Here is a 55,855-nt window from a genome sequence, read left to right as displayed (position 1 = left end):
CACGGCCTGGTCACCGGGGCGGTCACCGACGCCAACGACGGCGAGCCGCTGGCCGGGGCGACGGTGAAGGTGGGCGACGTGGCCACGTTCACCACCGGCGAGGACGGCCGCTTCTACGGCCAGGTGCTGGCGGGCGACTACGAGGTCGAGGTGTCCAAGGAGCACTACGGCACGTTCACGCAGCCGGTGACGGTCGCGCCCACGGTCGTGACGTCGATCGACACGGCGCTGGTCACGGGACGGGTGAGCGCGTCGGCCGCCGAGCTGACCGTGGTGCTGCCGTCCGATGCCACGCGCACCCGGACGCTGGAGCTGACGAACCTGGGCTCGACCACGCCGTACACGGTGACGGGCGGCGAGTGGTTCACCGTGACGCCGGCGGAGGGCGAGCTGGCCAAGGGCGGGTCGGTGGAGCTGGAGGTGACGGTCTCCAGCGACGGCGTCGCCCCCGGCACCGTACGCGAGGGGACGCTGCTGGTGAAGTCGGCCAGCGGCCGGCAGCCGACGATCGAGATCGCGGTGACGGTCGTGGTGCCCGAGCACCAGGTGGCCGTCGACGTGGGCGGCTCCAGGAACGTGACCGACGGCGCCGGTGACGTCTGGACGCGGGACAGGAAGTACACCCCGGGCGGCCACGGCTACGTCGCCGACCGCAGCCGGACGCGCAGCACGTCCAGGACCATCCGCGGCACCGGCGACCAGTCGTTGTTCAGGACGGCCAGGGAGGACATGCTGGAGTACCGCTTCGACGGCGTCCCCGCGGGGACGTACACCGTCGAGCTGGACTTCGCCGAGATCCGCAACATGCAGATGGGCCGGCGGGTCTTCGACGTGCTGGTCGAGGGCCAGCTCGCGATCCCGGCGCTCGACCTGGCCCTGGAGGCGGGCACGTACACGGCCGTGTCCAGGCAGTACACGGTGCAAGTCACCGACGGCCAGCTCAACGTGCGCTTCGCGACGCGGGAGGGGTCGACGCTCGTCAACGCCGTGCGCATCTCGGAGCGCCCGGACAAGGAGTAGCGCTCCGGTGACGATCGCGCCCGCCCCGCGCCGCGCGGGGCGGGCGCTGCCACCCCCGGGTGCCACCTGCGCGGACGCGTCTGTTACTGGTAAGTACATGAGACGTGTGCGGGTCCGGCGTGATCTTCCCGTCCCGATGCCGGACGGCGTGACGCTGCTGGCCGACCACTACGCTCCCGCCTCGGGCGAGCCGGCCCCCGTCATCCTGATGCGCTCGCCGTACGGCCGGCGCGGCTGGCTCGGCCTGGTCTACGGCCGTGGTTTCGCCCGGCAGGGCTTCCATGTCGTCATCCAGAGCTGCCGCGGCGGCTTCGGCTCCGGCGGCCTGCTCGATCCGCTCGGCGACGAGCACGAGGACGGCCTGGCCACCGTGGCGTGGCTGCGCGAGCAGCCGTGGTACGGCGGCTCGTTCGCCATGTTCGGCCCCTCCTACCTGGGATACACCCAGTGGGCGATCGCCCCCTACGCCGGGCCCGAGCTGAAGGCCATGGCCCTGCAGATCACCGCCTCCCAGTTCCGGGACGCCGCCTACGTGGGCGGCGCGTTCGCGCTGGAGTCGGCGCTGAGCTGGACGACGCTCACCGACGGCCTGTCGCGGCGGTTCGGCGGCGCCTCGGTGCTGACCGCGCCCCGGCTCACCCGCAGGGCGGTCCTGTCGGGCCGCCCGGTGGCCGAGCTGGACGTGGTCTCGGCCGGCCGGCCGCTCCGCTTCTACCAGGACCTGATCGCGCACCACGAGGACCCGCACGTCCCCTACTGGGACAAGCGTGACTTCTCCCCTAAGGTGGGCGAGGTGGACGCGGCGGTCACGATGCTGGGCGGCTGGTACGACGTCTTCCTCCCCTGGCAGCTCAAGGACTACGCGGCCCTGCGGGCGGCGGGACGGCGGCCCTACCTGACGATCGGGCCGTGGTACCACATCGACGCCCGGCACGGGCGTCCCACGCTGGCCGAGGCGACGGCCTGGTTCCGCGCGCACCTCCTCGGCGACCACTCACGGCTGCGGCCCGACCCGGTGCGGATCTACGTGACGGGCGCCGGGCAGTGGCGCGACCACTCCGACTGGCCCGTGCCCGGGACGCGGGAGCAGCGCTGGCACCTGCAGCACGGGTTCGGCCTCGGGGTGGAGGGCCCGCGCGAGGCCGAGCCCGACCGTTTCCGCTACCACCCCGCCCACCCAACGCCGGTGATCGGCGGGCCCGTGCTGCTCGGCGACTCCAGGCCGCGCGACCAGCGGCGGCTGGAACAGCGCCGCGACGTGCTGGTCTACAGCTCCCCGGCGTTGAGGGAGGCGGTCGAGATGATCGGCCCGGTCCGCGCGGAGCTGTTCGTGCGGTCGAGCACCCCGTACGTGGATGTCGTCGTGCGGGTGTGCGACGTGCACCCGGACGGGCGCTCGATCAACGTGTGCGAGGGCGTGCGCCGCCTGGGGCCGAGCGACGGGCCTGGCGACGGGCACGGCGTGCGCAGGGTGGAGGTGGACCTGTGGCCAATGGCGCATCGGTTCGGGCGCGAGCACCGGATCAGGCTGCACGTGGCGGCCGGGGCGTACCCGACGATCGCCCGCAACACCGGCACGGGCCACCCGCTCGCGGCGGACGGCTCGGGCGGCTGGGACGGCGAGCTGGTGCCCGCCGACGTCGAGGTGTTCCACTCCCCCGAGCGTCCCTCCGCCGTGGTGTTGCCGCTGTGCGCGCCTCGCGGTTGATGTCGCTGGTCCTGCTGCTGCAGGGCCGGGGCGGGATGACGGCGGCCGAGCTGGCCGCCGAACTGGAGGTCTCGGAGCGGACCGTGCACCGCGACGTGCTCGCGCTGTCGGAGGCGGGCGTGCCCGTCTACGCCGACCGGGGGCGGGGCGGCGGCTACCGGCTGCTCGACGGTTACCGTACGCGGCTGACCGGGCTGGACAGGGCGGAGGCGGAGGCGCTGTTCCTGTCGGGGGTGCCGGGGGCGCTGCGGGAGATGGGGCTGGCGGAGGTCGCGGCCACGGCCCGGCTGAAGGCCGCCGCCGCCCTCTCCCCCGCCCTGCGCGACGCTCCGGTGGTCGCCGCGCAACGTTTCCACCTGGACGCGCCCGGCTGGTTCGCCGGCGACGACCCGCCCCCGGCGGCGCTGGGGCCGCTGGCCAGGGCCGTGTGGAGCGACCGCCGCGTCCGCGCCGTCTACAAGGGCGCCGCCCGCACGCTGGAGCCGTACGGGCTGGTGCTCAAGGCGGGGACCTGGTACCTGGCCGCCCGGCGCGCGGCCCGGTTCCTCATCTTCCGGGTGCACCGGTTCGGCGAGGTCACCGAGCTGGCCGAACCCTTCGACCGCGACCCCGGCTTCGATCTGGCCGCCTTCTGGGCCGGGCGGTCGGCGGAGTTCAGCCGCTCGCTGCTCAGGGACACGATCACGCTGCGGCTCACCGAGCGCGGGGTGCGGATGTTGCGGCACGTCGCCGACCCGGCCGCGGTCGACGACGCGCTCGCCTCGCTCCAGCCCGACGGCACCGTGCGGCTGGCGGTGGAGTCGGCGCAGGTGGCGTACTCGCAGGTGCTGCGGTTCGGGCCGGAGGCGGAGGTGCTCGAACCGCAGGAGCTGCGCGCGATGCTCGCCGACGCCGCCGCCCGCATGGCCGCGCTCTATGGCCGCTGAGCGTCAGCGGTAGGCCTCCCAGCCGGCGTCGCCGCCCTTGTCGAGGACCTCGGTGATGTAGCGCCACACCTGGGGGCGGCTGCCGTCGACGTCGGTGACGCCGTACGCGTCGGCCAGTTCGCCGCTGTCCACCGATCGGCCCGACCAGCGCGCCTTGTCCGGGTCCTGGGCGAGCGCGGCTACGCCTCTGCCGATGTAGGCGGGCGTCTCGGAGACCATCCAGGCGCGCTGGTGCCCGCTCTCCATCGTCGCCTCCCGCCACGTGTCCTCGGTGACGCCGTAGTGCTCGAGCATCGCCTCCGAGCGCAGGAATCCCGGCGTGACCACCACGGCCGTGCCGCCGTGCGGGCGCAGTTCGGTGGACCAAGCGAACGCCAGCCGGTTCACCGACCATTTGGCCAGGTCGTAGTAGACGTTCTCCCGGTAGTGGGTCTCGTTGTAGGCCCTGGTGCCGTCGGTGACCTCCACCACGAGCCCGCCCTCGTTCCTGACGAGCAGCGGGAACAGGTGCCTGGCGCTGATGATGTGGGTGTCGATGGCCAGCCTGAGCAGGCGCAGCCCGTTGTCCAGGTCGTGCTTCCAGACGGGGGTGTCCCACTCCCACAGGTGGTCGCCGCCCCACGCGTCGTTGACCAGCACGTCGAGCCGGCCGTGGTCGCTTTCGACCCGCGCGGCCAGCGCCGCCACCTGCTCCGGCACCAGGAAGTCGGTCCGGACCGGGATGCCCGTGCCGCCGGCCGCGGTCACCAGCTCGGCCGTCTCCTCGATGGTCTCCGGGCGGTCCATCTCCGAGCGCCCCGCGCGGGTGCTCCTGCCCGTGCAGTACACCGTCGCTCCGGCCGCGCCCAGCTCGACCGCCATGCCTCGTCCTGTTCCGCGGGTCGCGCCCGCCACTACGACAATCATGCGGCCGATCGTCGCGCCAAAAGAGGACACCTCATGTCATGTTTTCCGGCGGACCGTTCGGCGCACCCGACCGACCGCTCAGCGATCGGGTCTCTCGCTCGTGGCCCGCCTGTCACTAGGGTCTGTACGGGCGACGTGACCTTGCCGGGGCCGAGGCGTCTCGGATGTCGGAAGCCCCACCGACATTTAGGCCAAACCGTAATATGCCGGACATTGGGTTACATATCCCCGCGAAGTTACTCTCCCTCTGCTGACTAATCGTCAGGAGCCGGTGACAAGCGGCTCTGATCCATTCATCGGAGGGTCGATGACTACCGGCGAACCCGGGCAGCCACGCACCGACCGCAGCCCATGGAACTGGCTGCTCGTCGTGCCCATCGTGCTGCCGCTGCTGACGTTCCTGTTCAACGCCGACGAGCCGCGCCTGCTGGGCTTCCCGCTCTTCTACTGGCTCCAGCTGGCCTTCATCGTGGTGGGCGTCTCGTGCACCACCATCGTCTACAGGATGACCAAATGAGCGGGCACGTGACCGAGCTGGTCGTCTTCACCCTGCTGTTCGTCCTCGTCAGCGGGATGGGCTTCGTCGCCTCGCGCTGGCGGCGGCCCGACGACCTGGCCAGCCTCAAGGAATGGGGCCTCGGCGGGCGCAACTTCGGCTCGTGGATCACCTGGTTCCTGGTCGGCGGCGACCTCTACACCGCCTACACCTTCGTGGCGGTGCCCGCGCTGGTGTTCAGCGCCGGCGCCCTGGGCTTCTACGCGCTGCCGTACACCGTGGTCGTCTATCCGCTGGTGTTCCTGGTGCTGGCGCGGATGTGGTCGGTCTCGCACGTGCACGGGTTCGTCACGCCCGCCGACTTCGTGCGCGCCAGGTTCGGCTCGCCGACGCTGGCGCTGGCCATCGCGATCACCGGTCTCGTGGCCACGATGCCCTACATCGCGCTGCAGCTCGTGGGCATCGAGGCGGTGCTCAAGGCCATGGGCATCACGGGCCACCTGCCGATCATCATCGCGTTCGCGATCCTGGCGGCGTACACGTACCAGTCGGGGCTGCGCGCGCCCGCGCTCATCGCGTTCGTGAAGGACGCGCTCATCTACATCGTGATCCTGGCGGCGGTCATCTACATCCCGTCGCGTCTGGGCGGCTGGGACTCCATCTTCGACGCGGCCAAGGCCAAGTTCGAGGCCACGCCCGCGCAGGGTGACGGCTACATCCTCAACGCCGGCAACCAGCTCCAGTACGTGACGCTGGCCTTCGGCTCGGCGCTGGCGCTGTTCCTCTACCCGCACAGCCTCACGGGCGTCCTGGCCTCGAAGAACCGCAACGTCATCAAGCGGAACATGTCGGCGCTACCCGCCTACAGCTTCGTGCTGGGCCTGATCGCGCTGCTCGGCTTCATGGCGATCGCGGCGGGCACCAAGCCGATCGTGGGCGAGAACGGCAAGGCCGACGCGAACACCATCGTGCCGGTGCTGTTCGACCAGATGTTCCCCGACTGGTTCGCGGGCGTCGCGTACGCCGCCGTGGGCATCGGCGCGCTCGTCCCCGCGGCGATCATGTCGATCGCGGCGGCGAACCTGTTCACCCGCAACATCTACCGCGAATACGTGAACAAGAACGCCACCGACTCCCAGGAGGCCAAGGTCTCCAAGATCGTGTCGCTGGTGGTCAAGGTGGGCGCGGTGCTGTGCATCCTGCTGCTCGACCCGCAGTTCTCGATCGACCTGCAGCTCATCGGCGGCGTGATCATCCTCCAGACGCTGCCGTCGGTGGCGCTGGGGCTCTACACGCGCTGGTTCCACAAGGGCGGCCTGATCGCGGGCTGGGCGGCCGGCCTGGCGGCCGGCATGTGGATGCTCTACCTGATCCCCAACCCGGCCAGCGGCAAGGCGCACTTCGGCGGCTCGGCGTTCGGGCTGTCCAACCTGGGCTTCGACACCAAGATGACGGTCTACGCCGGGTTCCTGGCGCTGATCGTCAACCTCGTGGTGGCGGTGCTCGGCACGCTGCTGTTCCGTGCCACGAAGGTGGCCGACGGCGACGACGCGACCGCGCGCGACGACTACTTCGCCGACGAGGGCGAGCCGAAGGTCAAGGACCTGGACCTGACCGGTTCCCACTGACGCGACGGCGTCCCGGCCCGCTCCCCACCGCCCGGGGGGCGGGCCGGCCCGCCCCCCGGGCCGGTGGCCGGGGCGGGCGGGGAGCCGTCAGCCGGTCGCCGGGTAGTCCGGGTCGGCCACCGCCAGCTTGGCCAGCACGGCCTGCTCCAGCGCGGAGATGAGCGCCTCACCGTCCTCGACGCGGCCCTCGCGGATGGCGGCGGCCAGCTCGGCGTCGTCGTCCACGCCGAGGGCGGCCAGCCGGGCCGCGTGCTCGCCCGCCTGGCCGGGGCCGAGCTCGATCTCCCTCTCCACCATGCCGAGCACGTTGATCGCCACCCGGGTGTGGTAGCGCGTCCTGCCGTCCACGGCGGGGAGCACGTCGGTCTGGAGGAAGTCGCGGACCGCGGCGACGAGCTGCGCCGCCGTGGGCACGTCGTGCGGGCTGGAAGGGCTCACCCGTCCAGGGTAGGTTCGGCGGGACGCCGGGCGAAGGCACCGGGACACGTCCGACGGCATGGCGAAGGTGTGGGGCCTTTATTCGCATCCGATCATGGAGAGGCTAATCTGCGGCCATGACCACACAGTCTCCGCTCGCGCCCGCCCCGGTGCTCGGGCCCCGCCTCATCCGGGCCGAGGTCATCGTCGTGCTGTCGGTCTCGCTCGGCGCCAGCGCCCTGGTGGCGATCGTGCGGCTGATCGGGGCGCTCACGGCGCCGAAGGAGCTGAAGGGCCAGCAGGCCGTGCTCGTCGGGTCGATGGCGCCGGATCGGCCCTGGCTGGACCTGGCGTTGCAGCTCGTGCAGATCGCGATCGCGGTGGCGCCGGTCGGGCTGGTGGCGTACCTGCTGGTGCGGTCGGGCGAGTCGCTGCGCACGATCGGCGCCGACTTCCGCCGGCCCGGGGGCGACCTGCTGCGCGGGGCGGCGCTGGCGGCCGCGATCGGCGGCTCGGGGCTGGCGTTCTACCTCGCGGTGTGGGCGGCCGGGGTGAACCTGACCGTCGTGCCCGGCGCGCTGCCCGAGGTGTGGTGGCAGGTGCCGGTGCTGCTGCTCGCCGCCGCGCAGAACGGCGTGCTGGAGGAGGTGCTGGTCGCCGGATATCTGCTGCACCGGCTGGGGCAGGCCGGCTGGTCCCCGTGGAAGGCCGTCGTGGTGTCGTCGGTGTTGCGGGGGTCGTACCACCTGTATCAGGGGTTCGGGGGCTTCGTCGGCAACGTGGTGATGGGCGTGGTGTTCGGGCGGCTGTACCAGCGCTGGGGGCGGGCGATGCCGCTGATCGTGGCGCACACGCTGATCGACGCCGTGGCCTTCGTCGGGTACGCCTTCCTGCGCGGCAAGGTGAGCTGGCTGCCCTGAGGGTGGTTGACTGGGCAACGATTTGGCGTTGAGATCCTTGCATGAGCTTCGCCGTACCTGACCACATCCGCCCTGTTCGCGACGCCGTGCACGCGTTCATGACCGAGCGGGTGGAGCCGGCGGAGCCGGTGCTGCACGCGGGCGGGCCACCGGCCGCGCAGACCCTGGACGAGCTGCGGGCCGAGGCGAAGAAGGAGGGCCTGTGGGCGCTCGGCCATCCGCGCGAGTTGGGCGGCGGCGGGCTGCCGTTCCTCGACTACGTCTACGTCAACGAGGTGCAGGGGCGCAGCGAGTACGGCCAGCTCGCGCTCGGCACGTTCACCCTCCAGGACTCGCTGATGTTGCACGAGCACGCCTCGCCCCAGCAGCGGGAACGCTATCTTGAGCCGCTGGTGCGCGGCGACATCTGGCCCAGCTTCGCGATGACCGAACCGGCGGTGTCGAGCAGCGACCCCACGCAGATCGCGACCTCCGCCGTGCTGGACGGCGACGAATGGGTGATCAACGGGCACAAGTGGTTCACCACGGGAGCGTCGCGGGCGGCGTACACGACCGTGATGTGCAGGACCGAGCAGGACGCCCCGCCGCACCTGGCGTTCTCCATGATCCTGGTGCCGACCGGCACGCCCGGTTACACGATCGTGCGCGAGACGCCCGTGCTCGGGCTCGACGGGGCGCACTGCGAGGTGCGCTACGACGACGTCCGCGTGCCCTCCGGCAACCTGCTCGGGCCGCGCGGGCGGGGGTTCGTCATCGCGCAGAAGCGGCTCGGGCCGGGCCGGATCTTCCACTGCATGCGCTGGCTGGGGCAGGCCCAGCGGGCGTTCGACCTGATGTGCCGCAGGATGCACGAGCGCACCGCGTTAGGCGAGCCGCTGGCCGCCAAGCAGCTCATGCGGCAGCACGTGTTCGACTCCTACGCCGAGATCCAGGCCGCCAGGCTGCTCACGCTCGACGCCGCCGAGGCCATCGACGCGGGGTCGCAGGCGCGGGTGGAGATCGGGGCGATCAAGGTGGTGGGGGCGCGCATGCTGCACAACGTGATCGACCGGGCCATCCAGGTGTACGGCGCCGCCGGGCTGACCCCCGACACGCCGCTGGATCGGATGTACCGGCACGCGCGGGCCGGGCGGATCTACGACGGGCCCGACGAGGTGCACATCGACGCGGTGGGGCGGCGCGTCCTGGGCACCTACGCGGCGGGCGGCACCTGGGCGTTCGGCCTGCGGTGAACGATCCGCACGCCATCGCCGTCGAGGCGTTCGGACCGGGCACGCGCGTCACGTCGAGCGTCAGGCTTCCGGGCGGAGCGTCACGGGAGACCTGGGCCCTCGACGTCGCCGGCCCGGACGGGAACCGGCACGAGCTGGTCCTGCGGCTCGACTCGCCCGGAGCGGCCCCGCAGGCCGAGGCCGGCGGAGGCCTGGCCGCCGAGGCGAGGCTGATGCGGGCCGCGGCGGACGCGGGTGTGCCGGTGCCCGGGATCGTCACCTCCGGCGCTTCGTACCTCCTCATGACCCGGGTCCCCGGGGAGACGATCCCGCGCAGGATCCTGCGCGACGACGCCTACGCCGCGGCCAGGCCCCTGCTGGCCGCCCAGTGCGGGCGGGCGCTCGCGGCCGTCCACCGGATGCCGCTGTCCTGCGCGCCGCGGGACGAGCAGGAGGATCCCCTGCTGCGCTGGCGCGACCTGCTCGACCAGCTCGGCGAGCCGCATCCGGTGTTCGAGCTGGCCCTGCGCCGGCTCGCCGCCGACCGGCCGCCCGGCTCGCGGACGACCGTCGTGCACGGCGACTTCCGCAACGGCAACCTGATCGTCGGCCCCGAGGGGATCAGGGCGGTGCTCGACTGGGAGCTCGCCCACGCCGGCGACCCGCTGGAGGACCTCGGGTGGTTGTGCGTGAAGGCGTGGCGGTTCGGCTCGCCGCTGCCGGTCGGCGGCTTCGGGCACTACGACGACCTGATCGACGCGTACGAGCGGGCGGGCGGCGCTCCGGTGGACCGGGAGGCGCTGCGCTGGTGGGAGACGTTCGGCGTGCTCAAGTGGGGCGTCATCTGCGTCATGCAGACCATGCGGCACCTGCGCGGCGGCGCGCGGTCGGTCGAGCTGGCCGCGATCGGGCGGCGGGTGTGCCAGAACGAGTGGGACCTGCTCCAGATGGTGCGCGATCGCGCGGCCCGCGGGTGAAGGGCGTCCCTCAGCCCTTCCCCGCGGCGTGCGGGGCCCCGGCGCCGGAGACCGCGCCGGAGACAGCGGCGGCGATCACGTCCACCAGCCCCTCCACCACCTGAGTGCGGTCCACCTCCGGATGCTCCAGCCACCAGTCGCCGGTCGTCTGCACCATGCCGACGAAGGCGTGCCCGAGCACCTGCGCCCGCACCGGATCGGCCACCGCGCCCTCGGCGGCCAGCACCGCGCCCAGTTCCTCCCCCAGGCCGCGCACCAGGGAGGTCATGCGGGAGCGGATCGCGGTGTCCTCGGCTCCGGCCCGGAGGAACAGGAACCGGTAGAGGTTGAGATTGGCGGAGATCAGGTCGAGGTAGACGCTGATGGCGGCTCGCGCCCGGCCGCGCGGGTCCATGCCCGGCGCGGCGAGCCAGGGCCGCAGCCGGCCGATGACCGTGCGCACGTGCCGGTCGGCCAGCGCCTGGTAGAGGCCGCTCTTGTCGCCGAAGTGGCGGTAGAGGACAGGTTTGGTGACGCCCGCCGCGGCGGCGATGGCCGCCATCGACGCCTCGGGGCCGTCGTCGGTGATGACCCGGTCTGCCGCGTCGAGCAGCGCCCTGCGCCGATCCGGATCCCGCCCGCTCACCTTCCCAGGATAGATCGCAACCGGACGGGCAGCAGCGCCGAGAGCACCAGCAGCGCTCCGATGAGCAGGTAGAGGCCCGTCATCCCGGCCAGCGTGCCGGGCGGCTCGCCCGGCTGCGCCCACGGCACGCCGTCCGGTCCCGGCCACGGCAGCCCGCCCGCCGCGGCCCAGGGCAGGCGGCCGGCGGCGCCGAGCGCGGCGTCCACGTCGAGGGCGAACAGGAGACCGGCCGACGCCAGCGGCACGCCGCAGCACAGCGCCGCCGCAGGCCAGGCGGTGAGGACGGTGACGATGACGGCCACCGCCCCCAGGCAGGCCAGGCCGGCCGGCGCCGGGCCGAACGTGGCGACGCCCGTGCGCAGGGCCCTGGCGGCCGCCTCGGTCAGGTAGTAGACGGGGATGAGCGCGGCCAGTCCGGCGACGGCGCCCATCACCTGCCGGGTCCCGTGGTTCACGTGCCGCCCCGCCCTCCCGCCGTCGCCGCCCTGTGTCCGCCGGAAACCTTATCGGGCCAGCTCAGCGGCGTGCGGGGATTCGCGGATGTACGCGGGCGGCCGGGCGCGTCGAGTTCCGTACGGGCTCAGGTGAAGGTCAGCGCCGGGTACCCGAGGAGCATCACCGCGCCGAAGCCGAGCTTGAGCAGCGCGTCGGTCACGCCGAACACCGGCAGCGGGGCCTTGATCCGGAGTCCGGCGGCCGCGTTGGCCATGGTGAGCACGCCGAGGAGGGTGATCAGCGGGCCGTGGGCCATGCCCATCGGGAGGAAGTGCACGCCCACCACGAACAGGATCCACAACAGGACCGTGCGGTCGTCGGCGCCCTTGGTCCTGGAGAGCACGAGGTAGATCAGCCCGGCTTCGAGCACGAACGACCCGACGAGCCCCGCGATGTGGGCGAACGACGGCGAGCCGAGGCTGGGCAGCAGCGCGCTCAGGCCGCTGCCGACGAACCCGGCGGCGAAGCCGCCGATCAGGAACTGCAGCCAGTACGTACGGAAGATCCAGCTCAGGAGGAAGCCGGTGCCCACGCCGATCAGGAACAGCCCGCCCCCTCGGATCAGCGGATAGGGGTGATCCCCCGCGGCGGACAAAACCATATGAACGTGCGACATTCCGACTACTTTCGCAAAGGGGGAAGCCACCCTAGCGGATCGACGGCACGCCGCGGATCACCACCCGGCGAAGGCGGGCGAGCGCACGGGATCCGCAGAGGGACGGGACGACTTCCGATCACGCGCCCGTCTTCCCGGAGGGATAGTTTCGAGGCATGCGCAACTCTGGCACGGGCCCCGGCCCCATCACCCCGGACGGATCCCCTGTCGACTTCTACAGCCTGCTCGAGCCGGGCGTCGAGCCGGAGATCGTCGCCCAGGTCACCCCGCCCGGCGGCAGCGTCCTGGAGCTAGGGGCGGGTGTCGGCCGCGTCACGCACCCGCTCATCGAGCGAGGCTTCGAGGTGGTGGCCGTCGACGAGTCAGCCGAGATGCTGGCCCGCGTGCGCGGCACGCACACGGTGCTGGGCCGGGTGGAGGACCTCCGGCTCGACCGGCGCTTCGACACGGTCATGCTGGCCTCCCAGCTGGTGAACACCGTGGACCCCGCGGTGAGGCGCGCTTTCCTGGCCACCTGCGCGCGGCACGTCAAGCCCCGGGGCGCGGTGCTCATCCAGTGGAAGCCGGCCCACGTGCACGACCGGTGGCACGCCGGCCAGAGCCGCCGGGACGGCGACGTCACGATCACCCTGGCGGCCGTCGAGGAGGTCTCCCCCGGGATCTTCCAGGCGACCATGCGCTACACCCACGGCGAGGACAAGGTGTGGACGCAGTCGTTCTCGTCCAGGCGGCTCACCGACGAGGAGCTGTCGGCCGACCTGGCCGCCGAGGGCCTGCGGCTCGATCGTTTCCTCACCGACGACCGCACCTGGGTCGTGGCGTCCCCGGCCTCTTGATCGGATTCGTTCGCGGCGGGCGCCTTTACGATGTAGATCATTAGACTGCCTCGAAATCATGAAATTACTGGAAAATACTGGGATGGTTGATACAGTCGCGCCATGAGTGACCGGCTGGACGACCTCGAGCGGCGCATCGACGAGCTGCGAGCGGGCGTCCGCAAGGCGATGCGGGCCAGGGGCGGCGCCAAGGCCCGCGTCCTGCGGGCCGAGCTGCGCAGCGCCGAGCACGCCTGGGACGCCCTGGTGAGCGGCGAGCAGCCCGCCAAGGAGGAGCCGCCGCGCCTGGTCACCGTGCGCGAGCAGGTGCACCAGGGGCTGCGGCTGCTGGGGGCGGCCGCCCAGTCGAGACTGATCGTGGCCGTCAGCGCCGCGTTCTTCGGCGGCACGATCAGCAGCAGCCGGCTCACCAGCCTGCGCAGGGACGAGGAGCGCTCGTTCAGGTCGTCGCCGTTCGGGCGGCCGTACTATCTGTGCGCCGCGCTCACCGACCGCCTCTCCCCCGCCCGCGGCCTCCTGACGCTCAGCGCCTGGCCGCTGGAACGGCGCGTGGTCGGCCCGCTCAGCCCTCGTGTCGACTTCCTGACCTGCGCCATCGCGGTGGCCGAGCAGGAGGCCGGCGACGAGCGGGCGGACAGGTTACTCGTCAGGATGGCCAGGAACATCCCCGGCGCGGCCGGCGGAACGCTGGGCCCGCCGCACCGCGGCAGGGTGATCGAGGCGGCCAGGGCCGAGCTGCGCGTGCACGCCGAGCGCGACACGCGGGACCGCGCCGAGCTGGCGCAACGCGCCGTGGCACAGCTCGATGACGCGGGCCGCCTGTTCGGCGCCGCTACGCTGGGCACGATCAAGAAGGAGAACGCGAAGTGAGCGGCTTGAAGCGCGCCGTGCGGAGCGGGCCCGTGAACCCGCCAGGCAGCGCGGCGACAACAGCGGAGGAAGGCGGCGGCACCGGGCGGCCGAGCGCGCGGGACGGAGCGCGGCCGTGACCCCACGACCCCGGCTCGACGTGCTGCGGGGCGTCACGCCGCCGCAGCCGCACGACGCCCGAGCGATCGCCGCCCTGGCCGCCAACCCCGGCTGTGCCCGCCGCGCCCTCATGGACGGCGCAGGCGTCGACAAGGACGCCGCCGCCCGGCACCTCGGATTCCCCGCGCCGTTCGGCCAGTCGCCGTTCGCGATCACGCGCGGCAACGTGTTCGAGGCGCTGGTCAAGGCCGACGGATGCGCGGAGCTGCTGCGGATGCTGCGCGAGCTGCTCGGCCTGCCCGTCGCCGAGGTCGCCTACCACGACGTGGAGAACGTCGGCGCCCACCTGCGCCACGCCCACACCAGGACGCTGATCGACCGGGCCGCCCGCGACGAGCACGACGCGGGCACGCTGTACGACCACCCGCTGCTCAGCCTGGAGATCGCCGGTCACACCGCCTACCTGGAACCGGACGTGGTGGCGTTCCAGCTCGGCGGCCGCTTCCACATCGTGGAGATCAAGTCGTTCGCGGTGATCGACGGGCAGGCCGACCCCTCGGCGGTGGCGGCGGCCGCCCGCCAGGCCGCCGTCTACGTGCTGGCGCTGCGCACGCTGCTGGAGGAGCTGGGCCACGACCCGCTGAAGGTCTCGCACGACGTGGTGCTGGTCTGCCCGGAGAACTTCGCCAACCGCCCCGTCGCCTCGCTGGTCGACGTGCGCAGGCAGCTGGCCGTGCTGCGCCGCCAGTTCACCAGGATGACCGCCCTCGACCGGCTGCTCGAAGGGCTGCCCTGCGATCTGACGTTCGACCTGCGGCCGGACGACGACGGCCGGCCCACCAGGCCGGTCGCCGAGCTGGCCGACGCGCTGCGCAGGACGACCGCCCGCTACGCCCCCGACTGCCTGTCCACGTGCGACATGTGCTTCTTCTGCCGCGACGAGGCCCGGCAGGAGGGCGCCTCCGACCTGCTCGGCCGGCAGGTGCGCGACGAGCTGGGCGGGGTGGCCTCGGTGGCGGAGGCGCTCGGCCTGGCCGACGGCGCCCGCGACCCCGCCGCGGGCCAGGAGGAGATCGCGCGGCTGCTCCGCAACGCCGAACGCCTGCGCAAGGAGTGCCTGACGTGAGCCCGCGAGGGAGACCCACGTGAGCCTGCTGACCTCGCTCGCCCGGCTGCGGGCCATGGACGAGGGCATCGCGCAGCCCATCGCGACCGTCAGGCACTGCCACCTGGCGGACCGGCCGATGGTGTTCATCCCGCTCAAGCTGTCGGGCGAGGCCGCCGCGCCGCTCGCGGCCATGCTCGGCACCGACCGCGACCGGCCGCGCCTGCTGGTCGTGACCCAGCCGCGCAACCGCGACCTGCGCTTCGCGTGGGCGGCCGAGCTGGCGGGGGTGCTGCTGCCGTACGTTGAGGGGTTCCTGCGCGACACCGAGACGGTGGAGCGCAGGAACGCCGACCCGTACGAGCGGGCGATCGACGCGCCGCAGATCCTCGTCCCCAACCCGGCGGGCGTGGCCTTCGTCCGGCTGCTGGGCCGCTCGATGCGCTTCCGCCGGGCCCCGGTGCCGGAGTCGGTGCCGCTGCTGGGGCGCTGGCTGACCTATTTCGCGGAGCGGGCGGCGTACCCCGGCTCGTCGCTGATGCCGGCCATGACGGAGGAGCTGGGCCGGCACTGGGCCAGCGGGCAGAGCGGCCTGGAGGACGCCAACCTGGCCGCGCTGCTGGCCTGGATCACCACCGGGCCGAGCGACGACGCCGAGGACCCGCTGATCTGGCCGCCCGCCGGGCCGGCGACCGACCCGGGGTTCGACGCGGAGGTGCTCGCGCCGGCGATGGACAGCGGCTCGGCCGAACGCGTCACGGAGGCGCTGCGCACCCAGCTGGAGCCCGGGTGGCGGCTCATGTGGCAGGCGATCGACCTGCTCGCCGGGCTGGAGGCGGGCGCCGGCGTGGCGTCGCGGTGGGAGCAGGACCGCGGCTCGTTCAGCGGCATGGCCGCGCACATCGCCGAGGGCGCGCCGCCGCAGCCCCGGCGCGACGGCGCGGTCGCCGCCGCCGCCAAGCTCGCCCGCATGGAACGCGCCCAGGCCGCCTACGACGCGCAGCGCGCCTACGACGACCCGCTCGTGATGGCCGAATACCGGCTGACCGGGGAGGCGTTCGCGGGCGAGGTCCTCGACACCGACCCGGACAACACCGAGGGCGAGGGCCGCTCGCGCAAGCTCCGGCCGCTCGTGGTGGTCAAGACCGACGATCCCGTACGCCTCGCGCCCGGCACGTCCCTCGGCACCCCGCAGCGGCGCGCTCAGGGCGCGGAGCTGGTGTCGGCCGGTGAGGGCCTGGTCACCCTGAAGATCACCAAGGGCATGGGCCGCGGCAGGACGGCGGCGCCGGGCGCCGTGCCCGAGATCGGCGAGCGGGTCTGCTACACCTCGCTGACGGACGACTTCCAGGGCTCGCCCGCGCTGCCGGACGCCGAGGCGACCCCGTGGACGCACGGCGGGCCACCGCAGGAGTACGTGCCCGACGACGAGGACGCCCAGGAGGAGTGGTCGTGACCGCCGGCCCCGAGCAGGTCATCAGGAACGTCCTCGCCGACCTGCCCCGCCACCGGGGCGTGGTGGTCGACTCCCCGCCGGGTGCGGGCAAGTCCACGCTGGTCGTACGCGCCGCCGCGCACATCGCCGCCACCGGCGAGCCCCTGATGATCGTCGCCCAGACGAACGAGCAGGTCGACGACCTGGTGACGCGGATCTCCGACAAACATCCGCGCCTGACCGTGGGGCGGCTGTCGGCGAGCGGATACGTGCCGCCGCCGCGGATGCTGGAGCTGCCCGGCGTGCGGGTCGGCACGAGGATCCAGGATCTGGGCGACCCCGACATCGTCATCGCCACGGCGGACAAGTGGGCGTGGATCGGCGGCCGGGTGTGGCCGTGGGCGATCGTGGACGAGGCGTACCAGATGCGCTCGGACAAGCTGCTGCGGATCGCGGGGCTGTTCGAGCGGGCGTTGTTCGTGGGCGACCCCGGGCAGCTCGACCCGTTCTCGATCGTCGACGGCGACCGCTGGTCGGGGTTGTCGTGGGATCCGCTGCAGAGCGCGGTGTCGGTGCTGCTGCGGCACAACCCCGACCTGCCCGTGCACCGGCTGCCGGTGTCGTGGCGGCTGCCCGCGTCGGCCGCGCCGGTGGTGTCGCGGGCGTTCTACCCGTTCACCGGGTTCCGGTCGGGCACGTCCGACGGGGACCGGCGGCTGGAACTGGCCACCGGAGGCATGGGCACGCCGCACGACCGGGCGCTGGAGGAGGCGGCCAGGTCGGGGTGGGCGCTGCTGGAGCTGCCCAACCGGCACACCGTGCGCACCGACGCGGAGGCCGTGCAGGCGGTGGCGTCGCTGGCCGGGCGGCTGCTGCAGCGGGGTGCGGTGGCGAGCTCCGAGCAGGGCGAGCGGCCGGTGACGGCGGACCGCGTCGCGGTCGGCGCGGCGCACCGCGACCAGGTGGCCGCCATCCGCGCCGCCGGCGTGCCGCCGCAGATCACCGTGGACACCGCCAACCGGCTGCAGGGCCGCGAGTACGACGTGACGATCGTGCTGCACCCGCTGTCGGGGCGCAGGGACGCGACGGCCTTCCACCTGGAGTCGGGCCGGCTGTGCGTGCTGGCGTCGCGGCACCGGCACGCGTGCGTGGTGGTGGCCAGGGCGGGCATCGCCGAACTCCTGGACGCGCACCCGTCCGCGGAGCCGGTGCAGCTGGGGGTGCCGGTGAAGTTCCCCGACGGGTGGGAGGCGAACCAGTCAGTGCTGGAGCACCTCTCCCGCCACCGCGTCTGACCCGCCCGCGGTCCGGAGGCGGCGGCGCCAGACGTCGATGACCATGAGCTGGCGCATGCCCGCGGATTCGTACAGCCCCAGCGCGGGCGTGGTGTTGTTGCTGTCGACGTGCAGGATCGTGCCCACGCGCCCGCGGGCGGCGTCGGCGGCGAACGCGTGGCGCAGCAGGAGGCGGCCGAGGCCCCTCCCCCGGTAGGCGGGCAGCACCGCCAGCGTGGCCACGTAGCCGCAGTTCTCGTCGGCCACGAACTGGTCGTTGCCCATCACCATCCCGGCCGGACGCCCGTCGACGCGGGCGAGCGTGAGCAGGCTCCAGTCGTTGACGCTCTGCGCCTGCCTGCGTTCGTGCCACAGGTCGTAGCCGACCGGGACGAACCCGAAGTGCTCGGCGAACGCCTCCTGCTGCACCGCGTGGGCCACCCGCCGCACCTGCTCGCTCTCCCCCGTGTGCAGGGTGATCCCGGCGGGCACCTCGACGGGCGCTTCTCCCGGGCCGTCGTGGTCGATGCGCATGCGGTGGAAGCTGGTGCCCGGCTCGAAGCCGAGGGCCTCGACCGTGGCCTGCTTGCCGCGGTCGGCGCGGTAGACGCCGACGTGCAGGGTGACGCCGTCGTGGCCGCGCTCGGCTGCCATCTCGCGCGCGCGGTCGCGGACGAGCGGCCACAACCGTCCGGCCAGCGGCTCGGCGCCGGGACGGACGATCACGTCGACGTCCACCAGGTCGCCGTCGCCGGTCGGGCACGCCCACGCCCAGCCGTCGAGCCGGCCGCCGTCGTCGTACGCCAGCCAGCCGTCCGTGTCGCGGTCGAAGCCGGGCTCCACCAACTCGTCGGCCACGTCGTCGAGGGTCATGTCGGGTGCGCCGAGCACGGCGACGTCGCGGGCCTTGATGAGCTCGTGAATGGCCGCCGCGTCGTCGACCCGGGGACGCCTGATGCGATGCATAGGGGGATTGTCCATGTCCGCACCGCCCGCGCGCCTTCCCTTTTCCGGGCGGCGCACGGTTCCTTCATCCCGCCGCGGGCGTGACGGCCTTCTCGTCGGGCACGTCCACCGGGGTGGCCCCGCGCAGCGGGATCTCCTGGATGAACGCCGCCAGCACCGGCACGGCCACCGCGAACGCGATGGCCCACCAGAAGACACCGGAGATCGACGCCGCCAGCGACTCCAGCAGCCCGGTGCGGACCTGGGCGGGCATGGCGGCGACCGCGCCAGGGTCCATCCTGGCGCCGGTCCTCGCCATGCGCTCGGCCGCCTGCGCGCCGAACCTGCCGGTCAGCTCGGACAGCAGCGCGCTGTTGAAGATCGCGCCGAACATCGAGACGCCGAAGGAGCCGCCGATCGACCGGAAGAAGGTGGTCGCGCTGCTGGAGACGCCGAGGTCCTTCTGCTCGACGCTGTTCTGGGCGATGAGCATCGTGGTCTGCATCAGGAAGCCCATGCCGAGGCCGAGCACCGCGATGTAGACGCCGGTCAGCCAGGCCGGCGTGGTGACGTCCATGGTGGACAGCAGCCACATGCCGGCGGCCATGCCGGCGCCGCCGATCACCGGGTAGATCTTGTACTTGCCCGTGGCGGTGATGGCCTTGCCCACGAACAGCGACACCACCATGGAGGCGCCCATCATCGGCAGCAGCAGCAGGCCGGAGTTGGTGGCGGTGGCGCCCTGCACCATCTGCTGGAAGAGCGGCAGGAAGTTGATCGCGCCGAACATGGCGAAGCCGAGCAGGAAGCCGATGGCCGAGATCAGGGTGAAGTTGCGGATCCTGAAGAGCTGCAGCGGCATGATCGGCTCGGCCGCCCGCCGTTCCACCAGGACGAACACGGCCAGCGTGACCACGGCGAGCGCGGCCAGGGCGAGGATCTGCCAGGAGCCCCACGCGTACTCGTTGCCTCCCCAGGTGGTGATGAGCACCATCGCGGTGATGCTGACCGACAGCAGGATCGCGCCCGCCCAGTCGATGCGCACCCGCGTCTTCTCCACCTTGGGCAGGTGCAGCCTGAGCACCAGCAGGACCAGCGCGATCGCGCCGATCGGCAGGTTGACGTAGAAGGCCCAGCGCCAGTCGAGGTTGTCGGTGATGAAGCCGCCGACCAGCGGGCCCGCGATCATGGCCAGCGACATGACGCCGGCCATGATGCCCTGGTACTGGCCGCGTTCGCGGGGCGGCACGAGGTCGCCGATGATCGCCATGACGTTCACGATCAGGCCGCCCGCGCCCAGCCCCTGCACCGCGCGGAACGCGATCAGCTCGGTCATGCCGTCGTCCGGCCCGCCGAGCAGCTCGGAGCCGGCCATTCCGCAGAGCGCCGAACCGATCATGAAGATGACGATCGAGATGATGAAGATGGCCTTGCGCCCGTACAGGTCGCCGATCTTGCCCCAGATCGGCGTCGACACGGTCGTGCCCAGCACGTACGCCGTGACCACCCAGGACAGGTGTGCCAGGCCGCCGAGCTCTCCCACGATGCGCGGCATGGCCGTGCCCACGATCATGTTGTCGAGCATCGCCAGCATCATCGCGAGCATCAGCCCCGGCAGGACGACCATGACCTCGCGGCGCCGTCCGATTGCCTCAGCCACCACTTACCCCCCAGCGCGCACGTTCCTTACTTGCCGACCGGCAAGCGTAGAATAAGGTAGATACTTACTTGTCGGCCGTCAAGTCGAAATAGGTGCGAAGTGCGGGAAGACACGCGAACCCGGATCCAGGAGATCGCGCTCAGGCTCTTCACCGAGCAGGGCTACGAGGCGACCTCCCTGCGGGAGATCGCCGAGGAGCTCGGGGTGACGAAGGCCGCGCTCTACTACCACTTCAAGACCAAGGACGACATCGTCGCGAGCCTGGTCGATCTCCGGCTGACCGACATCGAGGAGCTGCTCGCGTGGGCGCGCAGCCAGCCCAAGACACCGGAGATGCGCCGGGAGCTGGTCGAGCGTTACGCCGCCTACCTGCGGCGCACCCGGCACCTCGGCGTGGCGAGGTTCCTCGAGCGTAACCAGACGGCGCTGCGCGACCACCCGACGCTCATCAAGATCCGCGAGCGGATGAAGGAGGTGACGCACGAGATGAGCGGGCCCGAGGCGACGCCCGTCGAGCGCATCAGCCGCTCGCTGGCGCTGTTCGGGCTGCACGCGGGCAAGTGGCTGGCCCTGGAGGGCGAGCTGTCGGAGGAGGAGATCCACAAGGCCACGATCGAGGTGGCCATGCGGCTCATCGAGCCCTGATCATCCGGACTTGTAACGCCTGAAGGGACGATTGGGGCGCGAGATCAGGGGCAGTGGGATGACACGCATCGACAAGGGAGGAGGCGCGGTGGAGACCACGATAGCGCTTCGGTTGCCCCGCGATGCGGCGAGCGTCCCGCTGATCAGAGAGATGCTGGACGGCACGCTGCGCTCGCTGGGCGTCGATCCGCAGGTCCGCGACGACATCGAGCTCATGCTCACCGAGGCGTGCTCCAACGTGATCAAACACGCAGCGCCCAGCGACGACTACCGCGTCTGCGCCATCGTCGACGACGAGCGGTGTGTCATCCAGGTGGTGGACCACGGAGGCGGTTTCGACCCGCGCGAGATCGTCGACCACGGCCCGGGCTCCGAGCACGGACGCGGGCTGCAGATCATGCGGGCCCTCGCCGACGACATCCGCTTCGCCAACAAGCACGAGGACGGGGCCATGGTGTGCCTGGAGAAGCGCCTGCGGTACGCGCCCGGCGCGGCCGGCACGCACCTCATGACCACCTAGAGCTTGCTGGACCGCTCCGCCGGCCTGTGGTCGCGCAGCCGTACGCGGTGCGGGTGGCCGCCGGCGGACCCGCGCTCCGCGGGACGGCCGCCGAGGCGCAGCCGTCGGCGTACGCGGGGCGTGTTACCGCTCAGCTCGGCCCGCCGCCGCGCCGGCACGGCGCCGCCGCTCAGCTTGAGCTCCAGCCGGCGCTCCCGGCGGCTCAGCCGCCTCCACGCCGCACGCCAGTTGATCATCACGGCGGCCATCGTCACGAAGGTGACCATGGCGGCCACCGCGATGAGCAGCACGGCCATGACGATGAGGAGGACGACGACCGCCAGGGCACCGATCGCGCCGAGCACTTCCACCATTCGGCAGAAGATGCCCGCCGCCCAGCGGTCTATGCCTGATCTTGGGGATATAACGGGCTTACTCGGCCACACCGTTCGCCTGGTCGAGGCGGCCGGGCAGGAGGTCGAGGCGGCGCAGGATGACGCCCTCGCGCAGCGCCCACGGGCACACGTCGAGCCGCTCCACCTCGAACAGGTCCATGATCGCGTCGGCGACCAGCGCGCCCGCCGCCAGCTGCGCCGCCCGGCCCTCGGACACGCCGGACAGCTGGGCCCGCTCGGCGGCCTCCATGGTGGTCAGCTTGGCCGCCCAGTCGGCCATGTCCGCACGCGACAGCGTGCGCGCGACGTAGGGGCCCTCGCTGGAGGGCGCCGCGCCGGCGATCCTGGCCAGCTGCTTGAAGGTCTTGGACGTGGCCACCGCGCGGTCGGCCCCGCCGTATCTGACGATGTCGCCGACGGTGCGGGCGATCTCGGCGCGTACGTGCTTGCGCAGCTTGCGCACCTCGTCGGCGGAGGGCGGGTCGCCGGTGAGCCAGTCGCGCGTCAGCCGCCCGGCGCCCAGCGGCAGCGACACGGCCACGTCGGGCTCCTCGTCAACCCCGGCGGCGATCTCCAGCGAACCGCCCCCTATGTCGAAGGCCAGCAGCCGCCCCGACGACCATCCGAACCACCGCCGTACGGCCAGGAAGGTCAGCCTGGCCTCGTCGCGACCGGACAGCACGGTGATGTCCACCCCGCAACGCTGGTCGATCTCGGCGAGCACCTGCTCGCCGTTGGAGGCCTCGCGCACGGCGGAGGTGGCGAAGGCCACGAGGTCCTCCACCCCCTTGTCCTCGGCGAGGGCGACGGCCTCCTCCACGAAGGCACCGAGCCGCTCGATGCCCTTGCCGGCCAGCCGGTTGTCGTCGCCGAGATGCTCGGACAGGCGCAGCTCGACCTTGTGGGAGTAGGCGGGCATGGGCCGGGCGCCGCGGTGGGCGTCGACGACCAGTAAATGCACGGTGTTCGAGCCGATGTCCAGCACGCCGAGTCGCATGGTGAAACGCTACAGTCCTGCGGCTTCGACGACGACAGGGAGCCCGGCGCCCCCGGGCGCGCGGGGAGGGCGGCCGGCGCCGTGGCGTGGGGCGTCCGCGTCGTGACGGGCCTGCCGCAGGCATTACCCTTCCTTGGTGTCACGACACGTTGGGGGGATCTGTGAACGCTTGCTGCGGCCCGAGCAGAAACGCCACCTCCGGGCCCGTCCAGGAGGCCGTGAAGATCGCTGTGCGGCGGACGGCGCCGCGCGGCATGGTGCGCATCCCCGGCGGGACGTTCCTGATGGGCGGGGACGACCCCGACGGACGGCCCGACGACGGTGAGGGGCCGGTCCGCGAGGTGCGGCTCGACCCGTTCCTGATCGATCCGGCATGCGTGACGAACGCGCAGTTCGCCACGTTCGTCAAGGAGACCGGCTACGTCACGGAGGCCGAGCGGATCGGCTGGTCGTTCGTGTTCCACCAGTTCGCCACGGGTGGGGTGATGGACGCCTCCGTGCCGGGCGCGCCCTGGTGGGCCGGGGTGGAGGGGGCCACGTGGCGCTCGCCCGAGGGTCCCGGCTCCTCGATCGGCGACCGGCAGAACCATCCCGTGGTGCACGTGTCGTGGAACGACGCCGGCGCCTACGCCACGTGGGCGGGCAAGCGGCTGCCCACCGAGGCGGAGTGGGAGATGGCGGCCCGCGGCGGGCTGGAGCGCAAGAAGTACCCGTGGGGCGACGAGCTGGCGCCCAAGGGCCGGCAGCGGTGCAACATCTGGCAGGGCCGGTTCCCGACCGCGCCGAGCAAGGGGACGGTGCCCGTCAAGTCGTTCCAGCCCAACGGCTACGGCCTCTACAACGTCTCGGGCAACGTGTGGGAGTGGACGGCCGACTGGTGGGGCACGACGTGGGAGGCCTTCGCCGACAACCCCACGGGGCCGGCCGAGGGCGGCGCCAAGGTGATCCGCGGCGGGTCGTACATGTGCCACGACTCCTACTGCAACCGCTATCGTGTCGCCGCCCGCACCTCCAACACTCCTGACTCCGCCTCCGGGCACACGGGTTTCCGCTGTGCGGCTCTAGTCTGATCGCATGTCACGAACCCTGCGACTGTTGATCACCGGCGGCGGCACCGGTGGTCACACCTATCCGGCCCTGACGACCCTGTCGGCCGTTCAGCGACGTCAGGTGCCGCACGACGTGCTCTGGGTGGGCACGGCCAACGGTCTCGAGGCCAGGATCACCGCCGAGCACGGCATCCCGTTCAAGGCGATCACGACGGGCAAGCTGCGCCGCCGCCCCAACCTCAAGGAGCTGGTCACCAACGTCGCCGACGTGTTCCGCATCCCGGTCGGGGTGTTCCAGGCGGTGGGGCACGCGGCCCGCTACCTGCCCGACGTGGTGCTGTCGACCGGGGGTTACGTCGCGGTCCCCATCGGCGTGGCGGCCAAGCTGATCCGCCGCCCGCTGGTGATGCACGAGCAGACGACCGTGGTCGGGCTGGCGAACAGGATCCTGTCCAGGCTGGCGACCAGGATCGCGCTGTCGCACGAGTCGTCGCTGGAATATCTGCCCCCGGCGGCCAGGAAGAAGGCCGTGGTGACGGGCAATCCGATCCGGCCGGAGCTGCTGCAGGGCAAGAGGGCGGCGGCCTACGACCTGTTCGGGCTGACGTTCGAGGTGCCGCTGATCTACGTGACGGGCGGGGCGCAGGGCAGCAAGCAGATCAACACCCTCATCGCCGAGGTGCTGCCCCGGCTGCTGCCGCACGCGCAGATCGTGCACCAGTGCGGGCCCGCCTGGATCGACCAGATGCGGGCCGTCGCGCTGCCCGGCGAGCTGGCCGAGCGCTACCACCCGGTGCCCTACGTGGGAGCGGAGCTGGCCGACCTGTTCGCCGCCGCCGACGTGGTGATCTCGCGCAGCGGCGCGGGCACGGTCTCGGAGCTGACGGCCATCGGCAAGCCGTCCGTGCTGATCCCGCTGATCCCGACGGGCGGTGACGAGCAGCGCAAGAACGCCGGCTACCTGGCCTCGGCCGGCGCGGCCAGGGCGCTGCTGGAGCCGCGTCCGGCGGCCGACCAGTTGCTGGCCGAGCTGATGCCGCTGCTGGCCGACCCCGAGCTGCGGCACGCGATGGGGCAGGCGGCGGCCGCGCTCGGCCGCCTGGACGCGGCCGACACCCTGTGCGACGTGCTGCTGGAGGCCGCGGGTCAGGGTTCGAGGTAGCGGAAGGCCTCGTGGGCGGAGCTCACGCTCCGCCGCAGCGCCTGCTCCAGCCGGTCGGCGTCGCGTGCCAGCCGGTCGAGCTCGGGAACGGCGAACCCGTCGGCCCCGGTCTCGGCCACGAGCTCCTCATACTGGTGCATCCGGCCGCGCAGTTCCTCGATCTGCTCGTGGGCCACGAACGCGCGCTCGGCCTCGGTGACGTTGGCGGCGTACCGTTCCAGAGCCTCCACGCGGGCCAGCACCGCCGCCTCGCTGCTGTCGAGCGCCCCGGCCAGCGGCCTGGCCACGGCCTCCACCTCGGGCGTGAGCCCCTGCGAGACGGTCTCCCTGTGCTTGGTGCGCAGCGCTGACAGCTTGGCAAGCAGCCGGGCGATCTCCCACTCCTGCGCCGGCAACATCACGGCGTTGCGCACGTCATCGAGCATGCCCTCGGCGTTGACCCGGGAGCCGGTCACGGTGGCGATGGCCCGCTGGGCGCGGGCGAGCAGCCGCCTGGACGACTCGTCGAGGTCGTCGGTCAGCACGTAGCGGCCTTCGTACCAGCGCAGCTGCTCGTACGTCTGCCGCTCGTACTCGTCCTCGTCCTCTTCGCCCAGATCGTTCCTGACGAACAGGACGACCATGACGGGGATGAGCATCAGCAGGAGCATGAGGATGCCGAGTCCCCTGCCGAGGCCGCCGACACCCATGATCAGTCCGAAGAACGCCACCGTGCCGAAGCCGGCGGCCATGCGATAGCGCGCGCTCGACGCGGCCCGCCGCTTGTCGGGCACCCAGCCCTGGCGCAGTTTCATCAGCACCAGCCGGCTCTGCCTGAGCAGCTGAGCGTCATCGGGCGGCACCCCGGGGTCTACCACCACATCCGCCACAAAACCGGATCCTAAGGGAAATCAACCCTTGAGGTGGCGAAATGCCTCGTGCGCGGAGCTGACGCTGTTGCGTAACGCCTGCTCAAGGCGGTCGGCGTCGTCCGACAATCGGCTCAGCTCCGGCACGGCCGACCCGTCGGCGCCCGACTCGGCGAGCAACTCCTCGTAGCGGGGCAGCCGGGCGCTGAGCCGCTCGATCTGATGCCTGGCGCGGTAGGCGCGCTCGGCGTCGGCCACGTGGCCGGCGTACCGCTCCAGGGCCTCGACGCGGGCCAGCACCGCCCGCTGGCTGCTGTCGAGAGCCTCGGCGAGCGGCCCCGCAACGGCGGCCACCTCGGGGGTGACGCCCTCCGCGACGACCTCCTGGTGCTCGGCGCGCAGCGCCGACAGCTTGGCCAGCAGCCGGGCGATCTCCCACTCCTGCGCCGGCAGCATCACGCCGTTGCGCACGTCGTCGAGCAGCCCTTCGGCATTGACGCTGGAGCTCATGACCTGGTCGATCGCCGCCTGGGCGCGGCCCAGGAGCGGTCGCGCGGCGTCGTCGAGGTGCTCGCGGAGCACGAAGCGTCCGTCGTACCCGCCGGCGTGGTCGTAGACGACGCGCTCCAAGGCGTGCCGGCGCTCCACCTCGGCGTCGGGCCTGGGCCTGAGCAGGACGCTGACGATCAGCAGCGCCGCCCCCGTCATGATCACCACGAAGGCCGTGTACTGCTCGGCGACGAACAACGTCAGCCCGTACACCGCGGCCGCAACGGCCGTCACGGTGGCCGCCAGCCTGGCCACGGTGCCCGCCATGGGCCGGTGACCCCTGTGCGCAGGCGCCCAGCCCGCGTGGATGCGGACGAGCAGCTTGCGGTTGTCGCGTAAGAGGGCCGCGACGTCGTCAGGCACCGCCGGATCGATGATCACCTTCGCATGACGTCCGGCCACGTTACTGATCCTATGTCCCGGTCTGTCCGACTGTCAGCTCTCCAGGTAGCGGAAGGCCTCGTGCGCCGAGCGCACGCTGCGCCGGAGCGTGCGCTCCAGAACGTCGGCGTCCTCGGCCAGCCGCTCGATCTCGGGTACGGCCAGCGCGTCCGCACCCGACTCCGCCAGCAGCTCCTCGTACTTCGGCAGCCGGGCGCGCAGCTCCTCGATCTGGCCGCGGGCGTGGTAGGCGCGCTCTGCGTCGGCGACGTGGGCGGCGTAGCGCTCCAGCGCCTCCACGCGGGCGACCACGGCCGCCTCGCTGCCGGCCAGCGCCCGTTCGAGCGGCTCGATCACCGCGGCGACCTCGGGCGCGATGCCCCGGGAGACCAGTTCCCTGTGCTCCAGGCGCAGCGCCGACAGCTTGGCCAGCAGCCGGGCGATCTCCCACTCCTGCGCGGGCAGCATCACGGCGTTGCGCGCGTCGTCGAGGAGGCCTTCGGCGTTGACATGGGAGCGCAGCACGGACCCGATCGCCCGCTGCGCCCTGGCCAGCACCTGCCCGGCCTCCTCGTCGAAGTCCTCGGGCAGCAGGTAGCGGCCGTCGTGCCAGCGGGCCTGCTCGTACACGCCGCGCTCGTGCGGCCGGTCCTCCTCCACCACCTCGCCCATCGAGGCGATCTTGATGAGGACGATGAAAACGTACGTGCCCAGGAGCATGAACCCGGCGGGCGCGAGCGGCGAGGCCATCAGGACGGCCATGAACGCGATCACGGCGGGGGTGGCGGCCAGCAGCAGCGCGCTGGAGGCGCTCGGGTGGCGCGCCGGGGCCCGGGTGGCCGGGGGCACCCAGCCCGCCTTGATCCTGGACAGCAGGGGGGCGTTCGCGCGCAACAATCCGGCGACCTCCGGGGATACTCCCGGATCGACGACCACACCCACGTTCTGTCCTGGCACCCTGGCGCCCCCAACGCTCGTGATGTGTGGATATTACGTAACTTTTTCCCCGGATGTCAGCCTCCGAAAGGTCAGGTTGGGGAACCACCAATTGCGCGCACCGAGCACCTCCATGGCGGCGGGCACCAGAACCAGGCGGACCACCGTGGCGTCGACCAGCACCGCAGCGGCCAGCCCCACACCCATCACGCGCAGCGCGCGATCATCGAACGCGCCGAAGGCGGCGAACACGCAGAACATGATCGTGGCGGCCGCGGTGATGACCCTGGCGGTCGCGGCCAGCCCGCCGGCGACCGCGCGGCTGTCGTCGCCGTGCGTCAGATACTCCTCCCTGATCCTGGACAGCAGGAACACCTCATAGTCCATGGACAGCCCGAAGGTGATGACGAACAACATCGTCGGCACCCACGCGTCGATCGGCCCCGCGGTTCCCTGCCCGAGCACGTCCTGCTGGAAGACGGCCACGACGACGCCGTAGGCGGCGCCGATGGACAGCAGGTTCACCGCGATCGCCTTCACCGGCAGCACCACGCTCCTGAACACCCCGGCGAGCAGCACGAACGACGCCAGCAGGACCGCCCCGACCATCCACGGCATGCGGCCGGACGCATGCCGGGCGTAGTCGATGGCGGCGGCGGTGGCGGCCGCCCGGCGCACCACGTCGCCGAGCGGAGCCCGTCCCGTGTCGCGTACGGCCAGGATCAGCGGCGCCTCCATGCCCGGCCCGAACCCCCGGGCGAGCAGGTCGTGGGCACGGCGCGTGGTGTCGCTCACCGGCCGGTTGCCCGCGTCGGACCAGCCGACCCGCAACTGCGTTCCGGGCAGGGCGAGAGCGGCCAGCGCCAGGAGTGCCACCGTTCCCATCAGCCACGGCCTGCGCTGAACGACCCGGCTCCACCGGTACGCCAGGGGCCGGGCCGCGGAACGGCGGGACAGCGCGAACCGGTCGATCCGCGTGCCGACCAAGGCCAGCAGAGCGGGCAGCAGGGTGAGCGAGGCCAGCATCACCATGAGCACGCCGCACCCGGCGGACAGCGCGATCCCGCCGCCGATCGACGGGCCGAGGAACAGAATGCCGGACCCGGTCACGATGACGATCAGCCCGGCGAGCAGCACGGACCTGCCCGCCGTGCGCATGGCCCGCGTGACGGCCTCCGCCACGCCGAGCCCTTCGTCCAGGCCCGCGCGGAACCTGGTGACGATCAGCAGCGCGTAGTCGATGCCCACGCCGAGCCCCAGCATGATCGTGAGGTAGACGGCGAAGCCGGGCGTGTCGACGAGGTGGCCGAGCACCGTGAGCAGCGCGACGCCGCACGCCACCCCGACCACGCCGATGACCAGCGGAAGCACGGTCGCGATCAGCGAGCGGAACGCGACCAGCAGCACGATCGCGGCGGCGAGCAGCCCGATGCCCTCCGTCAGGCCGCCGGGGGTGAAGTCAGCGAAGTCGTCGCCCGCCAGTTCCACGGTGACGCCGGAAGCCTGGAAGCCGTCGCGGAGCCTTTTCAGCTCCGGGGCGGCGGCGGGGTCCGGGTAGTCGATGGGGGATGGAGGCGAGCGTCCCGTCCGGTGACACCCGCTGGGCGTCCAGGGAGACGCGTACGCCGGGGACGGCGTTCATGCGGCCGGCCAGGTGGCGGCGGCCGCGATGAGGGCGGCGGCCAGGACCGGCCAGAGCACGACGACGAGCCATCGGTGACGGATGCAGAAACGGATCATGCGGCGACGGTAGGAAGCACGCGCGCCGCCCGGCGTCCCCCGTGCGCGGTCAGCCGGCTACTGCACCCGTGGTACTCCCGAACGGACGGGCTGACGGGGTGACGGGTGACGGGGCCACCCGGGATTCCGGCGGGCGCCCGGTGCGCCGGCAGAGGCCCGCTCGGAGCCTCAGGTCCCTGGGGCAGAGGCTCGGTGCGCGAGCAGGGGCCCGCTCGGGTCGTCAGGTCCTGGGGTGGGCTGTCAGCCGGCGTCGCCGGGATGGACGAGGCCGCTCTCGTAACCGATGACGACGAGCTGCGCCCTGTCGTGCACCGCCAGCTTGGTCATCATGCGGTTGACGTGCGTCTTGACGGTCAGCGGGCTCATGGAGAGCTGCTCGGCGATCTGGACGTTGGACAATCCTCTGGCGACCCTGGCGAGCACCTCTCGCTCGCGGCCGGTCAACGGCGCCAGCCGGCCGTCGTCCAGGCCGGTGAGCCGGCGCGCGGTGAACTGCTCGATCAGCCTGCGCGTGACCCCCGGTGACAGCAGGGCATCGCCCCGGGCGGCCACCCGGACGGCGTGCCGGATCTCGCCCGGCTCGGCGTCCTTGACCAGGAAGCCGCTGGCTCCGGACCTGAGCGCCTCGTACACGTACTCGTCGAGGTCGAACGTGGTGACCACGACGACGCGCACGCCCGTGGCGGTCAGGGCGCGGGTGGCCTGGAGCCCGTCGAACTCCGGCATCCGGACGTCCATCAGCACCACGTCGGGCCGGAGCCGGCCCGAGAGCCGCACCGCCTCGGCGCCGTCGGCGGCCTCCCCGACCACGATCATGTCGTCCTCCGTGTCGAGCAGCGCCCGCAGACCGGCTCGGACGAGCGGCTGGTCGTCGGCGATCAGGACCTCGATCACGCCGGCAACCATGCGGTGACGCGGAATCCGCAGGCGGGGCCGTCGCCGGTGGTGAGCAGGCCGCCCACGGCGGCGACCCGCTCGGCCATGCCAGTGAGGCCGTGACCGCGCGGTGCCCTGCTCCCGTCGCCGTCGTCGTCCACCCGAACGGTCACCGCTCCCCTTTCGTAGCGCAGCGTCACGGTCGCCGTGGTGGCGTTCGCGTGCCGCATGGTGTTCGTCAGCGCCTCCTGGACGACACGGTAGACCGTCAGGTCGGCGGCCGGCGGCAACGGGCGGCGCTCACCCTCGACGTCGAGGGTCACCGGCAGGCCCGCCGTGCGCAGCAACCGCGGCAGCTCCGCCGAACCCGGCAGCGGCTCCCTGGGGCCACGGGCCTCGACCGGCCCCGGGCCCGGCCTCATGTGAGCGCCGAGGTCGAGGGCCGCTCCGGAGCCGGCAGGGTCCGGGGTACGGGAGCCGGCCGGGCCGGGGCGCAGGACGCCGAGAACGGCCTTCATCTCGCCGAGTGCCTGGCGGCTGGAGGTCCGGATGACCTGGAGGGCGGCGGCGGCCTCGGCCGGGCCCCCGGCGCGTTCCACGGCCTCGGCGGCGACGGAGGCGTGCAGCGCGATCACCGCCACCGTGTGCGAGGTGACATCGTGCAGTTCCCTGGCCACCCGAAGCCGCTCCTCCTGGGCCCGCCGCAGCGCCTCCTCCTCCCGGGTCCGCTCGGCGTCGGCGGCCCGCCGTTCGACCTCCGCGGTGTGGTCGCGCCGCGCTCGCGACACTTCCGCGGGCTGGGCGACGAGCAGCACGAGGGCGGCCCAGACGACGACCGCGATGGTGACGTCCGCCTCGGCGCGCAGCACGGCCGGCACCGCGGGCACAGCCACCAGGAACGCCGCGCCCGCCCAGCCGGCCGCCCGCCGCCCGGCCGCGATGGCCGAGAAGAGCGCGATCAGGGCCGGGACCGTCCACAGCGAGAGCGCGTACCCGAGGCCGAAGATGCCGGCCGCCGACCCGGCGCACACGGCCAGCGCGACGTCGGGCCGCGTCCGCCACCAGACCAGCCCGAGCGCCGTCGCGACCAGCAGCGTGTAGCCGAGCAGGTCCAGCGGTCGGGCCTCCGGCTGGTTCTCGTAGGCCATGGCCGTCGAGAACATCACGACCCCCGCCATACCGCACACCAGGGCAATCGTCCGCATTCCCGTACGCTAGTGCGCTGCTCCCGGACCGCGCGATACCGCCGCCGCGGTTCCCGCGTACGCCGCGCGCGGTACGCATCGCGTCCGGCCGGCGCGGCACGGCCGGCGGGCGGAGGCACCGGAGCTCAGCGGCCGGGCCCGAGGTCCTCCGCCCCTGACGGCGGGTGCTGCTGGATCTCCCAGAGAGCCATCTCGGGCACGCCGGCCTTGACCAGCGCGTTCCAGGCGCCCATCCGGTCCACCGGGTCGGCCAGCACGGCACGCAGCAACGGGCGCAGCTCGGCGTGGCCGTCGCCGTCCTCCTCCCACATCGCCCCCAGCGCCTGGTGCAGCGCCGGCGACCTGACCGCCACCGTACGGACCAGCTCGTCGAGGATGCGGACCCGCTCCCGGTAGGGCAGGCCGCGCCCCTCCCCCACGGCACGCAGCAGCAGGTCGAGCAGGCGGCGGTGCCGGGGCGTGTGGCCGGTGGCGACCGCGACGACGACGTCGCCCATGCCGTCGCTCATTCCGGCGCTCATTCCGGCGCTCGTACTGTCGCTCCTCCCGGCTGCGCTCCTGGCGCCCTCCTCGCCCTCGAGCACGACGTCCTCCGTGCCGCCGTCGATCACCCGGTGCGCCGACAGCGCGGTGAGCAGGCCGTTCCAGCCCTCGTGCCCGAGGTTGCCCTTCCACAGGTGGGTGAGCGCGGACCAGCGGTCCAGGGGGTCGGGCCCCGCCAGGAGCGAGGAGACGCTGACGGGCTGGTCGGAGGCGGCGACGATGAGCAGGGTGAGGTTCGCGGAGTAGGCGGCCAGGCGGCGGGGCACCGTGTGACGTACCGGAAGGAAACCGGTGAAGTGGCGGCGGGGGCGCTCGTGCAGCGAGCGCCGCAGCGTCCCGGCCAGGAGCGTGACGCACCGCTCCCGCACCGCGGCGGGCACCTCGGCCAGCAGCTCCAGGATGAAACCGACGGTGGGCCCGCGCTCGGCCAGGCACGAGTGGGACGTGACGGCGTACAGCAGGTCGTCGTCCACGGCCTGGACGAGCGCGAGGGGCTCGTCGCCGGCCAGCCGGCACCTGCGGTCGAGGTCGCGCAGCGCGTAGATGGTCAGCCAGGCCACCAGGAACTCGCCGAACGTGGAGTGCAGGAACGCGTGGCCGTTCCTGCGGACGAAGAAGAACCGTTCCGTGGCCTTGCGCACCCAGTCGATCCGCTCGCCCTCGTCGCCGGGGTCCTCCTCGCCGCCGTGGCACAGGGCGGGCAGGTCGCGCTCGAGCGCCTCGTCGGTGAGGACCTGGCGGCCCCTGGCCAGCATGGACAGCGCCGCCGTGCCGAGCAACACCAGCTCCTGGTCGATCGCCACCCGCCGCGCCCCGCCGGTCTCCCGTTCGGTGTAGTCCCTGAGCAGCACCTCGTACAGGCGGGCGCGCCCGAGCGGGCCGTGGTCGCGCTGCAGCGCGTTGCCGCCGGCGTCGTAGAGGGCCAGCAGCAGCAGGAGCAGCGGCTGCCTGGCCATGTCGCCGTGCACGAGCGCCGCCCGCGCGGGCAGCGGCTTCAGGTCACGCCTGGCCAGCAGGGACCGGTTGGCCTGGTCCCAGATGTCCAGCCACTGCCGCACCTGGCCGTCGTCGAACGGCTGCAGCTGCAGCGCGAGCAGCCCCTCCGGAAACCTGATCCGGTCCGCCACCACCGTACGGCTGGTGACGATCACCGCGACGGGCCGCCCGAGCCCGGCCTCCCTGGCCTGGAACTCCTGGACGTGTTCGAGGTAGTCGAACCGGTTGACGCCGCCCTGCAGCAGCTCGTCCAGCCCGTCGAGCAGGACCACCGGCATCGCCCCGTCGCCGGCCGCCACCAGGTCGGCGTAGCCCACCTGCTCGTCCAGCACCCCCTTGAGGGCCTGCTCGATCTGTTCGGTGACGTCCGCGCGCGCGGCCACCGCGCCCAGCTCCACCCTGATCGGCAGGAACTCCGACCTGGCCAGCCGGGCCGCGAGCACCTCGGTCAGCTTCGTCTTGCCCGCACCCGGCTCGCCCAGCACCAGCAGCGGCGCCCGGGTGGCCCGCAGCGAGGTGAGGTGTCCCACGAGGAACGCCTCGGGGTCGGGCAACAGGCGCCGGTCGTCCCACCAGGCCCGCTCGGCGGGCGCGGCGTAGCGGGTCAGCTCCGCGACCCGGCAGCGGGGGGTGAGGTAGCCCTCGCCGAGCAGCGGGAGCGTGACGTCCTCGGGATGTTTGCCGGCGACCAGGAGCGGCTGGTCGAGCGCGTTGGCGGCCATCCTGGCCAGGTGGATCACGGGGCGGTCGCCGACCCTGGGCGGGGCCAGCTCGGCCAGCAACCACGCCACCCGCGACAGCGCGGTGCCGGGCGGCGGCCGCTCCGTGACGAGACTGCGCACCCCGAACTCGTGGCTGTCGAGCGCCAGCGACCGGTAGTCCTCGTCGTAGATGCGCAGCGCGTGCGCGGGCGGGCCCTCGGCCAGCATACGGGGCAGCAGGAGCTGGTCGTCGACGCTCAGCTCGTCCCAGACCGACAGGCCGCCCACGTATCCGGCCAGGGCCTCGGACATGTGCAGGAAGGCACGTTCCACGGCGCGCCGCGTCTCAGCGTACGGCAGGTGCGGCTCGGGCGTGGGCAGCCGCTCCAGCAGCAGCTCGGCCACCAGCCTGGCGAACCGCTCGGGCGTCGGCACGCCGTGGGAGATCTTCTCGCCGCGGTCGAGCCGGTCCAGCGTGAACGGCAGCTTCGCCTCGCCGAGCGCCTCGAAGTACGCCGACACGACGATCGCGGCGTGCGCCGCGGCCAGCCGCTCGGTGCGGGTGTGCCGGTCGACGCCGCCCTTGAGCTCGGGCATGCGGCGCACGACGTCCTTGCCGTAACGGACGATGCCGTCGCGCATGTCGTTCAGTCCGGCCGCCAGCCGCCCGCCGCCCGCCAGCGCCCAGCCGGTGCGCTCGGCGGCCGAGGCGAACCCGACGACCTTGACCAGCCTGCCGTCCTTGCATCCGAGAATCCTCAGGGCGTCGGCGTAGCTCGGGGTATCGATCATGGCCTTCTCCCGGGGACAGGGGGTGTCCCATCATGCGCTCCACGCCCGCGATCGCGCAGGCTTCCACACCGTGCAGGTCTGCCGCCAGGTCTGTTGCCGGTCCGAACGTTATGTACCCTTCAGGGCGCGCGCGATCTCCGGCAGCGCCGCCGGATCCTCGATCGTGGACGGCGTGGTGTACGGGCGGCCGTCGGCGATGTCGCGCATCGTGGCGCGCAGGATCTTGCCCGAGCGGGTCTTCGGCAGCCGGGCGACCACCAGGGCGCGGCGGAAGGCGGCGACGGGCCCGACGCGCTCGCGTACGAGTGCGGCCACCTCGCGCTCCACCTCGGCGGGGTCGCGCTCCGCACCGGCCTTCAGCACCACGAACCCCATCGGCAGCTGCCCCTTCAGCTCGTCGGCCACGCCGATCACGGCGCACTCGGCAACGTCGGGGTGGGCGGCGATGACCTCCTCCATCGAGCCGGTGGACAAGCGGTGGCCGGCGACGTTGATCACATCGTCGATGCGGCCCATGACGTAGAGGTAGCCGTCGGCGTCGAGGTGGCCGCCGTCGCCTGACAGGTAGTGGCCGGGGTAGCGCTCCAGGTAGGAGCGGGCGAAGCGGGCGTCGTCGCGGTAGAGGGTGGGCAGCGCGCCGGGCGGGAGCGGCAGCTTGACGGTGACCGCGCCGTCGACCCCCGGCGGGCAGTCGTTGCCGTCGGCGTCGAGGATGTGCACGTCCCAGCCGGGCACCGGCTTGGTGGGCGAGCCGGGTTTGATCGGCAGCCGTTCGATGCCGGCGCAGTTGGCGGCCACCGGCCAGCCGGTCTCGGTCTGCCACCAGTGGTCGATGACGGGGATGCCGAGCAGGTCCGACGCCCAGTGGTAGGTGTCGGGGTCGAGCCGCTCGCCGGCCAGGAAGAGGTACCGCAGCCCCGACAGATCCCACTTTTTCGCGAAATTTCCGGATGGGTCCTCTTTCTTGATGGCCCTGATCGCGGTCGGCGCGGTGAACAGCGTACGCACCCCGTGCGTGGCCACCACCCGCCAGAACGCTCCCGGGTCCGGCGTGCCGACCGGCTTGCCTTCGTACAGCACGGTCGTGCAGCCCGCCAGCAGCGGCGCGTACACGATGTAGGAGTGGCCGACCACCCAGCCCACGTCGGAGGCCGCCCAGTAGACCTCGCCCGGAGCGGCGCCGAACACGTTGGCCATGCTCCAGTGCAGCGCCACCGCGTGCCCGCCGTTGTCGCGCACGACGCCCTTGGGCGAGCCGGTCGTGCCGGAGGTGTAGAGGATGTAGAGGGGGTCGGTGGCGGCCACGCTCACGCAGCCGGCCGGCTCGGCCTCGCGCACGGCCCGCTCCCAGTCGAGGTCGCGGCCCTGCGCGAGCTCGGCCACCGACTGCGGCCGCTGGAGGATCACGCAGTGGTCCGGCCGGTGCGCGGCCTGCTCAAGCGCCGCGTCCAGCAGCGGTTTGTACGCCACCACCCGCGCCGGCTCGATGCCGCACGACGCCGAGAGCACCACCTTGGGCCTGGCGTGGTCGATCCGCATCGCCAGCTCCCTGGCCGCGAACCCGCCGAACACCACCGAGTGCACCGCGCCAGCCGCGCGCAGGCCAGCATCGCGACGACCGCCTCCGGCACCATCGGCATGTAGACGACCACGGTGTCGCCGGCCCGCACGCCCAGATCGCGCAGCATGCCCGCGGTCCTGGCCACCTGGTCGAGCAGGTCGGCGTAGGTGAGGACGCGGACCGTGCCGGTGACCGGGCTGTCGTGGATCAGCGCCGCCTGCTCGCCGCGCCCGGCCGCGACATGCCGGTCGACCGCGTTGTGGCAGGTGTTGAGCCGCCCGTCGGGAAACCAGCGGCCGCCGTCGCCGAGCGCGGTGGCCGGCGCCACGTCCCAGTCGATGCCGCGCGCCGCCTCGGCCCAGAACGCGCCAGGCTGTTCGATGCTCTGCCGGTAAGCCTCGTCGTAACCGCCCACTGATCGATCAGATCAGCCCGCGCCCCCATGGCGCAAGATACATGGGTGAGCGATGACTTGATCCTTTCCGTCGTCATGGGATCGCGGGCGTACGGGCTGGAAACCGAAAATTCCGACACCGACCGGCGGGGCGTGTTCGTGGCGCCGACCGCGGCGTTCTGGCGGCTGGAGAAACCCCCCACGCACCGCGACGGGCCGCTGCCCGAGCAGTTCTCGTGGGAGGTCGAGCGTTTCTGCGGCCTCGCCCTCGAGGCCAACCCGACCGTCCTCGAGTGCCTGTGGTCGCCTGTCGTGGAGGTGATCACCCCCGCCGGCCGGCGGCTGCGCGAGTTGCGGACGGCCTTCCTTTCGCGGCGGGCGCAGCGCTCGTTCGCCGGCTACGCCGAGGACCAGTTCCGCCGCATCGACCCGGTCGCGCCCAGGTGGAAGCAGGCCATGCACATGGTGCGGCTGCTGCTCAGCGGCCTGCACCTGGTCCGGCACGGCGAGCCGCTGGTCCGGGTGGGGCCGCACCGCGAGCGGCTGCTCGCGATCCGGCGCGGAGCCCTGCCGTGGGCGGAGGTGGACGCCTGGCGCGCCGCCCTGGCCGCCGAGCTGGCCGCGACGCCGAGCGTGCTGCCCGCCCGGCCGGACCGGGACCGGGTGGAGGACTTCCTGATCGGCGTACGGAAGGAGAACCTGTGAACGACCTGCCCGGGTGGCTGGCGGAGATCCCCGGCGAGCAGCCGTACCCGCCGGTGTTCGCGACGGTGAGCGGGGCGCACCTGTACGGGTTCCCCTCGGCCGACTCCGACGTGGACCTGCGGGGCGCCCACCTGCTGCCGGTGGAGGAGGTGGCCGGGCTGCGGCACGGCCCGGAGACGCTGGAGCGGACGTGGACGCGCGACGGCGTCGAGGTGGACCTCGTGACGCACGACCTGGCCAAGTTCGGGCGGCTGCTGCTCGGCCGCAACGGCTACGTGCTGGAGCAGCTGCTCTCGCCGCTGGTCGTGGCGTCCTCGGCGGCGCACGAGGAACTGGTCGCCCTGGCCCCTGGCTGCCTGACGCGCCACCACGCGCACCACTACCTGGGGTTCGCGCGCACGCAGTGGCGGTTGTTCGGCAGGAGCGGCGAGCTGAAGCCGCTGCTCTACACCTTCCGCGTGCTGGCGACGGGGACGCACCTCATGCGCACCGGCGAGCTGGAGGCCGACCTGACCCGCCTGTACGCGTACGGGCCGGCGTACCTGCCCGAGCTCGTCGCCGCGAAGCGGGAGGCCGAGCACGGGCAGGCGCCGTCCGTGCCGGGAGTCCAGGAGGACGTGGCGCGGATGACGGCGGCGCTGGAGGAGGCCCGGGAGTCGTCGGCGCTCCCCGAGCGGGCCTCCGCCGGGGAGGCGCTGCACGACGTGGTGGTCAGGGCCCGGCTGCGCGGGCCCTCGCCGGGCATGGCGGAGCCCGGGGACCGGGCGGCCAGGGCCTGACGGGGAATCCGCCGTTACGGAGCCGCGGGATCGGCCGACAGGACGAGCCTGATGGCGAAGTTGCGGTAACCTCCCCGCTCGAACGCCCTGGCCATCGGCACGTTGCCGGAGTCGGTGTCGGCCACGATCCGCTGGACGCCCCGCTCCGCGTGGAAGCGGGTGATCTCGGCGAGGAGGTCGTCGACGTACCCGTGGCCGCGCTGCTCGGGCACCACACCGAGATAGCCGACCACGGGCCCGGCGTCGTTGGCGGAGGGCAGGGCGACACCGACGAGGTCGCCGCCCTTGTCGTAGGCCAGCCGCCACCAGGACCGTTCGCCCCGCATGGACGCGCAGTCGCGGACGTCCTCGCGGGCCTGCTCCACCGGGTCCATGGTGCGCAGGGCCTGGCGGGTGGCGAAGTCGAGGGAGCCGGCGGCCACCCGCCGGAACGCCTCCACGAAGACCTCGTCGTCCTCCTCGCCGCGGAAGACGAGCCGGTCCGGCGGCTCGGGCACGGGCGCGTCGCCCGCCGTCCACGCATAGCGCAGGCGTTCGAGCTCCTCGGTCAGCCCGGCGCGGCCGGCGGCCTCCCAGCGCCAGCCGACGGCCGCCGTGGCCGCGGGGTCGCCGCGCCAGCCGTTGGGCACGAAAACGTGGTACTCGGGCGCCCGCCCGAAGGCGGCATGGGCGTGGCGCAGCAGCTCGGCGGCCACGCCCACGCGGTCGCCGACCGAGGGGTGCACGTAGAGACAGTCCAGCGCGAGCGGCCTGGCGCCGTCGGGGAAGCTCCACCAAACGGCGCGGGCAAAAATGTCGTCGGTGTCGTCATCGGTGGCCAGCCAGATGCGGTCGTAGCCGTAGTTGCGGCTCTCCACGTACGACAGCAGCCGCTCAGGGTGGGCCCAGCTGATGGGCTCGTCGACGACGCAGCCGAGCAGGCGGTCTAGGTCGTCCTTGACCGCGGGACGGAAACGCATGGTTCCTCCGAGAAGTGGAAGCGGGCGCGAGGAGCGCCCGTGGTAATGCCGGACATCTCAGCGCCTCCTTTCTTCCGACTTTTCGGTGTCGGCTGGCACTTTAACAGAAATATCGCGACAGGATGGGCTGGTGAGCTCCTACCACGACGACACGCTGCCCCTGCAACCACCGATCCGGCTGCCCGGCGAGGCCACGCTCGCGGCGGCGGTGCGCGCCGCCCCGCTGGCCGGGGAACTGAAGCCGGAGGGCGACGACTCCGAGGTGCTGGCCGCCTGGGCGGGACACTGCCGCGACCTGCTGGCCGCCGACGGCGCCCTGCTGCTCGAGCTGATCAGGATGTTCCTGACGCGCGAGCCGCACCAGGGCGAGGTGCCGGAGACGCTGACGGGGCTCGGGCTGGTCCGCCAGGAGGAGCCGTACACGCTGAGCTGGCTCGGCCTGTGGGCGGCGCGGCTGATCGTCGCGGCGACCACCGGGCAGGAGGTCCCGGTCATGGGCTCGCTCGCGGACGGCGACGCCGCGGCGCTGCTGCACGGCCTGCGGTCCTACCCCGAGGCGGAACGCGACGAGGAGCTGGCGGGATGGCTGAAGGGCCGGGAGCGCGACGAGGCGGTGGCCGAGATCGCCGCGGCGCTGGCCACGGTCAGCCCGCTGAGCCGGGCGATCGGCGTGGAGTTGTTGTCGACGCGGTTCGGCGACGAGGGCCGGCTGGCGCTCTCCCGGCACCTGGAGAAGCGCAAGCTCGGCGCGGTGATCGCGGCCAGGACCGGCCGCACCGAGCGGCAGCCCGCGCCGGACGAGATCGCGTGGGTGCTGGTGGACATGGCGGCGGCGCTGCTGGAGTTCGGGGACGAGCCCGGCCAGGTGATCGAGTCGATCGCCCTGGGCATGGACGTGGAGGAGCAGGCGGGCACGATCCCGATCCTGGCCTTCGGCGACCATCCGTGGACGGGTCAGGTGCTGCGGTTGTTCATCGACCACCACCCGGACCAGCGAGTCTCGGCGGCCGCCCGCAAGGCGCTGCGCCGGCTGCGCGGGCTGGCGGACGTCCGCGGCTGACGTGTGGTCCGGCTCCGGCCGAGGCCCTGGGCGCTCAGGGCGTGCCGGCCTGCCGCTGCTGTTCCAGGCGCACCTTCTTCGGTACGCACATCCGCCAGGCCTCCAGCACCAGTTCGCGCATCTCGGCGGCGTCGATGGCGGCGAGCCGTACCTCGACCCAGTTGAAGCGCAGGTCCGACTCCCCCGGCATGAGGAACTTGCCCGGCTCGGCCGCCACCAGCGCCGCCCGCTCCTCCTTCGGGAACGCGAAGCCCATCTGCGTCTCGTCGCGCGAGAACGCCACGTAGACGATCTGCCCTATCCGGAACTTGACGCGGTCCCTGATGAGGTGCTCAGTGGAGCGCGGGAGCGTGCGCGCGAACCGCCGCACGTCGTCGACTGTGACCACGCGGGCAACGTTACCGATTTCCCTCGGCGGCCGAAATGTCGGCGAGCGCCGAATCCGGGTCGCGCTCGACGGCCAGGTCTCCCAGGCTGACGATGCCGACGGCGCGGCCGTCCTCGACCACGGGAAGGCGGCGGACGGCGTGCGAGCGCATCATCCGTACGGCCTGCTCGATGCCGGTGTCGGGGTCGACGGCCTCGACGGCCGGGCTGCACGCCTCGCGTACCGGCGTGTCCGGGCCGCGCTCGGCGGCGACCACGCGCACGGCGATGTCACGGTCGGTGACGATGCCCTGCATGCGGCCGTTGTCATTCACGATGATCGCCCCGGTGTCGTGCTCGCGCATGAGCGCCGCGGCGGCGGAAACCGGCTGGTCGCCCTCGATCGTGGCCGGGTGGGCTGTCATGACGTCTGCCACGGTCTTCGCCATGGGTCCTCCTTGTGGGTCGGTGCCCGCCCCCTACCCGGGCGCTCGCCCGATTCACCGGAGGCCGCGCCCACGCCGCGCCCGTCTCGTACAGCGAGACACTTTCTCTTGAATGGTGAGATTGGCGTAGGCTCGCCGGCAACGGTCCGGCGAAGACGAAGGAGTTCGGCGATGGAAGCCGTCTACACGCATGGCCACCACGAGTCGGTGCTGCGCTCGCACCGCTGGCGCACCGCCGGGAACTCGGCCGCGTACCTGCTGCCGCACCTGAAGCCCCACATGAAGGTGCTCGACGTGGGCAGCGGGCCCGGCACCATCACCGCGGACCTCGCGACCAGGGTGGGGCACGTGACGGCGTCCGAGGTGAGCGCGGAGGCGCTCGACCTGGCCAGGGCCGAGGTGCGCGCCCGCGGCCTGGGCAACGTGGACTTCGCCGTCGCCGACGTGCACGCGCTCGGCTTCGACGACCACACGTTCTGCGTGGTCCACGCCCACCAGGTGCTGCAGCACGTGGGCGACCCGGTGCGCGCGCTGCGGGAGATGCGCAGGGTCACCAGGCCGGGCGGGTTCGTGGCCGCCCGCGACAGCGACTACACGGCGTTCGCCTGGCACCCGCGGCTGCCGGTGCTGGACGAGTGGATGGAGCTGTACCAGAAGATCGCGCGAGGCAACGGCGGCGAGCCGGACGCGGGGCGGCGGCTGCTGTCGTGGGCGCGGGCCGCAGGGTTCGAGGACGTCACCGCCACGTCGTCGACCTGGTGCTTCGCCACGCCCGAAGACCGGGCCTGGTGGGGCGGGATGTGGTCCGAGCGGATCCTGCACTCCGCGATGGCCCGGCAGGCCCTGGCCACGGGCGCCGCCACGGAGGCGGACCTGCGGCGGATCTCGGAGGGGTGGCTGGCGTGGGCGGCCGACGGTGACGGCTGGATGTCGCTCCTGCACGGCGAGATCCTCTGCCGCGCCTGAGCCGCACCGCCCTGAGCCCGGCGCGCTGTCAGATGCCGAGGGTCCTGGCGCGCTGCCACCGGGGGTCGCGGTAGAGGACCATGTCGGAGCCGATGAGCTCGTCCGGCGCCGACAACATGGTGATCTCGCCCGCGGCCTGCAGTTGCAGCAGCAGGTCGCGCACGCGCGGCCCGACGGGCAGCCGCCCGGCGGGCAGCCCCAGACCCGTCCTGACCGTGTCGGCGATCTCCGACAGGTGGAACGGCCCGTCGAAGCCCGCCACGATCCCGCGCACGATGGTCATCGTGATCAGGTGCTCGGCCTCGGCGTGCGCCAGCTGCCAGGTGACCTGCTCCCTGCGGCGACCGCTGCCCGCGCACGACGGGCACCCGCGCGTCATGCCGGCCGTCAGCTCTTCCTCCGCCGAGCCGAGGCACGCCGAGCACAGGCCGTTCTCGGCGGCGTGGAGCTCGGCCGGCATCCGGCCGGCCAGGGCCACGCCGCAGGCGCACCCGAACGTGTCACCGAGAATGCCGGCCTGCGGGGTGATCGCATGCTTCGTCATCGGGCCGACTCTACCGGCCCGCCCGCCCCGCGAGGCAACACCGGCCCCAGCGGTGACGCTCCCGCGGGCGGGCGTGGACGTCAGCCCGCGACGCTGCGGTAGAGGTCGCGGGTCAGCCTGGTGATGCGCTTGACCGAGCCGCTCCACGTGCCGCCCACCGGGTGCGCGGTGAGCACCGCCATGACGTACCGGTCGCCCCGGCCTGCCAGGCCGGTCGTGTGCAGCACCGGGCGGCCGTAGTCGGGCACGCCCGAGCCGGTGGCCCGCTGCGCCACCCACGAGATGGGCGCGCCGACGGCCTTGGCGTCCTTGCAGCGGCTCGGCGGCGTCATGCCGAACCCGGACCAGCCCTGCTTGACCGCCCACGGCCGGGGGATCGCGTCGGGGATGCCGAAGGTCTGGTCGAAGCCGTCGGCCCCGCACGGCGCGGCCTTGCGCAGGTGGCCCAGGATCAGGTTCCTGACCTTGGCGTCGGCCCGGTCGAACAGGTAGCGGTAGGTGCGCACGATGTCGTACGCGCTGAGCGAGGTATAGCCCCAGAAGCCCGGCTTGGAGGCGGGCGGCGGTGTGGTGTCGGCCAGGCCGAGCCTGCGGGCCATCCTGACGACGATCTTCCCTTCGCCCTCGCGCTCCCAGAACGTCGAGGCCGCGTCGTCGTCGCTGGCCCGCAGCATGCCCTTGAGCAGCTTGGCGTCGGCGGCGGGCACGCTCTTGTGCCGCTCCAGGTAGTCGATCGCGATCAGGATCTTGACGATGGAGGCCGAGCGGTACTTCCTGTGCGCGTTGCGCGTGGCCACGAACTTGCCCGCCTGCCGGTCGAAGACCAGCCACGCGGCCGTGGTGCCGGCGGGGACGGAGGGCGGCTTGGCCCTCTCGGCGTGAGCGGGTACGGCGGTCAGCGCCGTGGCGAGGACGACGGGCACGGCGGCAAGGGGCTTGATTCGCACCCGCCTACAACTACCAGATTCCGCCCGTATCCCCTTGACCGCACAACTAAGCGGGTATAAACACAGATGAAACCAACTTGAAACGGCGGTGAACCAACATCATGTACGCCGAGGAGCGGCAGCAGGAGATCCTGCGGAGAGCGCGGTCCGCGGGCCGCGTCGACGTGGTGACGCTGGCCGCCGAGCTCGACGTGACCACCGAGACGATCCGCCGCGACCTGACGTCGCTGGAGCGGGCGGGTGTGCTGCGCCGGGTCCACGGGGGCGCGATCCCCGTGGAGCGGCTGGGGTTCGAGCCCGCGCTGGCCACCCGTGACGAGGTGATGACGGGCGAGAAGGAGCGCATCGCCAAGGCGGCGCTCGCCGAGCTCCCCGACGACGGTTCCGTGATCATCGACGCGGGCACCACCACGGGACGGCTGGTCCAGGTGCTGCCCGCCGACCGGGAGCTCACCGTGGTGGTGAACTCTCCACCGCTGGCCACCGCCCTGGCGGCCCGCGCCAACCTGCACGTGATCATGCTCGGCGGCCGGCTGCGCGGCAAGACGCTCGCCACCGTCGACGACTGGGCGCTGCGCCCGCTGGCCCATCTCAACGTCGACGTGGCGTTTATGGCCACCAACGGCTGCTCGCTGAGCAGGGGCCTGACCACGCCCGACCCGGCGGAGGCGGCGATCAAGCGGGCCATGGTCAAGGCCGCGCAGCGCAGCGTGCTGCTGGCCGATCACACGAAGTTCACCAACACCTATCTCGCCACGTTCGCCGAGCTCGCCGAGATCGACGTGCTGATCACCGACACCGGCCTGGACGTCGCGCTGGCCGCCGACCTGGCCGCGGCGGGCCCGGAGGTGATCCGGGCGTGATCCTCACCCTGACGCTCAACCCCAGCCTCGACCGCACGATCGAGATCGCCGCCCTGGACAGGGGCGCGGTCATCCGCGCCGCCGCCGCCCACCTCGACCCGGGCGGCAAGGGGGTGAACGTCTCGCGCGCCCTGCTGGCCAACGCGGTCGCCTCGCGCGCGGTGGTGCCGTTCGGCGGCGACGAGGGCAGGCAGCTCGTACGGCTGCTCGCCGAAGAGGGCCTCGACATGGTCACCGTCCCCGTCGCGGGCCCGACCAGGTCGAACGTCACCCTCGCCGAACCCGACGGCACCGTCACGAAGATCAACGAACCCGGCACGGCCCTCGCGCAGGACGAGCTCGACACGATCGCCGACGCCGTGCTGGAGGCCGCGCACTCCGGTGACCGGGGAGCCGACTGGGTGGTCGCCTCGGGCAGCCTTCCGCCCGAGGTCCCCGCCGACGTCTACGCGTCGTTGTGCCGCAGGTTCGCCGGGGCGGGCATCCACGTCGCGGTCGACACCAGCGGCCCGGCGCTGTCCTGCGCGCTCGGCGCCGCGCCGGCCCTGGTGAAGCCGAACGCCGAGGAGCTCTCCGCCGCCACCGGCATGCCCATCCGATGCGTGGGCGACGTCGTGGAGGCGGCGGCCACGTTACGCGCCGCGGGCGCGCGGGCGGTGCTGGCCAGCCTGGGCGGCGACGGCGCCGTCCTCGTCGGCCCGGACGGCATCTGGTACGGCGAGGCCCCCGTCGCCGAACCCCGCAGCTCCGTCGGCGCGGGCGACGCCATGCTGGCCGGTTTCCTCGCCGGAGGCGGGCGCGGCCCCGGCGCGCTGGCCCAGGCGCTGGCCTGGGGCGCCGCGGCGGTACGCCTGCCCGGCAGCCGGATGCCCGGCCCCGCCGACATCGACCCCGGCGCCGTCACCGTCGGCTCCCCCGACCCGGCCCGTCGCCTCTCCTCCCCCGCCCTGCCGTCCCCGCCCGCACCCGCACTCCCCTGACCCAGCGAAGCGGCTGATCACTGCTCATCCCCCGAAGGAGCAAGTCCCATGGCCGAAAGTTACACACCCCCGGTCACCGGAACCGGTGTCAAGGCCACCGTCCAGCGCATCGGCGGCCATCTGGCCGGCATGATCATGCCGAACATCGGCGCGTTCATCGCCTGGGGTCTGATCACCGCGCTGTTCATCCCGACCGGCTGGCTGCCCAACGAGACCCTCGCGAAGATGGTCGGCCCGATCATCGGGACCCTGCTTCCGGTGCTCATCGCCTACACCGGCGGCCGGATGGTGCACGGGCAGCGCGGCGCGGTCGTCGGCGCGGTGGCGGTCATGGGCGTCGTGGTGGGCACCGAGTCCCCGATGTTCCTCGGCGCCATGATCATCGGGCCACTCACCGCCTTGATCCTGAAATATGTGGACAAGTTCACGGAGCAGCGGACCAAGGCCGGCTTCGAGATGCTGGTGGACAACTTCTCCGCCGGCATCGTGGGCGGCGTGATGGCCGTCATCGGCATGCTGGGCATCGGCCCCATCGTGGAGGCCGCCACCACCGCCGCGGGCAACGCCGTGAGCTGGCTGATCGGCAACAACCTGCTCCCCGTCGCCTCCGTGCTGATCGAGCCGGCCAAGGTGCTGTTCCTCAACAACGCCATCAACCACGGCGTGCTCACCCCGCTCGGCATCGCCGAGGCCGCCGAGACCGGCAAGTCGATCCTGTTCATGCTCGAGTCGAACCCCGGCCCCGGGCTCGGCCTGCTGCTGGCGTTCCTGCTGTTCGGCCCGCGCCAGCTGCGGCCCAGCACCCCCGCCGCGATGCTCATCCAGTTCTTCGGCGGCATCCACGAGATCTACTTCCCGTACGTGCTCATGAAGCCGCGCCTCATCCTGGCCGTCATCGCGGGCGGCGCGGCCGGCGTGTTCACGTTCATCGCCACCGGCGCCGGCTTGGTCGCCTCGCCGTCGCCCGGCAGCATCTTCGCGTATCTCGCGGTCACCCCGAGGGGCGGCTGGCTCGGCTCCAGCCTGGGAATCCTCGTGGCCGCGGCCGTGTCGTTCGCCGTCGCCGCCGTCCTGCTCGGCTTCGGCCGCGGCGAGAAGGCGGAGCAGGACGACTCCGCGGGCCCCACCGCGTCCGCAGAATCCGCAGAAGGCACCGAGCCCGCCACCAGGCCCACCACCAGGCCCACCACCGGGCCCACCACCGGGCCCACCACCGGCTCCACCACTGAACCCGCTACCAAGGAGGCCTGAACCATGCCCAGCATCGACAGCAAGGACATCAAGAAGCTCATCGTCGCCTGCGACGCCGGGATGGGCAGCAGCGTGATGCTCGCCTCGCAGTTGCGCAAGCAGCTCAAGGACAGCGGCGTCACCGTCGAGCACACCCCGGTCAACTCCATCCCCGACGACGCCGACGTCATCGTGTGCCACTCGGGGCTCGCCGCCAGGGCCAAAGCCTCCGCCCCCGGGAAGCCCCTGGTGTCGTTCCAGATCTTCCTCGGCGACCCGGCGGTGACCAAGCTGGTGAACACCATCAAGAACGGCGGCACCGTCGATGCGTGACGACCTGCTCGACCCGCGGGCCGTGCTGCTGCACGAGAGCGCCCCCGACCGCGAGGCGGCCATCCGCCGGTGCGGGCGGGCGCTGGCCGACGTCGGGGCGGTCGCGGAGCCGTACATCGAGGCGATGCTCGAACGCGAACGGTCGATCTCCACCTACGTCGGCGAGGGGGTGGCCATCCCGCACGGGACGAACGCCTCCAAGGAGGACGTCCGGCGCGACGCGATCTGCGTGGTCCGCTTCCCCGGCGGGGTCGACTGGGACGGCGAGCAGGTCACCCTGTGCGTCGGCATCGCCGCCAAGGACGACGGGCACGTGCGGTTGCTGTCGCAGCTGGCCGAGATCCTGCTCGACCCCGACCGCGCGAGGACGCTGCGCGAGGCCACGGAGGTCTCGCAGGTGATGAAGGAGCTCACATGAAGGTCGCCAGATTTCACGCACCCGGCGACATCAGGATCGAGGACGCGCCCGAGCCCGAGGCGGGGCCCGGCGAGCTGAAGATCCGGGTGCGCAACTGCTCGACGTGCGGCACGGACGCCAAGATCTTCACGTTCGGCCACCACCACATCAGGCCGCCGCGCGTCATGGGCCACGAGATCGCCGGCGAGGTCGTCGGCACGGGCGCGCGGGTGCAGGTGATCGCCGCCATCCCGTGCGGCACGTGCCAGGAGTGCGTACGCGGCCGCCGTACGGTCTGCCCGAACCAGGAGTCGATGGGCTACCACTACGACGGCGGCTTCGCCGAGTACATGATCGTCCCTGCCAAGGTGCTGGCCGTGGACGGCGTCAACACCATCCCGTCCGGCGTCGGCTTCGCCGAGGCGTCGGTGGCCGAGCCGCTGGCGTGCGTGCTGAACGGCCAGTCGCTGGCGCGCGTCGGCGCGGGCGACGACGTGGTGGTGATGGGCGCGGGCCCGATCGGCTGCCTGCACGTGCGCCTGGCGCGGGCGCGCGGCGCCTCCCGGGTCTTCCTCGTGGACGTCAACGCCGAGCGCCTGGCGATGGCGGCCGAGCTCGTACGCCCCGACGCGGCCATCGACGCCGACCCGGCCGAGCAGGTGCTCAAGCTGACCGGCGGCAGGGGCGCGGACGTCGTGATCACGGCGGCGGCGTCGGGCGCGGCGCAGGAGCAGGCCGTGCGGATGGCGGCCAGGCAGGGCCGGATCAGTTTCTTCGGCGGCCTGCCCAAGGACGATCCCGTCATCGCGCTCGACTCCAACCTGGTGCACTACCGCGAGCTGACCATCGTCGGCGCGAACGGCTCCAGCCCCGCGCACAACGCGGAGGCGCTGCGACTGGTCGCCGACGGCGCCGTGGTGGTGTCCGACCTCATCACCCATCGGCTGCCGCTGCCCCAGGTGCTCGACGGGATCGATCTCGTCAGCAGGGGCGCGGCCATCAAGGTCACCATCGAGCCCTCATGAACGAACGCTGATGAACGAACGCTGAAGAACGAGCCCCGAAGACACGAAGATCGAGCACGCGAGATCGAACATGGAGCCTGGGAGGCTTCTCATGGCACAACGAACGGTGGCCGTGGCCTCGGCCAGTGGCCTGCACGCCCGTCCCGCCAAGCTGTTCGTCCAGGCGGCGGCGAAGCTGGGGGTGCCGGTGACGGTCCGGCTGGGCGAGAAGTCCGTGCCGGCCAGGAGCATGCTGGGGGTGCTGTCGCTGGGCGCGGTGCGCGGCTCAGAGGTCACGCTCGAAGCGGAGGGGCCCGGGGCGGAGGAGGCTCTGGACTCCCTGGCGGCGCTGCTGTCGCGCGACCTGGACGCGGAAGAGGCCCTCGATGCGTGACCTGTCCCGCCCTGACCCCCTTCCCCCCGGCACGGGACCGCAGAGGGCCACGACTCACGGCGGCGGCCCCGGCGGCGGCCCCGAGGCAGGTGCCGCCGGGGGGCTCGTCGGCCTCGGCGTCAGCCAGGGCCGGGCGGCGGGCCCGGTGATCCGGATGGCGGGGCCGCCGACGCTGCCCGACGCGCGCCCGGTCACCGACCCCGCCGCTGAGGCGGCCACGGTCGCCAGGGCCCTGGAGGCGGTCGCCGCCGACCTCAACCGCCGCGCCGCCGCCGCCCGCGCCGCCGTGGCCCCGGGCCGCGGCGCGACGACCGGTGAAGCGGGGGTCGCGGGCGGGGAGCAGGCGGCGGAGATTCTCGAGGCGCTGGCCATGATGGCCGAGGACCCCATGCTGCTGGAGGAGGCCGAGCGGCGGGCGCGCGACGGCGCCGGCGCCGCGCACGCCCTCGACGCCGCCTTCGCCCAGCACCGCGACGCCCTGGCCGGGCTGGGCGGCTACCTGGCCGAGCGGGCAGCCGATCTGGACGATCTCAAGCACCGGGCGGTGGCGTTCGCGCTCGGCCTGCCGATGCCCGGCCTGCCCGCCCCCGGCCACCCGTACGTGCTGGTGGCCGAGGACCTCTCCCCCGCCGACACCGCGGGGCTGGGGCCGGACGTGCTGGCGCTCGTCACGGAGCGGGGCGGGCCCACCAGCCACACCGCGATCCTGGCGCGGGGCCGCGGCCTGCCCGCTGTGGTGGCCTGCGCGGGCGTCATGTGCCTGGCCGACGGCACGGTCGTCGGCGTGGACGGCGGCACCGGCGAGGTCACGACCGGCCTCACCGAGGAGCGGGCGGCCGAGATCGTGGCGGGCGACCGCGCGGAGCGGGCCAGGCTGGCCGCGAGCAGCGGCCCCGGCAGGACCGCCGACGGCCATCCGGTGAAGCTGCTGCTCAACATCGGCGCGGCCAAGGATCTGCGGCCGGGCGCGGAGGGCGTCGGGCTGTTCAGGACGGAGTTCCTGTTCCTCGGCCGTACGGTGGCGCCGTCGTTCGAGGAGCAGGTGGCCGCGTACGCGGAGGTGTTCGAGCAGGCGGAGTCCGTGATCGTGCGCACGCTCGACGCGGGCACCGACAAGCCTCTGCCCTTCCTGGGCCTGCCCGAGGAGCCGAACCCCGCCCTGGGCGTGCGGGGCCTGCGGGTGGACAGGATCCTGCCCGGCGTGCTGGACACCCAGCTCGACGCGATCGCCGAGGCGGCCAGGGCGACGGGCACGCGGGCATGGGTGATGGCGCCCATGGTCACCACCGTCGAGGAGGCGAGCGGGTTCGCCCGCCGCGCCCGCGAGCGGGGCATCGCGAAGGTGGGTGCGATGGTGGAGGTGCCGGCGGCGGCGCTTCGGGCCGGGGCGCTGCTGCGGGAGGTCGACTTCCTCAGCATCGGCACGAACGACCTGGCCCAGTACACCTTCGCCGCCGACCGCCAGCACCCGGCGCTGGCCGATCTGCTGGACCCGCGCCAGCCCGCCCTGCTCCAGCTCATCGGCATGTGCGCGCGGGCGGGCAGGGAGGCGGGCAAGCCGGTCGGGGTGTGCGGCGAGGCGGCCGGCGATCCGCAGCTCGCGCCGCTGCTGGCCGGGCTGGGCGTGACGAGCCTGTCCATGGCCCCGGTGTGCGTGCCCGCCGTGCGGGAGGCGCTGGCCGGCCTCACCCTGGAGGAGTGCCGGCGCCGCGCCGAGGCCGCCGTCGGCTGAACCGGTCAGTCCGATCTCCGGTCAATGGTCATAGGAGACCAGCGACCGGGCTCGTGACGGGATCACCGCGAAGCCGTCCCGTCAGGGCGTCCCACCGCACGACGCGGGGCCTCACTGCGAGGACGGGGCGTGCTTGCGGTCCGGGTCCGGGCCGGAGGACGCCTTGGAGGGCTTGCCCAGGAGGAGGATTGCGGCGAGGTTCGCCGCGGCGACCAGGGCACCGCCGATCAGGGCCAGCGCCGTCACCCCGGTGACGGCGGCCAGCGGTGCCGCCGTCGCCAGCCCGAACGGTCGCGACGCGAACGAGATGAGGTGGTCGAACGACCGCACCCGCCCGAGCGCGTGCTCGGGGACCTCGTCGGCCACCACCGTCTCCCACAGCGGGCTGAGCAGCCCCAGCCCGAACATCGCCACAAAGTACGCGCTCGTCATGACCCAGAGGGACGAGCCCGCGGCCAGGGCCGCCATGGGAAGCAGGTAGCACGCGGCCCCGGCCTGCACCACCGCCAGCGGCCGGCGGATGGGCAGCCGGGGAGCGGCGAACACGCCCAGGACCATGCCGGCCGTACCGCTCTGCACGATCAGCGCCCAGCTCGCCTCGCCGCCCAACTCTTGGACGGCCATCACGGGGCCGAGCGTCAGGAACACTCCGGCCACGAGATGCCACACTCCGTGTCCCAGCACGCAGGCCAGGAACCACGGCCGCGCCCTGATCTCCCGCCACCCCTCGGCCACATCCCGGCCGAAGGAGGAGGTGGCGTCCTGCCCGCCGCGATCCGGAGCTCGGGTGCGGATCCCTCCGAGGGTCAGCGCCGAGCAGGCGAACAACACCGCCGTGAGCGCGACCGCCCAACCGGGACCGGCGGCCACCGTGATCGTGCCGGCCAGCGCGGGAGCGACGACCGCGGAAAGGCTTGTCGCCACGCCGATTCGGGTGTTCATCCGCAACCTGTCCTGCGACGGCACCACCGCGACCACCATCCTGGGCACCGCCGGGCTGCCGAACGAGATGGCCGCTCCCGAAAGCGCCGACAGCAGCGCGAGGTCCAGGAGGCGATGCACGCCGAGCAGCAGTTCGACGGCGATGACGGCCTGCGACAGGCATCGGACGAGGTCGGCGAGGAGTGCGACCAGCTCGGGCCGGATCCGGTCGGCCAGCACTCCCCCCACGGGCAGCAGGAGCAGGAGGGGGACCATCTCGCTCGCCAGCACGATGCCGAGCGCCCCGCCGTCGTCGGTGATCCGCAGGACCGCCAGGGTCAGCGTGGTGGGGATGAGAGCGGTGGCCAGTGCGGACAGGCATCGACCGATCAGGAGCCGCTGGGTCATGAGCCCCGAAGCTATTTCGCCAGCGAAACATTCGTCAAGCAATAATTCGCTTCCGTATGATTTCTCCATGGAAGATTCGGTCGATCGTCATCTGGCCCGCTGGCGTGGCAAAGCACCCTTCGACGAGCGGACCGAGGGCATCGTGACGCGGATGCAGGCCCTGGTGAAGCATCTGTCCCACACCAAGGAGGCGGCGCTGCGGGAGGTGGGCATGCAGGACTACGAGTTCGACACCCTGCACCGGCTGGTGGCACGCGACGGGTCGGCGACCCCGTCCGAGCTGGCCGGCGACCTCCTGCTGTCCCCGGCCGGGATGACGGGCCGGCTCGACACGCTGGAGCGGTCGGGTCTCGTGCGGAGAGTGCGCAGCGCTGAGGACCGCCGCCGCGTGGACGTCGAGCTGACCGCCAAGGGCAAGCACCTGTGGACGGATGCGATGTCCATCTGCGCGGAGGTGGAGAACGGCCTGGTGCGCACCCTCACACCCGCGGACCAGGTGCGGCTCGACGGCCTGCTCAAGCAGCTCCTGGTGTGGATGGAAAGCGACCGCTGAACCGTCGCGCGCGCCGGCGCGGCCTCACATGTTCCTGAGGATGACCTCGGGGGTGCGCGGATGGGCCGCGGCCTCGATGGCGGAGCGTTCGGCCGCGTCGATCAGGTTGAGCTCGTACAACAACTCGGCGGACCTGGACCAGCAGTCCCGCGCCCGAGCGCCCTGATCGAGGTCGTCCAGGGCCAGGCCGAGCCCCCACCAATGGATGGCCTCCGTGCAGCTCCCGAGATCACCGGCCACCCGGTCGGCGTCGAGAGCCTGCCGGAAGTAGTCGGCCGCCTCCTTGCTCCGGCCACAGCGCCGGTGGGCCTCGGCGAGATGGCCCAGGGCGATGGCGGTGCCGACCGAGTCGCCGATCTCCCCGGTGATGGCCAGGGAACCCTCGTACGCGTCGATGGCCTCCTCCAGGCGGCCGGCCCGCCGGTAGGTGAGCCCGAGGTTGGCCAGCGTGATCGCCTCGCCGAACCGGTTGCCCTGGCCGCTCTCGAGCCCGACCGACTGCCGGAACCTGACGATCGCGTCGTCGTAACGGCCGAGCCTGCTGTGGACGACGGCCAGCCGGTCGAGCTGCGCCGCTTCCCCGCGGCGGTTGCCGCTCTCGTGGTACAGCTCGCGGGAGGTCTCCAGATGCCGGATCGCGTCGCTGTGCCGGCCCAGGTCGGCCAGCACGTACCCCATGTCGCTGTGCGCGACGGCGCGGTGGTGCGCGCCGCCCAGCCGGTCGGCCGACGCCATCGCCAGCTCGGCGATCTCGTGCAGCTCGCGCCATCGGCCGCGCTCGTAGAGCGGGAAGAACAACGCCGCGGACAGGGCCGTGACCAGATCGTCGGCGGCCAGCGCCGCCGCGGTGCCGACCACCGCGGGCAGGTTCGCGGCCTCGGCGTCCACCCAGGCGTAGACGTCCTGCCTGTCGGCGAAGCGGGGAGGCGGAGCGGACGTGGCAGGGCCGAGGGTGGTGCGCCAGACGGCGACGGGGATCACGATGGCGCTGGCGTTCCTGGCCAGGGCCAGATAGGCGTCCAGAGCCCGCCGTACGGCTGCCGCCCTGTCCCCGGCCGGGTCCTCGGCGGCGGTCAGCTCCCTGGCGAGCAGGCGGGTCAGATCGTGCAGGCAGTAGCGACCCGGCGCGACCGCCTCCACCAGGTGCGCGTCGGCGAGCCGGTCGAGGAGGCTCTCCACGTCGGTGTGCGGGAGCCCGGTCAGGGCCGCGACGGTGTCGGTGCCCAGCTGCGGCAGGTCGAGCAGGCTCAGGTACCGGAACAGGCGGGCCTGCGCCGGGTCGAGATCGCGGTAGCTGACCTGCAGGCTCGCTCGGACGGCGCGGTCGTCCATCTCCAGCTCCGCCAGGCGGCGACGCTCCTCGGTCAGCCGGCGCGCGAGCCTGCGCAGCGTCCAGGTGCCCTGGGTGGCGACGCGCGCCGCCGCGATGGAGATCGCCAGCGGCAGGTGGCCGCAGTGCCGGGCCACGTCGGCGAGCGATTCCTCGTCGGCGGGAACGCCGTGACGTGCGATCAGCCGGGTGAGCAGGGCGCGGGAGTCGTCGTCGGACAGGACGCCCAGCTCGCACAACGACTGGCCCTCCAGCGAGGCCAGTGCCTTGCGGCTGGTCACCAGGACGGCGCAGGTACGGCTGGCCGGCAGCAACGGGCGCACCTGCGCGGCGTCCCGCACGTTGTCGAGCACGATCAGCAGGCGACGCCCCATGGTCAGCGAACGGAACCGGGCGGCGGCCTCGTCGGGGTCCGCGGGCACGGCGGCGGCGTCCAGGCCGAGCGAGCGCAGCAGCCGGCTCAGCGCTTCGATGGGCTGGAGCGGCCTGCCGCCGGGGGACGCCCCGTGCAGGTTGAGGTAGAGCTGGCCGTCGGGGAAGTCGTCCCGGACGGCCCAGGCGACGTGGATGGCCAGCGCCGACTTGCCCACGCCACCGCCTCCGGAGATCACCAGCGGGATCGGGCGCTCGCCGGCCACCTCGGCCGTCAGCTGCTCGACCAGCCCGGTGCGCCCGGTGAACATCGGCGGGTCGGCGGGCAGCTCGCATGGGCCGGGCGGCCGGCCGGGCAGTTCGAGATGCCGCTCATGGCCGAGTATCGCCTGGTGCAAGGCCTCCAGCTCGGGACCGGGAGCCAGGCCGAGCTCCTCCGCCAGGAGCCGCCTGCCCTCCTGGTACACGTTCAGGGCGTCGTTCTGGCGGCCGGAGCGGTAGAGGGCCAGCATGAGCTGGGCGCGGAAGCCTTCGCTGAACGGGTGGTCGGCCACGAGCCCGACCAGGTCGGGAAGGAGTCGCGCGTGCGCACCCAGCGCGAGCTCGGCGTCGATGCGGCACGACTGCGCCACCAGGCGCCGTTCCTCGAGGCGGTGAGACTCCTCCCGCAGCGACGGGTGGTCGGCCAGCTCGCCGAAGGCGCGGCCCCGCCACAGGCTCAGTGCCTCTCCGTACCAGCGGGCCGCATTGACCCGGTCGCCGCCGGAGCGGGCCCGGTCGCCCTGCTCGACCAGCTCCTCGAAGCGGGCCGCGTCCAGGCCGGCCTGCCCCAGGTGCAACCGGTAGCCGCCCGCGTCGTGCTCGATGGACGTGCCCGCGCCGAGCGTGGTGCGTAAACGGTAGACGTAGACGCGCAGGTTCTCGCGCGCGGACTTCGGCGGCTCGTGTTCCCAGAGGGCGTCGAGCAGGCGGCCGGAGGAGACGGGGGCCCCGCGGCGAGCCAGCAGCATGGCGAGGATGAGGCGCTTGCGGACGGACCTGATGGCGATCGGGCGGCCATCGACGGTGAACCCGACATCGCCGAGGATCGTGAACTCCAACAGCCCACCTACCTGTCAGGATGACCACGTGACGTGGCGATCGTATATGCGGGATATACGCCCCCCTTTTACTTTATGACTTCACTGGAGTAAGGCTCGCGGGAGGCGCTCATGCTGGACCTCGGCTCGATCCGCTGCTCAGCCGAGCCCATGCCGCTGATCGAGACGTTGAACAGCCTTCACTCGCTCAGCCGCGTCCGTCATGAGGGGGAACTGCGCGGGTGGCAACGGCACGCGGCCGCGCGCCTGCCTGCCATGGCCAGGCCGTTGCTGGACATGGTGACGCTCTGCCAGAACGCGCTGACCTTCATCGCTCCGCCCGAGCCGGAGCTGGATCGGGCGTTGCGCCTGGTGGCCGGCATGCCTGACAGCACCGTGTGGGGGGAGCTGCGCGCGGCGTTCGCCGGGCGGGAGATCCCGCGGTGGCTCACCGCGTTCGTCGGGAGCACCGGCCAGCGGACCGGGCTCACGGCCGCGCTGCGCTCGTACTTCCGCGCATGCCTGCTGCCGTACTGGGACGACGTGCGCGCGGGGCATGAACAGGAGGTGGTCGAGTTCAGCCGGTCCGTGACCCGGCACGGCATGCGCAGCGCGGTCCAGCCGCTCGCCGAGACCATCCACGTGCCGTCCGCCTCCGGCGAGGGGCCGGTCACCCTGGCGCCGTCGCCCCTCTGGGACGGCGAGCCCGTCGGCCGGTCGTTCCTCGGCGGTGAGCTGATCGTGGTCTATCCGACCACCGCCCCGCTTCCGCCCGAGCCGTCCACGCCGCGGGAGCGCCAGGTGGCGATGGAGCAGTTGCTCGGCCACACGCGTGCCGCCATCCTGCACAACCTCACCTCGCCCTGCGGGACGACGGAGCTGGCCCGGCGCGTCGAGATGAGCATGCCGACGACGTCGGAGCACATCGCGGTGCTCAGAGCCACCGGGCTGGTCACCACGACCAGGATCGGCAAGAACGTGCGGCACGCGCTGACGCCGCTCGGGCTGGTCCTGCTGAGCGGCCGTCGCTGACGTCACCCTCCGCACCG

54 protein-coding genes and 1 pseudogene (1 of these 55 only partly in view) are annotated in these 55,855 nt (G+C 72.7%); 31 read left to right on the top strand and 24 right to left on the bottom strand.

Annotated features, from left to right (window positions below; all coding sequences use genetic code 11):
- The 3 genes from ACTWPV_RS17625 to ACTWPV_RS17615 form a co-directional block, all read left to right on the top strand.
- On the top strand, window positions 1-1,020 hold the 3' end of the coding sequence (locus ACTWPV_RS17625) for a S8 family serine peptidase (protein WP_443152589.1). It extends 2,466 nt beyond the left edge of the window; 1,020 of the gene's 3,486 nt are visible here — the last part of the coding sequence; its start codon lies off the left edge, out of view; it ends in the stop codon at window positions 1,018-1,020.
- A gap of 97 nt (window positions 1,021-1,117) precedes the next feature.
- A complete protein-coding gene (locus tag ACTWPV_RS17620; protein WP_443152588.1) occupies window positions 1,118-2,728 on the top strand; it encodes a CocE/NonD family hydrolase in 1,611 nt (536 codons plus the stop codon).
- Window positions 2,710-3,654: a helix-turn-helix transcriptional regulator gene (locus tag ACTWPV_RS17615; RefSeq protein WP_347645021.1), complete on the top strand. Its 945-nt coding sequence runs from the start codon at window positions 2,710-2,712 to the stop codon at window positions 3,652-3,654. Before ACTWPV_RS17620 ends, ACTWPV_RS17615 begins: the two co-directional genes overlap by 19 nt.
- A gap of 3 nt (window positions 3,655-3,657) precedes the next feature.
- On the opposite strand, the gene ACTWPV_RS17610 is transcribed toward ACTWPV_RS17615, so the two are convergent.
- The gene (locus ACTWPV_RS17610) at window positions 3,658-4,560 is read right to left on the bottom strand and encodes an SDR family oxidoreductase (protein ID WP_443152587.1); all 903 of its coding nucleotides are present in this window, start codon (window positions 4,558-4,560) and stop codon (window positions 3,658-3,660) included.
- Between the two features lie 307 nt (window positions 4,561-4,867).
- On the opposite strand from ACTWPV_RS17610, the gene ACTWPV_RS17605 reads away from it, so the two are divergent.
- Together ACTWPV_RS17605 and mctP are read left to right on the top strand one after the other, a co-directional pair.
- Window positions 4,868-5,077: a DUF3311 domain-containing protein gene (locus ACTWPV_RS17605; RefSeq protein ID WP_347645019.1), complete on the top strand. Its 210-nt coding sequence runs from the start codon at window positions 4,868-4,870 to the stop codon at window positions 5,075-5,077.
- Entirely contained in the window at window positions 5,074-6,684 is a 1,611-nt protein-coding gene (mctP, locus tag ACTWPV_RS17600; protein ID WP_347645018.1) for a monocarboxylate uptake permease MctP, read from the top strand. Before ACTWPV_RS17605 ends, mctP begins: the two co-directional genes overlap by 4 nt.
- Before the next feature lie 87 nt (window positions 6,685-6,771).
- Here the strand turns inward: mctP and ACTWPV_RS17595 are convergent, their stop codons facing one another.
- A complete protein-coding gene (locus tag ACTWPV_RS17595; RefSeq protein ID WP_443152586.1) occupies window positions 6,772-7,122 on the bottom strand; it encodes a DUF6285 domain-containing protein in 351 nt (116 codons plus the stop codon).
- A 116-nt stretch (window positions 7,123-7,238) separates the two neighbouring features.
- Here ACTWPV_RS17595 and ACTWPV_RS17590 point away from each other — a divergent pair, with 116 nt between their 5' ends.
- Genes ACTWPV_RS17590 through ACTWPV_RS17580 form a run of 3 tightly spaced genes read left to right on the top strand, consistent with a single transcriptional unit; the run spans window position 7,239 to window position 10,209 of the window.
- A complete protein-coding gene (locus ACTWPV_RS17590) occupies window positions 7,239-8,021 on the top strand; it encodes a CPBP family intramembrane glutamic endopeptidase (protein ID WP_443152585.1) in 783 nt (260 codons plus the stop codon).
- Window positions 8,022-8,062: 41 nt separating this feature from the next.
- Entirely contained in the window at window positions 8,063-9,253 is a 1,191-nt protein-coding gene (locus ACTWPV_RS17585; RefSeq protein WP_443152584.1) for an acyl-CoA dehydrogenase family protein, read from the top strand.
- Window positions 9,250-10,209, top strand: coding sequence for a phosphotransferase family protein (locus ACTWPV_RS17580; RefSeq protein WP_443152583.1), 960 nt, complete (start codon window positions 9,250-9,252; stop codon window positions 10,207-10,209). Before ACTWPV_RS17585 ends, ACTWPV_RS17580 begins: the two co-directional genes overlap by 4 nt.
- 10 nt (window positions 10,210-10,219) lie before the next feature.
- Here ACTWPV_RS17580 and ACTWPV_RS17575 read toward each other — a convergent pair whose 3' ends face one another.
- From ACTWPV_RS17575 to ACTWPV_RS17565, 3 genes are all read right to left on the bottom strand, one after another.
- A complete protein-coding gene (locus ACTWPV_RS17575; RefSeq protein WP_443152582.1) occupies window positions 10,220-10,834 on the bottom strand; it encodes a TetR/AcrR family transcriptional regulator in 615 nt (204 codons plus the stop codon).
- Window positions 10,831-11,289, bottom strand: a complete 459-nt coding sequence (locus ACTWPV_RS17570; protein ID WP_347645012.1) for a hypothetical protein — start codon at window positions 11,287-11,289, stop codon at window positions 10,831-10,833. Before ACTWPV_RS17570 ends, ACTWPV_RS17575 begins: the two co-directional genes overlap by 4 nt.
- 125 nt (window positions 11,290-11,414) lie before the next feature.
- Window positions 11,415-11,930, bottom strand: a complete 516-nt coding sequence (locus tag ACTWPV_RS17565) for a DUF6609 family protein (RefSeq protein WP_443152581.1) — start codon at window positions 11,928-11,930, stop codon at window positions 11,415-11,417.
- A gap of 170 nt (window positions 11,931-12,100) precedes the next feature.
- Here ACTWPV_RS17565 and ACTWPV_RS17560 point away from each other — a divergent pair, with 170 nt between their 5' ends.
- From ACTWPV_RS17560 to ACTWPV_RS17540, 5 genes are all read left to right on the top strand, one after another.
- On the top strand, window positions 12,101-12,781 hold the full coding sequence (locus ACTWPV_RS17560; protein ID WP_443152580.1) for a class I SAM-dependent methyltransferase: 681 nt from the start codon (window positions 12,101-12,103) through the stop codon (window positions 12,779-12,781).
- Between the two features lie 102 nt (window positions 12,782-12,883).
- Entirely contained in the window at window positions 12,884-13,651 is a 768-nt protein-coding gene (locus tag ACTWPV_RS17555; RefSeq protein WP_443152579.1) for a hypothetical protein, read from the top strand.
- Window positions 13,652-13,766: 115 nt separating this feature from the next.
- Complete coding sequence (locus ACTWPV_RS17550) at window positions 13,767-14,876, top strand: hypothetical protein (protein ID WP_443152578.1); 1,110 nt, start codon at window positions 13,767-13,769, stop codon at window positions 14,874-14,876.
- A 19-nt stretch (window positions 14,877-14,895) separates the two neighbouring features.
- Window positions 14,896-16,311, top strand: a complete 1,416-nt coding sequence (locus ACTWPV_RS17545) for a hypothetical protein (RefSeq protein WP_443152577.1) — start codon at window positions 14,896-14,898, stop codon at window positions 16,309-16,311.
- Entirely contained in the window at window positions 16,308-17,585 is a 1,278-nt protein-coding gene (locus ACTWPV_RS17540) for an AAA family ATPase (RefSeq protein WP_347645006.1), read from the top strand. Before ACTWPV_RS17545 ends, ACTWPV_RS17540 begins: the two co-directional genes overlap by 4 nt.
- Here ACTWPV_RS17540 and ACTWPV_RS17535 read toward each other — a convergent pair.
- Together ACTWPV_RS17535 and ACTWPV_RS17530 are read right to left on the bottom strand one after the other, a co-directional pair.
- A complete protein-coding gene (locus tag ACTWPV_RS17535; RefSeq protein WP_443152576.1) occupies window positions 17,550-18,530 on the bottom strand; it encodes a GNAT family N-acetyltransferase in 981 nt (326 codons plus the stop codon). The two genes, ACTWPV_RS17540 and ACTWPV_RS17535, sit on opposite strands and share 36 nt — an antisense overlap.
- A gap of 64 nt (window positions 18,531-18,594) precedes the next feature.
- Window positions 18,595-20,169, bottom strand: a complete 1,575-nt coding sequence (locus tag ACTWPV_RS17530; protein ID WP_443152575.1) for an MDR family MFS transporter — start codon at window positions 20,167-20,169, stop codon at window positions 18,595-18,597.
- Window positions 20,170-20,268: 99 nt separating this feature from the next.
- Here ACTWPV_RS17530 and ACTWPV_RS17525 point away from each other — a divergent pair, with 99 nt between their 5' ends.
- Window positions 20,269-20,814 carry a TetR/AcrR family transcriptional regulator gene (locus ACTWPV_RS17525; protein WP_443152574.1) on the top strand — a complete coding sequence of 182 codons (546 nt, stop codon included), beginning with the start codon at window positions 20,269-20,271 and terminating at the stop codon, window positions 20,812-20,814.
- Between the two features lie 88 nt (window positions 20,815-20,902).
- A complete protein-coding gene (locus tag ACTWPV_RS17520; RefSeq protein ID WP_347645002.1) occupies window positions 20,903-21,334 on the top strand; it encodes an ATP-binding protein in 432 nt (143 codons plus the stop codon).
- On the opposite strand, the gene ACTWPV_RS17515 is transcribed toward ACTWPV_RS17520, so the two are convergent.
- On the bottom strand, window positions 21,331-21,687 hold the full coding sequence (locus ACTWPV_RS17515; protein WP_443152573.1) for a hypothetical protein: 357 nt from the start codon (window positions 21,685-21,687) through the stop codon (window positions 21,331-21,333). The two genes, ACTWPV_RS17520 and ACTWPV_RS17515, sit on opposite strands and share 4 nt — an antisense overlap.
- A 58-nt stretch (window positions 21,688-21,745) precedes the next feature.
- Complete coding sequence (locus tag ACTWPV_RS17510) at window positions 21,746-22,705, bottom strand: Ppx/GppA phosphatase family protein (protein ID WP_347645000.1); 960 nt, start codon at window positions 22,703-22,705, stop codon at window positions 21,746-21,748.
- Between the two features lie 254 nt (window positions 22,706-22,959).
- Here ACTWPV_RS17510 and ACTWPV_RS17505 point away from each other — a divergent pair, with 254 nt between their 5' ends.
- Both ACTWPV_RS17505 and ACTWPV_RS17500 read left to right on the top strand, forming a co-directional pair.
- Window positions 22,960-23,775 (top strand): formylglycine-generating enzyme family protein, encoded by an 816-nt coding sequence (locus ACTWPV_RS17505; protein ID WP_443152853.1) that lies wholly within the window; start codon window positions 22,960-22,962, stop codon window positions 23,773-23,775.
- 4 nt (window positions 23,776-23,779) lie between these two features.
- A complete protein-coding gene (locus ACTWPV_RS17500) occupies window positions 23,780-24,916 on the top strand; it encodes a UDP-N-acetylglucosamine--N-acetylmuramyl-(pentapeptide) pyrophosphoryl-undecaprenol N-acetylglucosamine transferase (protein ID WP_443152572.1) in 1,137 nt (378 codons plus the stop codon).
- Here the strand turns inward: ACTWPV_RS17500 and ACTWPV_RS17495 are convergent.
- From ACTWPV_RS17495 to ACTWPV_RS17460, 8 genes and pseudogenes are all read right to left on the bottom strand, one after another.
- Entirely contained in the window at window positions 24,901-25,785 is an 885-nt protein-coding gene (locus ACTWPV_RS17495; RefSeq protein WP_347644997.1) for a hypothetical protein, read from the bottom strand. The two genes, ACTWPV_RS17500 and ACTWPV_RS17495, sit on opposite strands and share 16 nt — an antisense overlap.
- Before the next feature lie 21 nt (window positions 25,786-25,806).
- Window positions 25,807-26,715, bottom strand: a complete 909-nt coding sequence (locus ACTWPV_RS17490; protein WP_443152571.1) for a hypothetical protein — start codon at window positions 26,713-26,715, stop codon at window positions 25,807-25,809.
- A gap of 33 nt (window positions 26,716-26,748) precedes the next feature.
- Window positions 26,749-27,636 carry a hypothetical protein gene (locus tag ACTWPV_RS17485; RefSeq protein ID WP_347644995.1) on the bottom strand — a complete coding sequence of 296 codons (888 nt, stop codon included), beginning with the start codon at window positions 27,634-27,636 and terminating at the stop codon, window positions 26,749-26,751.
- Window positions 27,637-27,684: 48 nt separating this feature from the next.
- Entirely contained in the window at window positions 27,685-29,118 is a 1,434-nt protein-coding gene (locus tag ACTWPV_RS17480) for an MMPL family transporter (protein ID WP_443152570.1), read from the bottom strand.
- Between the two features lie 492 nt (window positions 29,119-29,610).
- Window positions 29,611-30,264 (bottom strand): response regulator transcription factor, encoded by a 654-nt coding sequence (locus tag ACTWPV_RS17475; RefSeq protein ID WP_347644993.1) that lies wholly within the window; start codon window positions 30,262-30,264, stop codon window positions 29,611-29,613.
- On the bottom strand, window positions 30,261-31,451 hold the full coding sequence (locus ACTWPV_RS17470; RefSeq protein WP_443152569.1) for a sensor histidine kinase: 1,191 nt from the start codon (window positions 31,449-31,451) through the stop codon (window positions 30,261-30,263). Before ACTWPV_RS17470 ends, ACTWPV_RS17475 begins: the two co-directional genes overlap by 4 nt.
- Before the next feature lie 125 nt (window positions 31,452-31,576).
- Entirely contained in the window at window positions 31,577-34,483 is a 2,907-nt protein-coding gene (locus tag ACTWPV_RS17465) for an NACHT domain-containing protein (RefSeq protein ID WP_443152568.1), read from the bottom strand.
- A 108-nt stretch (window positions 34,484-34,591) separates the two neighbouring features.
- Window positions 34,592-36,406 (bottom strand): annotated as a pseudogene (locus tag ACTWPV_RS17460) (AMP-binding protein); the annotation flags it as partial.
- A 98-nt stretch (window positions 36,407-36,504) separates the two neighbouring features.
- Here ACTWPV_RS17460 and ACTWPV_RS17455 point away from each other — a divergent pair.
- Window positions 36,505-37,143 (top strand): nucleotidyltransferase domain-containing protein, encoded by a 639-nt coding sequence (locus ACTWPV_RS17455; protein WP_347644989.1) that lies wholly within the window; start codon window positions 36,505-36,507, stop codon window positions 37,141-37,143.
- Window positions 37,140-37,922, top strand: coding sequence for a nucleotidyltransferase domain-containing protein (locus tag ACTWPV_RS17450; RefSeq protein WP_443152567.1), 783 nt, complete (start codon window positions 37,140-37,142; stop codon window positions 37,920-37,922). Before ACTWPV_RS17455 ends, ACTWPV_RS17450 begins: the two co-directional genes overlap by 4 nt.
- A 14-nt stretch (window positions 37,923-37,936) precedes the next feature.
- Here the strand turns inward: ACTWPV_RS17450 and ACTWPV_RS17445 are convergent, their stop codons facing one another.
- A complete protein-coding gene (locus ACTWPV_RS17445; RefSeq protein WP_443152566.1) occupies window positions 37,937-38,881 on the bottom strand; it encodes a GNAT family N-acetyltransferase in 945 nt (314 codons plus the stop codon).
- 130 nt (window positions 38,882-39,011) lie between these two features.
- Between ACTWPV_RS17445 and ACTWPV_RS17440 the strand changes: the two genes are divergently transcribed.
- A complete protein-coding gene (locus ACTWPV_RS17440) occupies window positions 39,012-39,941 on the top strand; it encodes a hypothetical protein (RefSeq protein WP_443152565.1) in 930 nt (309 codons plus the stop codon).
- A gap of 34 nt (window positions 39,942-39,975) precedes the next feature.
- Here ACTWPV_RS17440 and ACTWPV_RS17435 read toward each other — a convergent pair whose 3' ends face one another.
- Window positions 39,976-40,329, bottom strand: a complete 354-nt coding sequence (locus ACTWPV_RS17435) for an MmcQ/YjbR family DNA-binding protein (protein WP_443152564.1) — start codon at window positions 40,327-40,329, stop codon at window positions 39,976-39,978.
- A gap of 10 nt (window positions 40,330-40,339) precedes the next feature.
- Window positions 40,340-40,756, bottom strand: coding sequence for a CBS domain-containing protein (locus ACTWPV_RS17430; protein WP_347644984.1), 417 nt, complete (start codon window positions 40,754-40,756; stop codon window positions 40,340-40,342).
- 168 nt (window positions 40,757-40,924) lie between these two features.
- On the opposite strand from ACTWPV_RS17430, the gene ACTWPV_RS17425 reads away from it, so the two are divergent.
- Window positions 40,925-41,719, top strand: a complete 795-nt coding sequence (locus ACTWPV_RS17425; RefSeq protein ID WP_443152563.1) for a class I SAM-dependent methyltransferase — start codon at window positions 40,925-40,927, stop codon at window positions 41,717-41,719.
- 28 nt (window positions 41,720-41,747) lie between these two features.
- Here ACTWPV_RS17425 and ACTWPV_RS17420 read toward each other — a convergent pair whose 3' ends face one another.
- Window positions 41,748-42,263, bottom strand: a complete 516-nt coding sequence (locus ACTWPV_RS17420) for a hypothetical protein (protein WP_347644982.1) — start codon at window positions 42,261-42,263, stop codon at window positions 41,748-41,750.
- Window positions 42,264-42,343: 80 nt separating this feature from the next.
- Window positions 42,344-43,210 carry a hypothetical protein gene (locus ACTWPV_RS17415; RefSeq protein WP_443152562.1) on the bottom strand — a complete coding sequence of 289 codons (867 nt, stop codon included), beginning with the start codon at window positions 43,208-43,210 and terminating at the stop codon, window positions 42,344-42,346.
- 101 nt (window positions 43,211-43,311) lie between these two features.
- On the opposite strand from ACTWPV_RS17415, the gene ACTWPV_RS17410 reads away from it, so the two are divergent.
- The 8 genes from ACTWPV_RS17410 to ptsP all read left to right on the top strand — a co-directional run bounded on the left by ACTWPV_RS17410 (window position 43,312) and on the right by ptsP (window position 50,143).
- Entirely contained in the window at window positions 43,312-44,073 is a 762-nt protein-coding gene (locus ACTWPV_RS17410; RefSeq protein WP_132598494.1) for a DeoR/GlpR family DNA-binding transcription regulator, read from the top strand.
- Window positions 44,070-45,053, top strand: a complete 984-nt coding sequence (gene pfkB / locus ACTWPV_RS17405; protein ID WP_443152561.1) for a 1-phosphofructokinase — start codon at window positions 44,070-44,072, stop codon at window positions 45,051-45,053. The genes ACTWPV_RS17410 and pfkB overlap by 4 nt, the downstream gene beginning before the upstream one ends.
- Before the next feature lie 48 nt (window positions 45,054-45,101).
- Complete coding sequence (mtlA, locus tag ACTWPV_RS17400; protein WP_443152560.1) at window positions 45,102-46,304, top strand: mannitol-specific PTS transporter subunit IIC; 1,203 nt, start codon at window positions 45,102-45,104, stop codon at window positions 46,302-46,304.
- Between the two features lie 3 nt (window positions 46,305-46,307).
- A complete protein-coding gene (locus tag ACTWPV_RS17395) occupies window positions 46,308-46,616 on the top strand; it encodes a PTS lactose transporter subunit IIB (RefSeq protein WP_132518575.1) in 309 nt (102 codons plus the stop codon).
- The gene (locus ACTWPV_RS17390) at window positions 46,609-47,034 is read left to right on the top strand and encodes a PTS sugar transporter subunit IIA (protein WP_347644978.1); all 426 of its coding nucleotides are present in this window, start codon (window positions 46,609-46,611) and stop codon (window positions 47,032-47,034) included. The genes ACTWPV_RS17395 and ACTWPV_RS17390 overlap by 8 nt, the downstream gene beginning before the upstream one ends.
- Complete coding sequence (locus tag ACTWPV_RS17385; protein ID WP_443152559.1) at window positions 47,031-48,038, top strand: zinc-dependent dehydrogenase; 1,008 nt, start codon at window positions 47,031-47,033, stop codon at window positions 48,036-48,038. Before ACTWPV_RS17390 ends, ACTWPV_RS17385 begins: the two co-directional genes overlap by 4 nt.
- A gap of 91 nt (window positions 48,039-48,129) precedes the next feature.
- Window positions 48,130-48,411, top strand: coding sequence for an HPr family phosphocarrier protein (locus ACTWPV_RS17380; protein ID WP_347619323.1), 282 nt, complete (start codon window positions 48,130-48,132; stop codon window positions 48,409-48,411).
- A complete protein-coding gene (gene ptsP, locus ACTWPV_RS17375) occupies window positions 48,404-50,143 on the top strand; it encodes a phosphoenolpyruvate--protein phosphotransferase (RefSeq protein ID WP_443152558.1) in 1,740 nt (579 codons plus the stop codon). The genes ACTWPV_RS17380 and ptsP overlap by 8 nt, the downstream gene beginning before the upstream one ends.
- A 111-nt stretch (window positions 50,144-50,254) precedes the next feature.
- On the opposite strand, the gene ACTWPV_RS17370 is transcribed toward ptsP, so the two are convergent.
- On the bottom strand, window positions 50,255-51,472 hold the full coding sequence (locus ACTWPV_RS17370; protein WP_443152557.1) for an MFS transporter: 1,218 nt from the start codon (window positions 51,470-51,472) through the stop codon (window positions 50,255-50,257).
- A gap of 67 nt (window positions 51,473-51,539) precedes the next feature.
- Between ACTWPV_RS17370 and ACTWPV_RS17365 the strand changes: the two genes are divergently transcribed.
- A complete protein-coding gene (locus ACTWPV_RS17365) occupies window positions 51,540-52,025 on the top strand; it encodes a MarR family winged helix-turn-helix transcriptional regulator (RefSeq protein ID WP_443152556.1) in 486 nt (161 codons plus the stop codon).
- Window positions 52,026-52,049: 24 nt separating this feature from the next.
- Here the strand turns inward: ACTWPV_RS17365 and ACTWPV_RS17360 are convergent, their stop codons facing one another.
- Complete coding sequence (locus tag ACTWPV_RS17360; RefSeq protein WP_443152555.1) at window positions 52,050-54,827, bottom strand: BTAD domain-containing putative transcriptional regulator; 2,778 nt, start codon at window positions 54,825-54,827, stop codon at window positions 52,050-52,052.
- Window positions 54,828-54,938: 111 nt separating this feature from the next.
- Between ACTWPV_RS17360 and ACTWPV_RS17355 the strand changes: the two genes are divergently transcribed.
- Complete coding sequence (locus ACTWPV_RS17355) at window positions 54,939-55,838, top strand: ArsR/SmtB family transcription factor (protein ID WP_443152554.1); 900 nt, start codon at window positions 54,939-54,941, stop codon at window positions 55,836-55,838.
- Window positions 55,839-55,855: the final 17 nt, after the last annotated feature.

This window comes from Nonomuraea sp. KM88 (assembly GCF_052245635.1).
Taxonomy (GTDB): Bacteria; Actinomycetota; Actinomycetes; order Streptosporangiales; family Streptosporangiaceae; genus Nonomuraea.
This window is presented reverse-complemented; position numbering and strand designations above follow the sequence as displayed.

What these genes read in the sequence shown, in the direction of transcription:
- ACTWPV_RS17565 (WP_443152581.1), bottom strand. Translation starts at nt 11,930, where the DNA reads ATGGTTTTGTCCGCCGCGGGGGATCACCCCTATCCGCTGATCCGAGGG.
- ACTWPV_RS17395 (WP_132518575.1), top strand. Translation starts at nt 46,308, where the DNA reads ATGCCCAGCATCGACAGCAAGGACATCAAGAAGCTCATCGTCGCCTGC.
- ACTWPV_RS17380 (WP_347619323.1), top strand. Translation starts at nt 48,130, where the DNA reads ATGGCACAACGAACGGTGGCCGTGGCCTCGGCCAGTGGCCTGCACGCC.
- ACTWPV_RS17355 (WP_443152554.1), top strand. Translation starts at nt 54,939, where the DNA reads ATGCTGGACCTCGGCTCGATCCGCTGCTCAGCCGAGCCCATGCCGCTG.
- ACTWPV_RS17430 (WP_347644984.1), bottom strand. Translation starts at nt 40,756, where the DNA reads ATGGCGAAGACCGTGGCAGACGTCATGACAGCCCACCCGGCCACGATC.
- ACTWPV_RS17370 (WP_443152557.1), bottom strand. Translation starts at nt 51,472, where the DNA reads ATGACCCAGCGGCTCCTGATCGGTCGATGCCTGTCCGCACTGGCCACC.
- ACTWPV_RS17410 (WP_132598494.1), top strand. Translation starts at nt 43,312, where the DNA reads ATGTACGCCGAGGAGCGGCAGCAGGAGATCCTGCGGAGAGCGCGGTCC.
- ACTWPV_RS17390 (WP_347644978.1), top strand. Translation starts at nt 46,609, where the DNA reads ATGCGTGACGACCTGCTCGACCCGCGGGCCGTGCTGCTGCACGAGAGC.
- ACTWPV_RS17385 (WP_443152559.1), top strand. Translation starts at nt 47,031, where the DNA reads ATGAAGGTCGCCAGATTTCACGCACCCGGCGACATCAGGATCGAGGAC.
- ACTWPV_RS17420 (WP_347644982.1), bottom strand. Translation starts at nt 42,263, where the DNA reads ATGACGAAGCATGCGATCACCCCGCAGGCCGGCATTCTCGGTGACACG.
- ACTWPV_RS17610 (WP_443152587.1), bottom strand. Translation starts at nt 4,560, where the DNA reads ATGATTGTCGTAGTGGCGGGCGCGACCCGCGGAACAGGACGAGGCATG.
- ACTWPV_RS17500 (WP_443152572.1), top strand. Translation starts at nt 23,780, where the DNA reads ATGTCACGAACCCTGCGACTGTTGATCACCGGCGGCGGCACCGGTGGT.
- ACTWPV_RS17365 (WP_443152556.1), top strand. Translation starts at nt 51,540, where the DNA reads ATGGAAGATTCGGTCGATCGTCATCTGGCCCGCTGGCGTGGCAAAGCA.
- ACTWPV_RS17535 (WP_443152576.1), bottom strand. Translation starts at nt 18,530, where the DNA reads ATGCATCGCATCAGGCGTCCCCGGGTCGACGACGCGGCGGCCATTCAC.
- ACTWPV_RS17470 (WP_443152569.1), bottom strand. Translation starts at nt 31,451, where the DNA reads ATGCGGACGATTGCCCTGGTGTGCGGTATGGCGGGGGTCGTGATGTTC.
- ACTWPV_RS17425 (WP_443152563.1), top strand. Translation starts at nt 40,925, where the DNA reads ATGGAAGCCGTCTACACGCATGGCCACCACGAGTCGGTGCTGCGCTCG.
- ACTWPV_RS17605 (WP_347645019.1), top strand. Translation starts at nt 4,868, where the DNA reads ATGACTACCGGCGAACCCGGGCAGCCACGCACCGACCGCAGCCCATGG.
- mctP (WP_347645018.1), top strand. Translation starts at nt 5,074, where the DNA reads ATGAGCGGGCACGTGACCGAGCTGGTCGTCTTCACCCTGCTGTTCGTC.
- ACTWPV_RS17465 (WP_443152568.1), bottom strand. Translation starts at nt 34,483, where the DNA reads ATGATCGATACCCCGAGCTACGCCGACGCCCTGAGGATTCTCGGATGC.
- ACTWPV_RS17590 (WP_443152585.1), top strand. Translation starts at nt 7,239, where the DNA reads ATGACCACACAGTCTCCGCTCGCGCCCGCCCCGGTGCTCGGGCCCCGC.
- ACTWPV_RS17585 (WP_443152584.1), top strand. Translation starts at nt 8,063, where the DNA reads ATGAGCTTCGCCGTACCTGACCACATCCGCCCTGTTCGCGACGCCGTG.
- ACTWPV_RS17620 (WP_443152588.1), top strand. Translation starts at nt 1,118, where the DNA reads ATGAGACGTGTGCGGGTCCGGCGTGATCTTCCCGTCCCGATGCCGGAC.
- ptsP (WP_443152558.1), top strand. Translation starts at nt 48,404, where the DNA reads ATGCGTGACCTGTCCCGCCCTGACCCCCTTCCCCCCGGCACGGGACCG.
- mtlA (WP_443152560.1), top strand. Translation starts at nt 45,102, where the DNA reads ATGGCCGAAAGTTACACACCCCCGGTCACCGGAACCGGTGTCAAGGCC.
- ACTWPV_RS17510 (WP_347645000.1), bottom strand. Translation starts at nt 22,705, where the DNA reads ATGCGACTCGGCGTGCTGGACATCGGCTCGAACACCGTGCATTTACTG.
- ACTWPV_RS17505 (WP_443152853.1), top strand. Translation starts at nt 22,960, where the DNA reads ATGGTGCGCATCCCCGGCGGGACGTTCCTGATGGGCGGGGACGACCCC.
- ACTWPV_RS17560 (WP_443152580.1), top strand. Translation starts at nt 12,101, where the DNA reads ATGCGCAACTCTGGCACGGGCCCCGGCCCCATCACCCCGGACGGATCC.
- ACTWPV_RS17445 (WP_443152566.1), bottom strand. Translation starts at nt 38,881, where the DNA reads ATGCGTTTCCGTCCCGCGGTCAAGGACGACCTAGACCGCCTGCTCGGC.
- ACTWPV_RS17515 (WP_443152573.1), bottom strand. Translation starts at nt 21,687, where the DNA reads ATGGTGGAAGTGCTCGGCGCGATCGGTGCCCTGGCGGTCGTCGTCCTC.
- ACTWPV_RS17555 (WP_443152579.1), top strand. Translation starts at nt 12,884, where the DNA reads ATGAGTGACCGGCTGGACGACCTCGAGCGGCGCATCGACGAGCTGCGA.